General features: G+C 59.4%; 48 protein-coding genes (1 of these 48 running past the window's edge). 23 read left to right on the top strand and 25 right to left on the bottom strand.

Going from position 1 to position 57,671, the window contains the following annotated elements; genetic code table 11:
- Positions 1–502: the end of an MBL fold metallo-hydrolase gene (locus P346_RS00230; RefSeq protein WP_032662923.1), read on the top strand. 602 nt of this gene lie to the left of the window's left edge; the window shows 502 of its 1,104 coding nt (coding positions 603–1,104); the start codon falls outside the window, past its left edge; the stop codon is at positions 500–502.
- A 32-nt stretch (positions 503–534) separates the two neighbouring features.
- Complete coding sequence (locus P346_RS00235) at positions 535–876, top strand: RamA family antibiotic efflux transcriptional regulator (protein WP_029741711.1); 342 nt, start codon at positions 535–537, stop codon at positions 874–876.
- An 82-nt stretch (positions 877–958) separates the two neighbouring features.
- Here P346_RS00235 and P346_RS00240 read toward each other — a convergent pair whose 3' ends face one another.
- Positions 959–1,207, bottom strand: a complete 249-nt coding sequence (locus P346_RS00240) for a DUF1158 domain-containing protein (RefSeq protein ID WP_013097677.1) — start codon at positions 1,205–1,207, stop codon at positions 959–961.
- A gap of 478 nt (positions 1,208–1,685) precedes the next feature.
- On the opposite strand from P346_RS00240, the gene P346_RS00245 reads away from it, so the two are divergent.
- The 3 genes from P346_RS00245 to P346_RS00255 all read left to right on the top strand — a co-directional run bounded on the left by P346_RS00245 (position 1,686) and on the right by P346_RS00255 (position 8,729).
- Positions 1,686–4,394 carry a cation-transporting P-type ATPase gene (locus P346_RS00245; protein ID WP_032662921.1) on the top strand — a complete coding sequence of 903 codons (2,709 nt, stop codon included), beginning with the start codon at positions 1,686–1,688 and terminating at the stop codon, positions 4,392–4,394.
- Positions 4,395–4,499: 105 nt separating this feature from the next.
- Positions 4,500–5,564 carry an efflux RND transporter periplasmic adaptor subunit gene (locus P346_RS00250; RefSeq protein ID WP_032662919.1) on the top strand — a complete coding sequence of 355 codons (1,065 nt, stop codon included), beginning with the start codon at positions 4,500–4,502 and terminating at the stop codon, positions 5,562–5,564.
- Positions 5,565–5,573: 9 nt separating this feature from the next.
- Entirely contained in the window at positions 5,574–8,729 is a 3,156-nt protein-coding gene (locus P346_RS00255) for an efflux RND transporter permease subunit (protein ID WP_032662917.1), read from the top strand.
- Here P346_RS00255 and P346_RS00260 read toward each other — a convergent pair.
- Positions 8,659–9,780, bottom strand: coding sequence for a YbdK family carboxylate-amine ligase (locus P346_RS00260; protein WP_032662915.1), 1,122 nt, complete (start codon positions 9,778–9,780; stop codon positions 8,659–8,661). The genes P346_RS00255 and P346_RS00260 overlap by 71 nt on opposite strands.
- A gap of 105 nt (positions 9,781–9,885) precedes the next feature.
- On the opposite strand from P346_RS00260, the gene P346_RS00265 reads away from it, so the two are divergent.
- Positions 9,886–10,776: an oxidoreductase gene (locus tag P346_RS00265; RefSeq protein ID WP_032662913.1), complete on the top strand. Its 891-nt coding sequence runs from the start codon at positions 9,886–9,888 to the stop codon at positions 10,774–10,776.
- On the opposite strand, the gene P346_RS00270 is transcribed toward P346_RS00265, so the two are convergent.
- Complete coding sequence (locus tag P346_RS00270) at positions 10,773–11,567, bottom strand: AraC family transcriptional regulator (protein ID WP_032662911.1); 795 nt, start codon at positions 11,565–11,567, stop codon at positions 10,773–10,775. The two genes, P346_RS00265 and P346_RS00270, sit on opposite strands and share 4 nt — an antisense overlap.
- A gap of 76 nt (positions 11,568–11,643) precedes the next feature.
- On the opposite strand from P346_RS00270, the gene P346_RS00275 reads away from it, so the two are divergent.
- The 5 genes from P346_RS00275 to P346_RS00295 all read left to right on the top strand — a co-directional run bounded on the left by P346_RS00275 (position 11,644) and on the right by P346_RS00295 (position 17,034).
- Positions 11,644–13,626 carry an FUSC family protein gene (locus tag P346_RS00275; protein ID WP_050597654.1) on the top strand — a complete coding sequence of 661 codons (1,983 nt, stop codon included), beginning with the start codon at positions 11,644–11,646 and terminating at the stop codon, positions 13,624–13,626.
- Positions 13,619–13,834 (top strand): DUF1656 domain-containing protein, encoded by a 216-nt coding sequence (locus P346_RS00280; RefSeq protein WP_032662910.1) that lies wholly within the window; start codon positions 13,619–13,621, stop codon positions 13,832–13,834. The genes P346_RS00275 and P346_RS00280 overlap by 8 nt, the downstream gene beginning before the upstream one ends.
- The gene (locus P346_RS00285; protein WP_032662908.1) at positions 13,831–14,694 is read left to right on the top strand and encodes an efflux RND transporter periplasmic adaptor subunit; all 864 of its coding nucleotides are present in this window, start codon (positions 13,831–13,833) and stop codon (positions 14,692–14,694) included. Before P346_RS00280 ends, P346_RS00285 begins: the two co-directional genes overlap by 4 nt.
- A gap of 173 nt (positions 14,695–14,867) precedes the next feature.
- Positions 14,868–16,130: a DUF4062 domain-containing protein gene (locus P346_RS00290; protein WP_032662906.1), complete on the top strand. Its 1,263-nt coding sequence runs from the start codon at positions 14,868–14,870 to the stop codon at positions 16,128–16,130.
- A 277-nt stretch (positions 16,131–16,407) separates the two neighbouring features.
- A complete protein-coding gene (locus tag P346_RS00295) occupies positions 16,408–17,034 on the top strand; it encodes a hypothetical protein (RefSeq protein ID WP_152537884.1) in 627 nt (208 codons plus the stop codon).
- Positions 17,035–17,501: 467 nt separating this feature from the next.
- Here the strand turns inward: P346_RS00295 and P346_RS00300 are convergent, their stop codons facing one another.
- Entirely contained in the window at positions 17,502–17,957 is a 456-nt protein-coding gene (locus P346_RS00300; protein ID WP_032662902.1) for a hypothetical protein, read from the bottom strand.
- Between the two features lie 447 nt (positions 17,958–18,404).
- Positions 18,405–18,995, bottom strand: a complete 591-nt coding sequence (locus P346_RS00305; RefSeq protein ID WP_032662900.1) for a hypothetical protein — start codon at positions 18,993–18,995, stop codon at positions 18,405–18,407.
- A gap of 113 nt (positions 18,996–19,108) precedes the next feature.
- Between P346_RS00305 and P346_RS00310 the strand changes: the two genes are divergently transcribed.
- Both P346_RS00310 and P346_RS00315 read left to right on the top strand, forming a co-directional pair.
- Positions 19,109–19,927, top strand: a complete 819-nt coding sequence (locus tag P346_RS00310) for an AraC family transcriptional regulator (RefSeq protein WP_032662898.1) — start codon at positions 19,109–19,111, stop codon at positions 19,925–19,927.
- Positions 19,928–20,002: 75 nt separating this feature from the next.
- Positions 20,003–20,365 (top strand): cupin domain-containing protein, encoded by a 363-nt coding sequence (locus P346_RS00315; protein WP_032662896.1) that lies wholly within the window; start codon positions 20,003–20,005, stop codon positions 20,363–20,365.
- Positions 20,366–20,430: 65 nt separating this feature from the next.
- On the opposite strand, the gene P346_RS00320 is transcribed toward P346_RS00315, so the two are convergent.
- Complete coding sequence (locus P346_RS00320; protein ID WP_032662894.1) at positions 20,431–21,315, bottom strand: LysR family transcriptional regulator; 885 nt, start codon at positions 21,313–21,315, stop codon at positions 20,431–20,433.
- 105 nt (positions 21,316–21,420) lie between these two features.
- On the opposite strand from P346_RS00320, the gene budA reads away from it, so the two are divergent.
- From budA to P346_RS00340, 4 genes are all read left to right on the top strand, one after another.
- Positions 21,421–22,200: an acetolactate decarboxylase gene (budA, locus tag P346_RS00325; RefSeq protein WP_023310680.1), complete on the top strand. Its 780-nt coding sequence runs from the start codon at positions 21,421–21,423 to the stop codon at positions 22,198–22,200.
- A 13-nt stretch (positions 22,201–22,213) separates the two neighbouring features.
- Positions 22,214–23,893: an acetolactate synthase AlsS gene (gene alsS / locus P346_RS00330; protein ID WP_032662892.1), complete on the top strand. Its 1,680-nt coding sequence runs from the start codon at positions 22,214–22,216 to the stop codon at positions 23,891–23,893.
- A 20-nt stretch (positions 23,894–23,913) separates the two neighbouring features.
- A complete protein-coding gene (locus P346_RS00335; protein ID WP_032662890.1) occupies positions 23,914–24,684 on the top strand; it encodes a (S)-acetoin forming diacetyl reductase in 771 nt (256 codons plus the stop codon).
- Between the two features lie 131 nt (positions 24,685–24,815).
- Entirely contained in the window at positions 24,816–25,289 is a 474-nt protein-coding gene (locus P346_RS00340; RefSeq protein ID WP_023310683.1) for a cold-shock protein, read from the top strand.
- Between the two features lie 108 nt (positions 25,290–25,397).
- Here P346_RS00340 and P346_RS00345 read toward each other — a convergent pair whose 3' ends face one another.
- The 5 genes from P346_RS00345 to P346_RS00365 all read right to left on the bottom strand — a co-directional run bounded on the left by P346_RS00345 (position 25,398) and on the right by P346_RS00365 (position 30,477).
- Positions 25,398–26,102, bottom strand: coding sequence for an ABC transporter ATP-binding protein (locus P346_RS00345; RefSeq protein WP_032662887.1), 705 nt, complete (start codon positions 26,100–26,102; stop codon positions 25,398–25,400).
- Positions 26,089–26,925 (bottom strand): ABC transporter ATP-binding protein, encoded by an 837-nt coding sequence (locus P346_RS00350; protein WP_032662886.1) that lies wholly within the window; start codon positions 26,923–26,925, stop codon positions 26,089–26,091. Before P346_RS00350 ends, P346_RS00345 begins: the two co-directional genes overlap by 14 nt.
- Positions 26,918–27,751, bottom strand: a complete 834-nt coding sequence (locus tag P346_RS00355) for an ABC transporter permease (protein ID WP_032662883.1) — start codon at positions 27,749–27,751, stop codon at positions 26,918–26,920. Before P346_RS00355 ends, P346_RS00350 begins: the two co-directional genes overlap by 8 nt.
- Positions 27,751–28,764, bottom strand: coding sequence for an ABC transporter permease (locus tag P346_RS00360; RefSeq protein WP_032662881.1), 1,014 nt, complete (start codon positions 28,762–28,764; stop codon positions 27,751–27,753). The genes P346_RS00355 and P346_RS00360 overlap by 1 nt, the downstream gene beginning before the upstream one ends.
- Before the next feature lie 144 nt (positions 28,765–28,908).
- Positions 28,909–30,477 (bottom strand): ABC transporter substrate-binding protein, encoded by a 1,569-nt coding sequence (locus tag P346_RS00365; RefSeq protein WP_032662879.1) that lies wholly within the window; start codon positions 30,475–30,477, stop codon positions 28,909–28,911.
- A 201-nt stretch (positions 30,478–30,678) separates the two neighbouring features.
- On the opposite strand from P346_RS00365, the gene P346_RS00370 reads away from it, so the two are divergent.
- Positions 30,679–31,377: a GNAT family N-acetyltransferase gene (locus P346_RS00370; RefSeq protein ID WP_032662877.1), complete on the top strand. Its 699-nt coding sequence runs from the start codon at positions 30,679–30,681 to the stop codon at positions 31,375–31,377.
- Between the two features lie 33 nt (positions 31,378–31,410).
- Here the strand turns inward: P346_RS00370 and P346_RS00375 are convergent, their stop codons facing one another.
- The 8 genes from P346_RS00375 to betI all read right to left on the bottom strand — a co-directional run bounded on the left by P346_RS00375 (position 31,411) and on the right by betI (position 40,302).
- Positions 31,411–33,105, bottom strand: a complete 1,695-nt coding sequence (locus P346_RS00375; RefSeq protein WP_032662875.1) for a thiamine pyrophosphate-binding protein — start codon at positions 33,103–33,105, stop codon at positions 31,411–31,413.
- Between the two features lie 33 nt (positions 33,106–33,138).
- Positions 33,139–33,879: an SDR family oxidoreductase gene (locus tag P346_RS00380; protein ID WP_032662873.1), complete on the bottom strand. Its 741-nt coding sequence runs from the start codon at positions 33,877–33,879 to the stop codon at positions 33,139–33,141.
- A 275-nt stretch (positions 33,880–34,154) separates the two neighbouring features.
- A complete protein-coding gene (locus P346_RS00385) occupies positions 34,155–34,802 on the bottom strand; it encodes an anti-sigma factor (RefSeq protein WP_032662871.1) in 648 nt (215 codons plus the stop codon).
- Positions 34,799–35,353 carry an RNA polymerase sigma factor gene (locus P346_RS00390; protein ID WP_032662870.1) on the bottom strand — a complete coding sequence of 185 codons (555 nt, stop codon included), beginning with the start codon at positions 35,351–35,353 and terminating at the stop codon, positions 34,799–34,801. The genes P346_RS00385 and P346_RS00390 overlap by 4 nt, the downstream gene beginning before the upstream one ends.
- Before the next feature lie 43 nt (positions 35,354–35,396).
- On the bottom strand, positions 35,397–35,960 hold the full coding sequence (locus P346_RS00395) for a fasciclin domain-containing protein (RefSeq protein WP_032662868.1): 564 nt from the start codon (positions 35,958–35,960) through the stop codon (positions 35,397–35,399).
- Between the two features lie 590 nt (positions 35,961–36,550).
- Complete coding sequence (gene betA, locus P346_RS00400) at positions 36,551–38,215, bottom strand: choline dehydrogenase (RefSeq protein ID WP_032662867.1); 1,665 nt, start codon at positions 38,213–38,215, stop codon at positions 36,551–36,553.
- Between the two features lie 13 nt (positions 38,216–38,228).
- Positions 38,229–39,701, bottom strand: coding sequence for a betaine-aldehyde dehydrogenase (betB, locus tag P346_RS00405; RefSeq protein WP_032662865.1), 1,473 nt, complete (start codon positions 39,699–39,701; stop codon positions 38,229–38,231).
- Positions 39,702–39,714: 13 nt separating this feature from the next.
- Complete coding sequence (gene betI / locus P346_RS00410; protein WP_032662864.1) at positions 39,715–40,302, bottom strand: transcriptional regulator BetI; 588 nt, start codon at positions 40,300–40,302, stop codon at positions 39,715–39,717.
- A gap of 128 nt (positions 40,303–40,430) precedes the next feature.
- Between betI and betT the strand changes: the two genes are divergently transcribed.
- Positions 40,431–42,464 (top strand): choline BCCT transporter BetT, encoded by a 2,034-nt coding sequence (betT, locus tag P346_RS00415; RefSeq protein ID WP_032662862.1) that lies wholly within the window; start codon positions 40,431–40,433, stop codon positions 42,462–42,464.
- Between the two features lie 95 nt (positions 42,465–42,559).
- Here the strand turns inward: betT and entD are convergent, their stop codons facing one another.
- The 3 genes from entD to P346_RS00425 form a co-directional block, all read right to left on the bottom strand.
- On the bottom strand, positions 42,560–43,234 hold the full coding sequence (entD, locus tag P346_RS00420; RefSeq protein WP_032662861.1) for an enterobactin synthase subunit EntD: 675 nt from the start codon (positions 43,232–43,234) through the stop codon (positions 42,560–42,562).
- An 83-nt stretch (positions 43,235–43,317) separates the two neighbouring features.
- On the bottom strand, positions 43,318–45,462 hold the full coding sequence (locus P346_RS23635; RefSeq protein ID WP_193743820.1) for a YadA-like family protein: 2,145 nt from the start codon (positions 45,460–45,462) through the stop codon (positions 43,318–43,320).
- A 761-nt stretch (positions 45,463–46,223) separates the two neighbouring features.
- Positions 46,224–48,473 carry a TonB-dependent siderophore receptor gene (locus P346_RS00425; protein WP_032662859.1) on the bottom strand — a complete coding sequence of 750 codons (2,250 nt, stop codon included), beginning with the start codon at positions 48,471–48,473 and terminating at the stop codon, positions 46,224–46,226.
- Between the two features lie 146 nt (positions 48,474–48,619).
- Between P346_RS00425 and fes the strand changes: the two genes are divergently transcribed.
- From fes to entF, 3 genes are read left to right on the top strand one after another with little or no spacing between them, the layout of a single operon-like run.
- Positions 48,620–49,819, top strand: coding sequence for an enterochelin esterase (fes, locus tag P346_RS00430; RefSeq protein WP_032662858.1), 1,200 nt, complete (start codon positions 48,620–48,622; stop codon positions 49,817–49,819).
- Positions 49,820–49,829: 10 nt separating this feature from the next.
- Positions 49,830–50,042: an MbtH family protein gene (locus P346_RS00435; RefSeq protein WP_032662857.1), complete on the top strand. Its 213-nt coding sequence runs from the start codon at positions 49,830–49,832 to the stop codon at positions 50,040–50,042.
- Positions 50,039–53,896, top strand: coding sequence for an enterobactin non-ribosomal peptide synthetase EntF (gene entF / locus P346_RS00440; RefSeq protein ID WP_032662856.1), 3,858 nt, complete (start codon positions 50,039–50,041; stop codon positions 53,894–53,896). Before P346_RS00435 ends, entF begins: the two co-directional genes overlap by 4 nt.
- 108 nt (positions 53,897–54,004) lie before the next feature.
- Here entF and fepC read toward each other — a convergent pair whose 3' ends face one another.
- The 3 genes from fepC to fepD are packed head-to-tail and all read right to left on the bottom strand — an operon-like array spanning position 54,005 to position 56,795.
- On the bottom strand, positions 54,005–54,805 hold the full coding sequence (fepC, locus tag P346_RS00445; RefSeq protein ID WP_032662855.1) for an iron-enterobactin ABC transporter ATP-binding protein: 801 nt from the start codon (positions 54,803–54,805) through the stop codon (positions 54,005–54,007).
- On the bottom strand, positions 54,802–55,791 hold the full coding sequence (gene fepG, locus P346_RS00450; protein ID WP_152537885.1) for an iron-enterobactin ABC transporter permease: 990 nt from the start codon (positions 55,789–55,791) through the stop codon (positions 54,802–54,804). The genes fepC and fepG overlap by 4 nt, the downstream gene beginning before the upstream one ends.
- Positions 55,791–56,795 (bottom strand): Fe(3+)-siderophore ABC transporter permease, encoded by a 1,005-nt coding sequence (gene fepD / locus P346_RS00455; RefSeq protein WP_032662853.1) that lies wholly within the window; start codon positions 56,793–56,795, stop codon positions 55,791–55,793. Before fepD ends, fepG begins: the two co-directional genes overlap by 1 nt.
- Before the next feature lie 108 nt (positions 56,796–56,903).
- On the opposite strand from fepD, the gene entS reads away from it, so the two are divergent.
- Positions 56,904–57,671: enterobactin transporter EntS (gene entS, locus P346_RS0122065; RefSeq protein ID WP_032662852.1), on the top strand; the 768-nt coding region annotated here is incomplete at its 3' end.

The following is a 57,671-nucleotide window of genomic DNA, read 5'->3' as shown; positions in this document are numbered from 1 at the left end:
TGAGATTATTGACGAGCGCGACTGGAACCAGTCGGTACGCATCAGCGATGAACTGACGGTGCATGTTCTGCCGGCGCGCCACTTCTCCGGGCGCGGCATCAAACGCGATCGGACCCTGTGGGGCAGCTTTATGTTCGTCACGCCAGAGCAGAAGGTTTATTACAGCGGGGATTCCGGCTACGGCCCGCACTTTAAGGCCATCGGCGAGCAGTTTGATAGCGTGGATGTCGCCATCATGGAAAACGGCCAGTACGACCAGGACTGGAAGTACATCCACATGCTGCCGGAGGAAACGGCGCAGGCCTCGGTGGATCTGAACGCGAAAGCCGTGGTGCCCGGGCATAACGGACGCTTCGTGCTGGCGAAACATACGTGGAACGATCCGCTGATCCAGCTGGCTAAAGCCAGCAAGGATAAAAACTATCGGCTACTGACACCGGCGTTGGGCGAGCCCGTCCGGGTGAATGACGCCACGCAAACCTTTCGCGCGTGGTGGGAATAATGTTTAAGCGAGAAGCAGAGGGGGACAGCAGCATGACCATTTCCGCTCAAGTCATCGACACTATCGTCGAATGGATCGACGACAATCTGCACCAGCCATTACGTATAGAAGAGATTGCCCGCCACGCGGGTTACTCGAAGTGGCATCTGCAGCGGTTGTTTATGCAGTACAAAGGGGAGAGCCTGGGGCGTTATATCCGTGAGCGCAAGCTGCTACTGGCGGCGCGCGATCTGCGTGAATCCGACGCTCGGGTCTACGACATCTGCCTGCGTTACGGGTTTGACTCGCAGCAGACGTTTACCCGTATCTTCACCCGAACGTTCAACCAGCCGCCTGGTGCGTACCGCAAGGAGAACCACAGTCAGGCGCACTGAGTTCTTTTCCGCCCCGACGGGTCTGGAAAATTGCCATCACAGGCCGGGTAAGGCGAAGTCGCCACCCGACTTTTTTATTGGCTTACGAGGCCAGCGAGAACCAGCGGCGCCAGACGAAACGCAGGACGAAGAATTCGATGGCACCCAGCAGTAAAAACCACACGCAGAACAGAATGGTGTAAAGCTGGTTCAGATCGACCATGTGAAAGGTCTGAACCAGCTTCTGCGCCAGCACCAGACCCAGCGACGGCGCGGGTAACAGCAGGCAGGAGAGCAGGGCCAGCAATAAAATGCCGCCTGCCGTAAGCAGCGATTCTAACGGGTGTTTCATCGTAATGTTAATCGTCAGTTAAAAATGTCATTGTCCGGCATCCTGTAACGTAAAGCAATATCAGCGATTCAGGCGTTATTGAATAAAACGAAGATATTATTTAGCGAATAAATAACAAAATACGACCCGGCACTTATATTAATATCGCGTTATGTAAATAAACGTCTTTATCAGGAAAATAATTTTACAAATGTATAGGTGCTATAACCAATTAACGTGGCAATAACAATGGCTGCGACAATGTATAACGCCAGGCGTCGTCCGCGATAAATACCAAACATGGTTCCCCCTCGTTTAGTGTTGGTTTAGAAATATTTTGTAAAAATCAGGTCATCGAAATAGTTTTAATCAGTTTTGAATAACCGAGAAGTCATTATATTGCGTTAGATCAATTTTACCCGCAAGACTTAAAAATGAATTTATTTAAGCCAGAAAGGAATTCAGGCTTCTGTTCACCGGATATTGAAGGAAAAATACGATGACCGAAAAAAAATTGTCCCCAAACGTGCCGCCTTCCGGCGGGCTGGCATACCAGCAGACCGTAGAGCAGGTGCTTACCCACACGCTGAGCCAGGCCAGCGGTCTGGATCGTGCAGAGGCGCAGGCGCGTCTGCAAAAATCAGGTCCGAACGCGCTGCCGGAGAAAAAAGGCAAACCTGCCTGGCTGCGTTTTCTGGCCCATTTTAATGATGTGCTGATTTATGTCCTGCTGGCCGCCGCCGTATTAACGGCAATAATGGGCCACTGGGTTGATACGCTGGTTATTCTGGGCGTGGCGGTAATCAATGCCTTAATTGGCCATATTCAGGAAAGCAACGCGGAAAAATCTCTGAAGAGTATTCGCAATATGCTCTCCAGCGAGGTGCGCGTTATTCGTAACGGCACTCACGAAACGATACCCACCACTGAAATAGTCCCGGGCGATATTATTGTATTACGCGCGGGAGATCGTATTCCGGCGGATATGCGTTTAATCGAAGCGCATAATTTACGCGTGGAAGAGGCGATTCTGACCGGTGAATCCACCGTGGTGGATAAACACATTAATCCGCTGAGCGGCGAACTGCCGCTGGGCGATCGCACCAATATGGTCTTCTCCGGGACGACCGTAAGCGCGGGCGGTGGCGTCGGCGTGGTCACCGCGACCGGTAAGGATACGGAGCTTGGCCACATCAACCAGATGATGGCGGGCATCGAAAAGCACCGCACGCCGCTGCTGGTGCAGATGGACAAGCTGGGTAAAGTGATCTTCGCCATTATCCTGGCAATGATGGCCGCGCTGTTCGTCTTCAGCCTGGTGTTCCGCGAAATCCCGATGGGCGAGCTGCTGCTCTCCCTGATTAGCCTGGCGGTGGCCTCCGTGCCGGAAGGCCTGCCGGCGATTATCTCCATCATCCTCTCCCTGGGCGTGCAGGCGATGGCGCGCAAGCGGGCGATTATTCGCAAGCTGCCGACGGTGGAAACCCTGGGCGCGATGACCGTGGTCTGCTCGGATAAAACCGGCACCCTGACCATGAACGAGATGACGGTCAAAGCCATTATCACCGCTGACGCCTGCTACCGCGTGGACGGCAACAGCTACGAGCCGGTAGGCAACATCTACCTGGAAGGCAGCGATGAGCCGGTCCACATCCAGCCGGGCACCGTGCTGGAGCACTACCTGCGCACCATCGACCTGTGTAACGACAGCCAGCTGATCCAGGACGAGCGCGGCCTGTGGGGCATCACCGGTGGCCCAACCGAGGGCGCGCTGAAGGTGCTGGCGGCGAAGGCCAGCCTTGAGCCGGTCATGACCACGCTGGTTAACAAGGTCCCGTTCGACTCGCAGTACAAGTACATGAGCACCCACTACCAGATTGGCGGTGAGGAGCAGATCCTGATCACCGGCGCGCCGGACGTGATTTTCGCCCTGTGCGCCGAGCAGCAGACCCGTAACGGTGCGGAAGCCTTCAACCACGCGTACTGGGAAAGCGAGATGGAGCGCTATGCGCGTCAGGGGCTGCGCATGGTGGCCGCGGCGTTCAAGCCGGCGAACGGCGAGCAGACGCTGACGCACGATGACCTGAGCCACGGCCTGATCTTCCTCGGCATCGCCGGGATGATGGATCCGCCGCGTCCGGAAGCGATTGATGCGATTAACGCCTGCCAGCAGGCGGGGATCCGCGTGAAGATGATCACCGGGGATCACCCGCAGACGGCGATGAGCATCGGCCAGATGCTGGGGATCACCAACAGCGAGCAGGCGGTTACCGGCTACGAGCTGGAGAAGATGGACGACGCCGCGCTGGCGGAAGCCGCGGTGAAATATGACATCTTCGCCCGTACCAGCCCGGAGCATAAGCTGCGCCTGGTGAAAGCGCTGCAGGACAAAGGTGGAATCGTCGGCATGACCGGTGACGGCGTGAACGACGCCCCGGCGCTGCGTCAGGCTGACGTGGGCATCGCGATGGGCATCAAAGGCACGGAAGTGACTAAAGAGGCGGCGGACATGGTCCTGACGGACGATAACTTCGCCACTATCGCCAGCGCGGTCAAAGAGGGGCGTCGTGTTTACGACAACCTGAAGAAGACCATTCTGTTCATCATGCCGACCAACCTCGCGCAGGGGCTTCTGATTGTGATTGCGCTGCTGGCGGGCAACATCATTCCGCTAACGCCGGTGCTGATTCTGTGGATGAACATGGCCACCTCCGCCACGCTCTCCTTCGGCCTTGCCTTCGAGGCCGCCGAGCGCAACATCATGCGCCGTCCGCCGCGTCAGACCGGGCAGCACGTGATGGACGCCTACGCCGTCTGGCGCGTGGCCTTCGTCGGCACCATGATTGCCATCGCCGCCTTTGCGCTGGAGGCCTGGCTGGCCCCGCGCGGCCACAGCGCGGAGTTCATCCGCACCGTGCTGCTGCAGATGCTGGTCTGCGCCCAGTGGGTGTACATGATTAACTGCCGCAATACCGAAGGGTTCTCCCTGAACCGCGGCCTGCTGGCGAACAAAGGGATCTGGCTGGTGACGGGCGTGCTGTTCCTGCTCCAGGCGGCGATTATCTACCTGCCGTTGATGCAGATGCTGTTCGGCACCGAAGCCCTGCCGCTGCGCTACTGGTTTGTGACTCTGGCGGTGGCGGGCGTGATGTTCTTCGTCGTCGAAATCGAGAAGCGACTGACCCGCAGGTTCCGTAAGGCTGCATAACCTTTTGCCCTCACCCTAACCCTCTCCCACGGGGAGAGGGGACTCTGACCTCCCTCTCCCTGTGGGAGAGGGCCGGGGTGAGGGCAACAACCCTGAGGTACTCCCATGAAACTCCCACTCCTGTTCGCACTTCTCGCCTGCACCCTGCAACCCGTATTCGCTGCCGCCATCCCCGTTCGCGTCGCCAGCGTGGAGCAGACCGCCCACGCCGCCGAGCGCCAGATCCCGGGCCGCATCGAAGCCATCCACACCGTTGAGCTGCGTGCGCGTACCGAAGGCGCGATCGCCAAAATCCACTTCCGCGACGGGCAGTACGTGAAAAAAGGCGACCTGCTGTTTGAGCTGGACGACGCCGAGCCGCGAGCCGCCCTGCGCCTGGCGCAGGCCGAGGTGAGAAGCGCCGAAGCCACGCTGCGTCAGGCGCAGCAGCAGCTTTCCCGCTTTGAAAGCCTGGGCAGCAGCAACGCCATCAGCCGTCACGACGTGGACAACGCCCGCATGCAGCGGGACGTCGCCAGCGCCGCGCTGGAACAGGCCAAAGCCCGGCTCGAAACCCGTATTGTCACCCTGAACTACACCCGCATTACCTCGCCGATTGACGGCCGCGTAGGACACAGCCGGTTCCACGTCGGCAGCCTGGTCAACCCTGCCAGCGGCGTGCTGGTGGAAGTCGTGCAGCTCGATCCCATCCGCATCGCCTTTGCGCTGGAAGAGGGAGCCTTTGCCACCAAAGCCGGACAGCATCCTGATATTAACGCCATGAAAAAGGCCTGGCAGGCGCTTATCGACAGCAACGGCCAGCGCGTCAGCGGCGAGCTCACCTCCGTGGACAATCGCATCGACCCGCGCACCGCCAGCGTGATGCTGCGCGCCGAGTTTGCCAACCCGCGCCATCAGCTGTTGCCCGGCGGCAACGTGAACGTGACGCTGCGCCCGGCCAGCGAGCAGCCGGTTCTGACCCTGCCCGCCGCTGCCGTACAGCAGAACGGTGACGGGTTCTTTGCCTGGGTGGTTAACGCCGACGGCAAAGCCGAAATGCGTCCGCTTAAGGTCGCCGGACAGATTGGCCAGCAGTTTCAGATTTCATCCGGCGTGAAGCCCGGTGAGCGAGCAATCACTGACGGTGCGCAGCGCGTGCAGCCAGGTGCTGCCGTCCAGATACTGAATTAAGGAGCCATCATGCTGACGTTTTTCATCAAACGCCCGCGCTTCGCGATGGTGATTGCGCTGGTCATCACCCTGGTGGGGGCCATTGCGCTGAGGATTATCCCGGTGGAGCAGTACCCGCAGATCGCGCCGCCGGTGGTGAATGTGTCTGCCAGCTGGCCGGGCGCCAGCTCGGCTGACGTGGCGGAGGCTATCGCCACGCCGCTGGAGACGCAGCTGAACGGTGTGGATCACATGCTCTATATGGAGTCCACCAGCTCGGACGAAGGCTCGTACAGCCTGAACATTACCTTTGCGGCGGGCACCGATCCGGACCTCGCCGCCATCGACGTGCAAAACCGCGTCTCGCAGGCCGTGGCGCAGCTCCCGACCGAGGCGCAGCAAAACGGCGTGCAGGTGCGCAAGCGCGCCACCAACCTGATGATGGGGGTAAGTCTTTACTCACCGAACAACACCCATACGCCGCTGTTCGTCAGCAACTACGCCAGTACCCAGGTGCGCGAGGCGCTGTCCCGCCTGCCTGGCGTCGGGCAGGTGCAGATGTTTGGCGCGCGCGACTACAGCATGCGCATCTGGCTGCGTCCGGACCGCATGAACGCCCTCAACGTCACCACCGACGACGTGGCGCAGGCGCTGCGCGAGCAAAACGTGCAGGGGGCGGCAGGCCAGGTCGGCACGCCGCCGGTGTTTAACGGCCAGCAGCAGACCCTGACCATCAACGGCCTGGGGCGCTTAAACCAGGCCGAAGACTTTGCCGACATCATTATTCGCGCGGGCGAGATGGGCCAGCTGGTGCGCCTGAAGGACGTCGCCACCATCGAGCTCGGCTCGCGCAGCTACAGCTCCGGCGCGCAGCTGAACGGGCACGACTCCGCCTACCTCGGCATCTACCCGACGCCGTCCGCCAACGCCCTGCGCGTGGCCGACGCGGTGCGCGCGGAGCTGGAGCGCCTCTCTACGCGCTTCCCGGACGACCTGGTCTACGAGGTGAAATTCGACACCACCTCCTTTGTTGCCGCCACCATTAAGGAGATCGGCGTCTCGCTGGCGCTCACCATGCTGGCGGTTGTGGTGGTCGTTTCCCTGTTCCTGCAAAGCTGGCGCGCAACGCTGATTGTGGCGCTCGCTATTCCGGTATCGCTGGTGGGCACCTTCGCGGTGCTCTACACGCTCGGCTACTCCGCCAACACCCTTAGCCTGTTCGCCATTATTCTGGCGCTGACCATGGTGGTGGATGACGCCATCGTGGTGGTGGAGAGCGTCGAAACGCTGATGGCGGAAGGGCAGAGCCGCACGGCGGCGACCGCGCTGGCGCTGCGCCAGATTGCCGGGCCGGTCATCGCGACGACGCTGGTGCTGCTGGCGGTGTTTGTGCCGGTGGCGCTCCTGCCGGGGATTGTCGGCGAACTGTACCGCCAGTTCGCGGTAACGCTCTCCACCGCCGTCACGCTCTCAAGCCTGGTGGCGCTGACCCTGACGCCCGCCCTGTGCGCGATGCTGCTGCGTCCGCGCCCGGCGAAACCTGCGGCAGTCTATCGCGCCTTTAACCGCGGGCTGGACGCCACGCGCGGTTTCTACACCCGCATCGTGAACGTCTTAAACCTGCGTCCTTGGCTGGCGCTGCTGGCTACCGCAGGCGCGGCGGCCGTGGTGGCGTTCGGCTTTACGTCGATGCCAAAAGGCTTCCTGCCGCAGGAGGATCAGGGCTACTTCTTTGCCAGCGTCCAGCTGCCGGAGGCCGCATCCCTGGAGCGCACCGAAGCGGTGATGACCACGGCGCGCGAACTGATCGCCAAAAACCCGGCGGTGGAAGACGTAATTCAGGTCTCCGGATTTAACATCCTCAACGGCACCAGCGCCTCCAACGGCGGGTTTATCTCCATCATGCTCAAAGACTGGAGCGAGCGTCCGCCGCTGGACGAGGTGATGGGCACCCTGCAGCGCCAGCTGCTGGCCCTTCCGGAGGCAACCATCATGACCTTCGCGCCGCCGACGCTGCCGGGGCTGGGCAACGCCTCCGGCTTCGACCTGCGCATTCAGGCGCAGGCGGGGCAGAGCCCGGCGGAGCTGGAGCGCGTGACGCGTGAGGTGCTGGAGAAAGCCAACCAGCATCCGCAGCTGAGCCGCGTGTTCACCACCTGGAGCAGCAACGTGCCGCAGCTGACGCTGACCGTTGACCGCGAGCGCGCCGCGCGCCTCGACGTGCCGGTGTCCCGCATCTTCAGCAGCCTGCAAACCGCCTTTGGCGGCACGCGCGCCGGGGATTTCAGCGTCAACAACCGCGTCTACCACGTGGTGATGCAAAACGAGATGCAGTGGCGCGAGCGCGCCGAGCAGATAAGCGAGCTGTTCGTGCGCAGCAACAGCGGCGAGCGGGTGCGCCTGAGCAACCTCGTCACCATTACGCCGAGCGTCGGCGCGCCGTTCCTGCAGCAGTACAACCAGTTCCCGTCGGTGTCGGTGAGCGGCTCGGCGGCGGCTGGGGTGAGCAGCAGCACCGCGATGGCGGCGATGGGCGAGCTTCTGGCGCAGAACCTGCCAGCGGGGTACGACTACGCCTGGAGCGGCATGTCATATCAGGAGCAGCAGACCGGCAATCAGGCGATATGGATCGTGCTGGCGGCGGTGGTGATGGCGTGGCTGTTCCTCGTTGCCCAGTACGAGAGCTGGACGCTCCCGGCGAGCGTGATGCTCTCGGTGCTGTTCGCCATCGGCGGGGCGCTGGTCTGGCTGTGGCTGGCGGGCTATGCCAACGACGTGTACGTGCAGATAGGTCTGGTGCTATTGATAGCCCTCGCCGCCAAGAACGCAATTCTTATCGTGGAGTTCGCCCGCGCGCGGCGTATGGACGGGATGGCGATTGTCGATGCCGCGCGGGAAGGGGCATCGCGCCGCTTCCGTGCGGTGATGATGACCGCCGTGTCGTTCATTATCGGCGTTTTGCCGATGATGCTGGCGACCGGGGCGGGTGCCCAGAGCCGCCGCATTATCGGCACCACGGTGTTCAGCGGCATGCTGGTGGCGACCGTCGTTGGGATCCTGTTTATCCCGGCGCTGTTCGTACTGTTCCAGCGCTTGCGCGAGTGGGGCCACGGCCTTACGGACTCGTCGCCCACAGCTCGCAGTGCTTCTGAACCAGAGAAATCAGCGAGCCGCCATCGGCGATAAACTCCCGCATGCGCTGCGCCTCGCTCTTGCCCTGCTTTAACAGCAGGGCAATTTCATTGACTGCGCTCGTCGCGCCGAGCTTCTCGGCCGACGGCGCAACCTGCTCCAGCAGCCACGTAATGTCTTCCGCCACGGTTTTGTGCTCGCCGGTGTGCACGTCCGTCAGGATCCCCTCCAGCCCGTAGCGACAGGCCTGAAAACGGTTAAAGCGGTACAGCAGAAAATCTTTTTCCTGATGCTTATAGGGCCGCGCGGTCAGCAGCCAGTGGGACGTCGCCTGAATAAGCCCGGCGATGTTAATGGCGTGGCCGAGCGTCAGCGGCGTATCCATCACCCGCACCTCGACGGTGCCGAAGTGCGGGCTGGGGCGGATGTCCCAGTGCAGATCCTTAATGCTGTCGATCATGCTGGTGGAACTCAGGCGGCGGAACAGCCCCTCGAATTCCTGCCAGCTGTTGACCCACGGCATCTGGCCGTTATCCGGAAATCCCGAGAAGATGTTGAGCCGCGACGAGGAGAACTTCGTGTCCGTGCCCTGCATATACGGCGAGGCGGCCGCCAGGGCGATAAAGTGCGGCACGAAGCGCGACAGGCCGTGCAGCAGGTAAATCGCGTCGTCCCCGGTCCGGCAGCCGACGTGCACGTGCTGGCCGAATACCGTCGCCTGCAAAATCAGATAGCCAAAGCGCTCCAGCGTGACGTTATAGCGCTCGTCGTCGCACACTTCCTGCCGCTGCCACTTCTGGAACGGGTGCGTCCCGCCGCCGCAGATCTGGATATGCTGCTCTGCCGCCGCGCGCAGGATGCTCTGCTGCATCACCGAGAACTGCGCCGCCGCCTGGTCGATGTTCTGGCACACGCCGGTGGCGATTTCGAGCATGCTTTCGGTGATGTCGTGTTTGACCTCGCCGCCTTTGATGTCGTCTTTGACGGCGGCGATGAGCGCGGAGGAGTCCTGGCTCAGATCGTAGCCCGGCGGGTTAACCACCTGCAGTTCGAGTTCGATGCCGAGGGTGAAAGGTTCAGAGGACTTAAAATCGGGTAAAGGCATGGCGCACTCCGTTGTCTGTTGTGTGTTGAGTATAGACAACGACGTGGCGCTCACTTTTCAGGGTGGTATAACTGTTAGCAGGCTTAGCGAAAAGGGGAGTTAACCATGTCTGACAATCCAGTGATTGCGCTGATTGGACCGGGTGCAATTGGGACCACCATTGCCGCGGTGCTGCATGACGTTGGCCGCACGCCGCTGCTGTGCGGGCGCACCGCGCATCCGGAATTACGCCTGCGCCACGACGAGGGTGAAACCGTTGTGCCCGGTCCGGTATTGACCGATCCGGCCGTCATCACGCGCCCCGTCGATCTCGTTTTTGTGGCGGTAAAAACGACGCAAAATGCCGACAGCGCCGGATGGCTGCGGGCCCTGTGCGATGAAAATACCGTGGTCTGCGTGCTGCAAAACGGCGTGGAGCAAAAAGCCCAGCTTGAGCCGTGGGTTAACGGCGCGACGGTGCTGCCGTCGGTGGTGTGGTTCCCCGCGCAGCGCGAGCCGGATGCTTCCGTCTGGCTGCGGGCGAAGCCGCGCCTGACGCTGCCGGACGTGCCGCAGGCGCAGCGGGTAATGGAGGCGCTTCGCGGAACGCGCTGTGCGGTTGAGCTATCGGCAGATTTCGCCACCGTCGCCTGGCGCAAGCTGCTGCAAAACGCGGCCGCCGGGCTGATGGTGCTTTCTAACCGCCGCGCCGGGATGTTCAGGCGCGAGGATATCAGCGAGCTTTCGCTGGCCTACCTGCGCGAGGGGCTTGTCGTCGCCCGCGCTGAAGGAGCGAAGCTGGACGATGCGGTGGCGCAGGAGATCCTGGCGAACTTCCAGCGTGCGCCTGAGGACCTGGGCACCTCGATCCTTGCTGACCGTCAGGCCGATCGTCCGATGGAGTGGGATATCCGCAACGGCGTGATCCAGCGCTACGGCCGCAAACACGGTATTGCGGTGCCCATCAGCGACGTGGTGGTGCCGCTGCTGGCGGCGGGGAGCGAGGGGCCGGGCTAACGGCCGCTGTTTTTCCGTTCGGCAAAGTAGTGGGCGGGCGTGCTGCCCATAGCTTTGCGGAACATGGTGATAAACGCATTCACCGATTCATACCCGAGCGTTGCCGCCACGTTCTGGACGGGTACGCCGCTTGCCAGCTCCCGCAGGGCAATAATCAAATGCAGCTGCTGGCGCCATCGCCCGAAGCTCAGCCCGGTTTCGCGCTGCATCAGGCGGGCAAACGAACGCTCGCTGAGGGCGAGCCGTTTCGCCCAGTCCTTCAGGGTGCTTCTGTCCTCAGGGCGGCTAACCAGCGCGTCTGCCATGGCGCGAATTTTCGGATCGGTCGAGACCGGCAGGCTCAGCTTCTGCTGCGGCATGCTGGCTAGCTCGTCCAGCGTGACACGGGTCAGCCTCGCGACGTGGCCGTCGGGAGGATAATCCACGCCTTCGCGCGTCAGACGATCGACCAGCTCCTTAATCAGCGGTGAGATCGCCAGCGTGCAACACTTCTCCGGCAGCATCGCCGCGCCGGGCTCAATAAACAGATAGTTGAGATGCGCGTTCCAGGTCGCTTTGGCGCTGTGCGGGATCCCGCCTGGGATCCAGACGGCGCAGTCCGGCGGCACGATCCAGATATCATTCTCCGCGTAACAGCTGACCGCGCCGTATCGGGCAATAATCAGCTGCCCCTTGCGGTGGGTATGCACCGGCACTTCCGCGGCGTAGTCCACGAAGTCCAGATGACGAGCGACCGCCGGGCTGGCGGTAGAGTCGGGGTCATACAGCGTAGTAGCAGGTTGAGGCTTCACGATTCTGGCAACATTTAGGTATTTTTTGACAGAATAGAGTATTTTAGCGGGTCTGCAAGCCGGTAATAATCCCGGCATGAAAAACATCCTATTTCATCCCGTTCGTCTCCCCGCCGCGCTGCGAAACGATGCGGACGCGCTGATCTACTCTGCGAAGAGTTTTGCCGCGGCGATGCTGGCTTATTACCTCGCGCTGTCGATCGGCCTCGAACGCCCCTCGTGGGCCATTATTACGGTTTACATCGTGTCGCAGACGTCGGTCGGAGCATCGCTGAGCAGAAGCCTCTACCGGCTGGCCGGTACCGTGGCGGGTGCCAGCGCGACCGTTTTGATTGTGCCTGCCTTCGCGAATACGCCAGTCCTGTGCAGCGCGGTGCTGACGGGCTGGATCGTATTCTGCCTGTGGCTCTCCCTGCTGGAACGCACGCCCCGGGCTTACGCGTTTGTGCTGGCAGGCTACACCGCGAGCCTGATTGGTTTTCCTGCGGTATCCGATCCCGGCGGCATCTTTAACGTCGCCATCGTTCGCGTGCAGGAGATCGCGATTGGGATTTTCTGCGCGGCGCTGATTCACCGCTACGTGCTGCCTGCGCGCGTATCGGGCCAGTTCAACGCTAAGCTATTCCAGACGCTACAGGCCGCGCGCGGGCGGGTGGCGGATACCTTAGCCGGTAAACCCGACGCGGCTTCCAGCCCCCTGCATCTGGCCCTGGCGCTGCAGTTCCTGCAGGGCATCAGCCACCATATTCCGTATGATTTTGCCCTTTCAGCCCCGGTGCGGCAGGCCAGAAAAGCGATCCACGACCGGTTGGCGCGGCTGGTTATCGTCAACTGTGAACTGCACGATCGCCTGTCAGCGAGCGGAACCCTGCCCGCCGACGTGCAGGCATTGCTGGAGGACGTTCAGGACTGGCTTGCCGCTGAAGGCGCGGGTGCCAGCAGCACGGCAGAGTCGCTGCGGCTCCGCTGTGCGCTTCTCATCGATCGGTATGCCGCGCAGGCGCAGACGTTTGACGACGCGCTGCAGGTCAGTTTTATTCGCTATCTCTCGGAGGCTATCGCGCTTCTGCAGCAGTGCGAACGTCTTTCCGGGGCTATCCACCACGCCAAACCCGTGTTTGGGAAGGTGCAAATCCGCGCGGCGAAAGGCTACGTTTTCCACCGCGATCCTCTTACCGCAGCCCGCACGGCGCTGGGGGCTTTCGCCATCATCCTGAGCGGCTGTCTGGTCTGGATCTTCTCGGCGTGGCCGGACGGTGGTACGGCGGTGTCTATCCTGGGGGTCTGCTGCACGCTGTTTGGCAGCTTCGACACCCCGGCGCCGCACATCGTGAAATACATCATTGGCTCATTCTGGGGCGTGGTCATTAGCCTGTTCTACAGCTTTGCGCTGCTGCCGCTGGTGAGCGATTTCCCGGTGCTGGTGGCGGTGCTTGCCCCGGCGTATCTGCTGGCCGGGTCGCTTCAGGCGCGTCCGCCCACCACGTTTATGGCGATGGGTATCACCCTGACGCTGCCCATTCTGTGCGAGCTGGGGGCGCACTACAGCGGAGACTTCGCCGTTGCGGCCAACACCGCCATCGCGCTATTTGCCGCGACCGGCTTTGCCGTCATCAGCATGAGCCTGCTGCAAACCGTGCAGGCGGATGGCGCCATCGCGCGTCTGCTGAACCTTTGCCAGCGCGACATTCGCCGCAGCGTGAAGGGTACGCTGCGGGTTGATGAAACGCACTGGATCAACCTGATGATGGACCGAACCGCGCTGTTGCTGCCGCGCCTGCAGCGGAGCGAGCGCGCGCCGGAGCAGGCGCTCGATCGGCTGTTACACGCGCTGCGCCTGGGGCTTTCGATCATGCATTTACGCCGCAGTGACGCACCGCCCGGCAGTGAGGTTGACGCGCTTTTTCATCGGATAAACGCCGCGGACCGCCACTCCTTGCGCGAACGCATCGTTACCCTTATCGAACGCCATCTGCCTGCGGCAGACGAACATACGCGCCAGTTGGTCTTCAGGCTGGCGGATCTGCACTGCGCATTACGGGAGCCAGACTATGGTTAACGATCTCAATATCGGGGGGGTTTTTATTCCGGGGCTGCTGACGGTCGCCCTCGCGGCTCTGGTCTGCACGCTAAGTCTCGTCGCGCTTTTCTCTCTCAGCAGGCTCTACCGGCGCTTGCCGTTTCGCCCGCTGATGGATGTTTCAACCTGGATTGTCACCTTTTTCCTGCTGATGCAGGGTCTGACCGCGTTGGGGTTATTGTCATGAAATCACTGCTCTCTTTACTGGCTCGCTATGCGCTGACCTTAAGCGCCGTCGCGGCGGCCACGCTTCTGGCGTTTATGATGTGGAAACACTACGCACAAACGCCGTGGACCCGCGACGGCCGCGTGCGGGCGGACGTGGTGCAGATTGCGCCGGACGTCTCCGGGCCGGTCATCAGCGTGGCCGTGCGGGACAATCAGTGGGTGAACCGGGGCGATGTGCTCTACACCATCGATCCGCGCTGGCTTAAGCTGGCGGTGGTCAGCGCGCAGGCGGACGTCGAGTCGAAACGCCATGAGATGCTGATGCGCCAGGACGCGGCCCATCGCCGCACGCTGATAAAAAACGCCATCTCGAGCGAGGATTTACAACAAACCGGCAGCGCGGCGAACGTCGCGGCGGCCAATTATCACGGCGCGCTGGCCGCGCTGGATCTGGCAGAGCTGAATCTGGCGCACGCCACCGTCCGTGCGCCGGTCTCGGGGTACGTCACACACCTGCGGCTTCGCCCCGGAGACTACGCGACGGCGGGGGAGACGAAGGTCGCCATCGTTGATGCGCACAGCTTCTGGGTGGTGGGGTACTTTGAGGAGACCAAGCTGCGCCATATTCGCGTCGGGGATGCCGCGCAGGTTGTGCTGATGGGTTACGAGCCGGTCATCGCGGGTCACGTGGAGAGCATCGGGCATGGGATTGGGGACAGCAACGACGAGACGGGCGGGCTGGGTCTGCCCGACGTCGAGCCAACCTTTAGCTGGGTGCGACTGGCACAGCGCGTGCCGGTGCGCATTCATATCGACAGGTTGCCGGAGGGGGTTGAGCTGGTGGCTGGGCTGTCGGCGAGCGTGGCGGTGGGGCGATAGGGAGGGAAGGTGATAGATGTGAGTATGAATGTCTGTGTTGTGCCAGAAGCGGACATTGCATTCCCCAGAATATTAGTACTTATTATGTAGTGTTTTGTACGTTAAACTTACAAAAGCAGAAAAGTCTGTGTTTTAATACAGATCTTTCTTTGGCATGAGCATTGGGCATAAATATGAGTCGCCCTACTTTTTTCATATCGTCGACTATTTACGATTTCAGAGATCTAAGGTCGGCCTTAAAGTATTGTCTAGAGGAGCAAGGGGCAATTGTCCTTGCATCTGAGTTCAATGACTTTCAGAAGCCATTGGATCAGCATAGCTACGATGCATGTTTGACAGCCATGGAAAAAGCCGACTATTTTGTCCTTCTGATCGGTAGTCGCGTCGGTGGTTGGTATGACGAAGTCAACAAAATTAGTATTACCCAACAGGAATATCGGCAAGCGTACGAGCTTCACAAGCAAGGGAAAATGAAAATTCTTAGCTTTGTTAGGAGTGAGGTATGGCAATACCGTGAGCAGCGCAATGAATTGAAGAGGCTTTTGAAGGAGGAAGCTGTTGACCCCGCACTTAGCCAACGTTTGTTCAATGCACCTAGCAAATTTGCCTCTGATGCAGAAGCTCTCGCGAGTTTCCTCACTGAAGTTGGCCGTAACGCAGAAACGAAAAAAGCGCTTGAGAATGGATCCCCGCTTCCTACGGGTAATTGGATACACACGTTTTCCAACTTTCGGGATATCTGGGACGTTGTCCAGTCTCAAGTTCTAACGGGGCTGCCTGTAGATAACCTTGCATTCAGGAAGCTCTTAGCACGGGAACTGATAGAGATCCTTAAGTCGGGGCTAGTGAAATTCAAGGAGGATGTCGTTCACTCCCCGATAGAGACTGTTAGGAGCTTTCACAGGGAGCATAGACTTACATTTGAAGGCTGTAATAACGAACGGTCGGTGATTATCAGTAAGTACTGGAAAAGAATTTCGATGTTTGGTTTTCACCTGTTGTCTGCTCAGTTTCAGACCCAAATAGTCGATCGAGCACTTGAGACAAGTTATTTTCTATATTTCGATCACCATGTTAATGCTTTCGTCGAAACACCTGTATATGAAGCATTATTTAAGCTTCAGATTGAAATGCGGTCCCTCAATCGAGCGAATACGGCAGATGTACTATCTGTAATTTTTGATAATTCACCTGTCCGAAGGGGAGACACGGGTGATACTATCGATATAGAAACAATCAAGCTCGTCCCATTCCTCCATTTAATGGATCGATGGACAAACATTGTTCTGCTGAGCCAAGCGATTTTTAAACATTTAGACGGAGAAGAGTTCGTAATGCCATCTCTTCGGCCTCGTTCACCAATAGCAGATATGAATGAAATGATTGCAGCAGAGTCTCCGTCTGATGAAGACGTCTTCGAGTTCTTAGAGTTATAGTGTGTGGCACTCAACTAATCGTTGCGTTGGACATTTTAGTAAAAAACCAACTAAGTCAATTGCAGTAGTGGCAGGTGGTAATAATAGACTGAATGGCACTAGCACTAGCACTAGCACTAGCACTAGCATTCGCGTCAACTGTCAAGATTGCAACAAGCTTTATTGACTAGGGCGTTGCAAGAGACTTAGCAATGGCTGGATATAAAACCATTGGTAATTCATAAAATAAAAAGTGTTTAAGATCCTTTGTTAAAATATAAATCCCTGTGAGGTTAAAATGAGTGATATGACAGATATGGTAATAGAGATGAAAAAAGCCATAGAATTTGGTAGAAGTTGTTTGTTTCCTGCCTATCAAGAGATTCAATATATCACAATTCATACTGGAGTTTTGTTTGAAGATATAGATGAAAATTTACGAATACTTAAGAAGGTGATGAAGAAAAGTGAAAAGAAACGATCCATTGTTAGTCGAAATGCTATTCGCAGCTCATGTGCTTGTATTGATGGTTTTTCATATGTACTTAAAAGTGCACTTAAGATTACACTCGATAAACCTCGCCAAAAACCATTTAGCAATAAACAGTTGAGTTATATTAATGGCTCATTTACAAATGGGTCTGGGGCGGAAAATTTCAAAGAGTCATTGAAGTGTTTTGCTAGAAAATATGGCATCGATGTCTCTTATGTCTTCGGGACTGGGGAGTTCGATAAACTAAAAAAACTTTTCGAAATTCGTAATCGTTTAATGCACCCAAAGAATAAAAATGATTTCTCTATATCTAAAGAAGAAACAATGCTATTGCTTGATGCGATAATTTGGTTTGTGAGTTCTCATGATAGAGTCTTTGAAGAAATATTGAAAAAGATAACTACACAAGCAGATGAGGTGTTTCTTAAGTGAGTTTAAAATCATTAGATGTCATGTTGTTTGTACTGAGTATTAATTTCATTAATCAATAAATATTAACAGGTTTCGAGAAATTTTATTAAAAATGATCGCTTGAGTGTTATCAATAATTATATGCAGCAGGCTGCAGATGTACAAAAACAAGTTGTTCCCCTCGAAAGTCTTCGCTTTGACGCCTGAAGCGATCGTTTGTTGCTGCCAATATTATTGCTTAGATAGTCCGCTCTGTTGACAAGCTTCAAGATGTTGTTGTCGTTCACCGTGAGAATACTGCTTTGCCATACTTTTCCTCTGGTTCGTTGTAGTGAATGAGGCCAGCATGTGATTGACCTGCCCCCAGGTGATTCACACAGAATGGTGCTAGCAATGTCCGCTTCACGCTCTTAGCAGACATTCAACGTTAGCGTAAGGCCGCGGAACCATGCTTCTACCCAGCAGGATTCCCGCTCCCATCACCCGCCTCAGTGCGCTGTGATATACGGCTCCTTCACAAACTCCGCCAGCAGCCAGACCATATCATGCAGTAGCCCGGTGAGTTCTTTCTCTACGCTGACAGGCAACGTCCCGCCCATCACCGCCAGCGTTAACGCAACGGCATAGTCCACCTGCAGCGTCGTCTCCTGCCAGCAGTCCGGCACGCAGGAGGCAATCTTTTCCCCCGCAATCAGTTGTTCAACCAGATACGAAGGCAGTTCGGCATCGCAGCACTCCCGCAGTCGCTTAAGCGCAGCCAGCAATCGCTTACAGAGCGTGGTAAACGTCACTGCGTCGTCAGTTTCCACCAGCACGCTGACATACGCGGTGCAGGCGTCGGCCAGTTCGAAAAGATCCGCGGAATCGGAAATTGAAGTGTTGATGAGGTGATGAACTGCGCTTTCCTCAGAAAGCGCGTAAGAAAATCCAGGGGTAGTCGCCATTTAGCATCCTCTTTGTCTAAAAAAACGTCATGTTATGCTAACGGGTTCCTACGCCCGGTTACGGATGTGCCGCAACGCAGGCACTTTACGGCGGCGAAAAAGGGAAGGAAAGGGATGACCCTGAATTACATAAGGTTGCTTGAAAGTTTGCGAGGCGGCTTCCAGAAGGGCATTGCCAGGTGGCGGCTACGCCTTACCCGGCCTACAAAACCCCCGCGATACAAACCGTAGGCCCGCGCAAGCGCAGCGCCGCCGGGCACAGCTTGCACCGCGATCACTCCTTATGCAGACCTTTTCATTTTGAGCAACCTTTCTACTCACGTCTGCGTCGCCCGGGAAGATGTCCCCCCCGCCGAACCGATGTCTGGCACCTGAGTTTTATATGGCAGCCTGCCCATATTCCCTTCAAATGTGAGCGTTCAAAACAGGGCATTTCACAGGAATCCCTCACTTCTGATTTTCAACATGCGACCTGACAGCCTCCAGCGTCCTTTTACGGATCCAGCCGCTCCCTGCCCGTATTGCCAGCCAGTAGGCCGCCATTTTGAGTTGAGTACGTTTGTCCGGACAATAGACGAAGGTCTCAGTACAGAGTTCATGTTGACCTGGCGCCAGTTCCGCTATCTGGTAGCGCAGCAACAGTTTTGCGCTGCCCAGCGCGGCGGGTGCCTGAAAAGCAATCGCATCGGGCGCTTTTTCCAGACCGAAATCTATCCGCCAGAATTGCCCTCTTAAGCCATAGCAGAGCTCGGATGCTGAGCTGTTCAACAGCGTAAAACTGTGCAGCCCAAAGTTGCCCGTCGAGTTAGCCTGCTGATTGTGCAGAAATTTCTGCGGTAATTGCCGCAAAGACATCAGCCGCCGAATGACGGGGTCTTGCTGGACGTCAAAGCTTGCAATCAACGGCAGAATATTTTCAGGGGTGGAAGTGTGAATGACCGCTCGATGTTTCTCATGGAACTGAAACTGGGGTAAAAAAGCAGGAACATCCCGCCAGAGAGCAAGCGCTTTGCGGGTAACGAATCCGGGGTTAAGCATTTCACTTCCTTGTCATCCTTTGTACTCTGTCAGAGTAACAGATGGCATGCGGCAAACAATTACCAGGAAAACGTAGTACCGGAGCGTACTTCACAGGGCATCAGGTGTTATATATGTCGAAGGCAAAAGCCAACAAAGACTGGGTCAGACTGGCGCAACAACCCGGTAAAATAGAACGCATAGAGGCGTATTTCAGCGGGCATGGCTATGAGCCGCATCGTCACGACACTTACGCCATAGGCCGGACCTTATCCGGGGTGCAGAGTTTTCACTATCGGGGAAGTAAACAACATAGCCTGCCGGGCGGGACAATGGTCCTGCACCCTGACGAAATACATGACGGAGAGGCGGGAACGAACGACGGATTCCAGTATCGGATGCTGTATATCGATCCGGCGTTAATTCAAAAAATCCTGGGCGGAAAGCCTTTGCCGTTTATTCCCGGCGGAAATTCATCCGATCCCCGGCTTTTTGCCGCGACCGAACCGCTGTTAAAAGCGCCAGAAGTCTCTTTCGATACGCTGGAAGAAGGCGATGCGCTCTACGATCTCGCCCACACGCTGGCCGTCGTGGGCGGGCAACGTTTTCGCCGGAATCGGATGGATTATCAATCCGCAGAACGCGCGCGCGAATATATACACACTGAATTCATTCAGAACATTACGCTGGATACCTTATCCGCCGTAAGTGGCAGAGATCGCTGGAGCCTGAGCCGGGATTTCCGTGCGCTTTATGGCACGAGTCCTTATCGCTATGTGACCATGCGTCGTCTTGAATACTGTCGACGCCTGATTCAGGCGGGTCTGTCGCTTGCTGAGGCTGCCGCTGCAGCGGGGTTTTCAGATCAAAGTCACATGACTCGTCAGTTCATCAAAACGTTGGGGATGTCACCGGGGCGCTGGCAAAAATTCATCAAAGGTCATCCTGCCTGATTTGCACGATCGTTCAAGACCGGCACCCCGACCTTATTCTATCCTGGACGCTTCTCAACCATAGGAAGTGTCGCAATGTATAGTCCTGTTAATTTAGACAATAAATTCTCTCTCTTCGACGCGCACTGGCAGCCGAAAGTCATCGCTCAGATGAATGACTATCAGTTTAAAATCGTCAAAATATCGGGTGATTTTATATGGCACGCGCACCCTGAAACCGATGAGGCATTCATCGTGGTCGAGGGCGTGTTACGTATTGATTTTCGTGACGGACATGTGCTCGTCAATTCAGGGGAAATGTACGTTGTACCGAAAGGCGTTGAACATAAAACGTCTGCTGAATCGACGGTAAAAATGATGATGATAGAACCTTGTGGGGTCCTGAATACTGGACACGAAGGCGGGGAGCGTACCGCAGAGAACGACGTCTGGATTTGACGACGGAGGCTATGTTGCCGGGTTGCGGCTGCAGCTTACCCGGCCTACAAAACTCCTATAGGCCGCTATGACCCCTCGCTCATCATCATCAAAAAACGCTTCACCGTCCGCGAGCGTTCAAAACGCCGCCAGCACAGCGCGATATCGGTATAGAGCTCCGGTGAGCTCAGCGCGTGATAGGTGACATTCGGCGGTGAAATTGCCGCCATGGATTTCGGTACCAGCGCGAACCCGCCGCCCGCGGAGACCATGCTCAGGGAGGAGGAAAGCTGCGACGACTGCAGCGCGTGCTGTACGTCAATCCCGGCCCGCTCGCAGCAGCCGTGAACCCGTTCGTACAGCCCCGGCGCGACCTCCTGCGGAAACAACACCACCGGCGTATCCCGAAGCTGCTCTAACGCCAGCGAATCGCACGCCGCCAGCGGATGGTCGCGATGCAGCGCCACCACCATCGGCTCCCGGTCGAGGATTTTTAACTCGAACGCCTTGCTGCTCTCGCACGGCAGGCGCACGAAGGCGATATCCAGTTCACCCTCCGCCAGCATCGTCGTCAGCGACGACATATTGGCTTCCACCTGGTGAACCTGCACCGCCATGTTCTGGACCTGAAACTGGCGAATCAGCGCGAAAATTTTGGGATGAAAAGCGTCGGAGCTGGTGATGCCAATCGACAGATTGCCGTTCAGCCCGCGCGCGATGCCGCGGGCCTTCTCCAGCGCGGCGTCGCTCAGCGCCAGGATCTTGCAGGCGTCCTCGTAGAAGGCTTCTCCCGCTTCGGTCAGCTCCACGCCCCGCGTCAGGCGTCTGAACAGCGGCGTGCCCACTTCCTCTTCGAGCCGTTTGATCTGCTGACTCAGAGGAGGCTGTGAAATACCCAGCGCTTCGGCCGCCCTGGTGAAGTGTCGCTCGCGTGCAACCGCGACAAAATACCGCAGATAACGAAGTTCCATATCTAAAACGTCTCAAACCAGCATGGTTTCTATATTGGAACTCTCTGCTGAATCGGGTCAACATTTATTTAACCTTTCTAAATAAAGTTGAAGAGGACGAGCACGATGATGCATTCATCTGCCTGCGACTGTGAGGCCAGCCTGTGCGAGACCCTGCGGGGGTTCTCCGCCCAGCATCCTGACAGCGTGATCTATCAGACATCGCTAATGAGCGCCCTGCTAAGCGGTGTGTACGAAGGAGAGACCACCATCGCCGATCTGCTGGCACACGGCGATTTTGGTCTGGGTACCTTCAACGAGCTGGACGGTGAAATGATTGCTTTCAGCAGCCAGGTGTACCAGCTGCGCGCCGACGGCAGCGCCCGGGCCGCGAAGCCGGAGCAGAAAACGCCGTTCGCGGTGATGACCTGGTTCCAGCCGCAGTACCGCAAAACCTTCGATGCCCCGGTCAGCCGTCAGCAGATCCACGACGTCATCGACCAGCAGATCCCCTCCGACAACCTGTTCTGCGCGCTGCGCATTGACGGCAACTTCCGCCACGCCCACACCCGCACCGTACCGCGCCAGAAGCCGCCGTACCGCGCGATGACCGACGTGCTGGACGACCAGCCGGTGTTCCGCTTTAACCAGCGCGAAGGGGTGCTGGTCGGGTTCCGCACGCCGCAGCACATGCAGGGCATCAACGTGGCCGGCTATCACGAGCATTTCATCACCGACGACCGTCAGGGCGGGGGCCATCTGCTCGACTACCAGCTGGAGAGCGGCGTGCTCACCTTCGGTGAAATTCACAAGCTGATGATTGACCTGCCCGCCGACAGCGCGTTCTTACAGGCCAACCTTCACCCCAGCAATCTTGATGCAGCGATCCGTTCCGTCGAAAACTAACAGGAGAACTACCGTGAACAGTGAGAAACAGTCACGTCAGTGGGCGCACGGCGCCGATATGGTTGTCGGCCAGCTGGAAGCGCAGGGCGTGAAGCAGGTGTTCGGGATCCCGGGTGCGAAAATCGACAAGGTCTTTGACTCCCTGCTGGACTCCTCCATCGAGATCATTCCGGTACGCCACGAGGCCAACGCGGCGTTTATGGCGGCGGCGGTCGGGCGGCTAACCGGCAAGGCCGGGGTGGCGCTGGTCACCTCCGGGCCGGGCTGTTCCAACCTGATCACCGGCATTGCCACCGCCAACAGCGAAGGCGACCCGGTTGTGGCGCTGGGCGGGGCGGTGAAGCGGGCGGATAAAGCCAAGCTGGTGCACCAGAGCATGGACACCGTCGCCATGTTCAGCCCTGTCACTAAATACGCCGTGGAGGTCAGCTCACCGGACGCGATTGCCGAGGTGGTTTCCAATGCGTTTCGCGCCGCCGAGCACGGCAGGCCGGGGGGCGCGTTCGTCAGCCTGCCGCAGGATATTGTCGACCAGCCCGCGACGGGGGCGGTTTTACCCGCCAGCGGCCCGGCGCTGATGGGCCCGGCTCCGGAGTCGGCGATTAACGACGTGGCGAAGCTTATCGAAAACGCCAAAAACCCGGTCATCTTACTCGGCCTGATGGCCAGCCAGCCCGCGAACAGCGCCGCGCTGCGCAAGCTGCTGGAGAAAAGCCGCATTCCGGTGACCAGCACCTATCAGGCCGCCGGGGCGGTAAATCAGGAGCACTTCACCCGCTTCGCCGGACGCGTCGGTCTGTTCAATAACCAGGCGGGCGACCGGCTGCTGCATCTGGCGGATCTGATCATCTGCATCGGCTACAGCCCGGTGGAGTACGAGCCGTCCATGTGGAACAGCGGCGACGCGACGCTGGTGCACATTGACGTGCTGCCAGCCTATGAGGAGCGTAACTACGTGCCGGATCTGGAGCTGGTGGGGGACATCGCCGAAACGCTGAACCTGCTCGCTAACCGCATCGACCGTAAGCTCGAGCTAAGCCAGCGGGCCTCCGAAATTCTGGTCGATCGCCAGCATCAGCGCGATCTGCTCGACCGCCGCGGCGCCTCGCTCAACCAGTTTGCCCTGCACCCGCTGCGCATCGTGCGCGCCATGCAGGACATTGTGAATAACGACGTGACGCTCACCGTCGACATGGGCAGCTTCCACATCTGGATCGCCCGCTACCTCTACAGCTTCCGGGCGCGTCAGGTGATGATCTCCAACGGTCAGCAGACCATGGGCGTTGCCCTGCCGTGGGCGATTGGCGCGTGGCTGGTCAACCCGGGCCGCAAGGTGGTGTCGGTCTCCGGTGACGGCGGCTTCCTGCAGTCCAGCATGGAGCTGGAAACCGCGGTGCGCCTCAACGCCAACGTGCTGCACATCATCTGGGTGGATAACGCCTACAACATGGTGGCGATTCAGGAAGAGAAAAAATACCAGCGGCTTTCCGGCGTCGAGTTCGGCCCGGTCGATTTCAAAGCGTATGCCGACGCCTTCGGCGCGAAGGGCTTTGCCGTGGAGAGCGCCGAGGCGCTGGAACCCACGCTGCGTGCGGCGATGGATGTGGATGGCCCTGCTGTGGTGGCCATTCCCGTCGACTACAGCGATAACCCGCTGCTGATGGGCCAGCTCCATCTCAGCCAGATTTTGTGACTCACGATAAGGACAGAGAAATGCAAAAAGTTGCTCTCGTAACAGGCTCAGGCCAGGGGATTGGTAAAGCGATCGCGCTTCGCCTGGTGAAAGACGGCTTTGCCGTCGCCATCGCCGACTATAACGTTGAGACGGCAAGAGCCGTCGCCGATGAAATCATCCGTAACGGTGGCAGCGCCGTCGCCGTGAAGGTCGATGTCTCTGACCGCGAACAGGTATTTGCGGCGGTAGAGAAAGCGCGCACCGCGCTGGGCGGCTTTAACGTTATCGTGAATAACGCCGGGATTGCGCCGTCTACCCCCATTGAATCCATCACGCCGGACATTGTCGACAAGGTCTACAACATCAACGTGAAAGGGGTGATCTGGGGGATCCAGGCCGCGATTGACGCCTTCCGCAAAGAGGGGCACGGCGGCAAGATCATCAACGCCTGCTCCCAGGCGGGCCATACCGGCAACCCGGAGCTGGCGGTCTACAGTTCCAGCAAGTTCGCGGTGCGCGGCTTAACCCAGACCGCGGCACGGGATCTCGCGCCGCTGGGGATCACCGTTAACGCCTACTGCCCGGGCATCGTCAAAACGCCGATGTGGGCGGAAATCGACCGTCAGGTCTCCGAGGCGGCGGGTAAACCGCTCGGCTACGGGACGGAAACCTTTGCCAAACGCATTACGCTTGGCCGTTTGTCCGAGCCGGAAGATGTCGCCGCCTGCGTCTCATACCTGGCAGGCCCGGATTCCGACTACATGACCGGCCAGTCGCTCTTAATTGATGGTGGAATGGTGTTTAATTAAATTCTAATAAGCTCTGACATGAGTTTTCCCCTGCACCCGTGCAGGGGCTTTTTTTTGTCTCCTCCGTCATTGTGCATTACACTGCGCGCTGCAAAACTTTAGTCATTACGATCTGACAGGCGGTAACAGCGATGAACGGTACAATCACAACGTGGTTTAAAGATAAAGGCTTTGGATTTATCAAAGATGAAAACGGCGACAACCGCTATTTTCATGTGATTAAGGTCGCGAACCCCGATCTGATTAAGAAAGATGCCGCGGTGACCTTTGAGCCAACCACCAACAACAAAGGCCTTTCCGCCTATGCGGTGAAGGTGATCCCCGAAAGCAAACATCTCTTTATTGCCGGCGAGCGCGTGAAGCTCTCCTCCATCAAATCCTTCGTGGTGTTTAACGAAGAAGAGCCGGCTGATACCAAAATCGACAAAGAGAACGCGGTGCTGTCGGTGGGGCTGCTGATGAACAGCATCAAGCCGAAATCCGAGAAAAAGCCGGGCGAAATGCGCACGGTGAAGAAGCTAGCGATCACCACCTTCCAGAACACGACGCTGATCTTCACCGAAGATGAGATCGACATTGATGCCACGGTGAAGCTGCTTAAGTAACGTTTTGCCGGGTGGCGGCTGCGCCTTACCCGGCCTACAAAAAAACCTCAACGCGGCACGAAACGTAGGCCCGGTAAGCGCAGCGCCACCGAGCACCGCCGCGCGCACTTACCCCATCCTGTGCTCGCCCCGCAACATCGCCTCGCGGTCAAACACCCTCTGGATCTCCCCGTGCGCCATAAACGCCGCCCGGTCGGACATATGCGCAATCACGTCCGCATCGTGGCTCACCAGCAGGTAGGTCATGCCGTGCTCGGCCTTCAGGCGGTTCAAAAGATTGAGAATTTCCGCCTGCACGGACATATCCAGCGCCGAGGTCGGCTCGTCCAGCAGCAGAAGCTGCGGGCGCAGCAGCAGCGCGCGGGCAATGGCCACGCGCTGGCGCTGGCCGCCGGAAAGCTGGTGCGGATAACGTTTACCCGCGTCGGCGGAAAGCCCCACCTGCTGCAGCGCATCTGCGACTTTCTCTGCGACCTGCGCCTCGCCGCGAATATTCAACGGCTCCGACAGCGTGCGAGAAATCGTGTGGTTCGGGTGCAAAGAGGCCCACGGATCCTGAAACACCATCTGCACGTTGCGGCGAAGCTCGCCTTCAAAACGCCGCCCAGGCCGTAGCGCGTCTCCCAGGATCGAAATGCGGCCGTTCCACTCGCGCTGCAATCCCGCCAGCACGCGCAGAATAGTTGATTTCCCGCAGCCGGATTCACCGATCAGGCTGAAGGTTTCGCCTTTCTCGATGGCAAAGCTGGCGGCGGACACCGCCGTTTTCTCCCCGAAGCTCACCTGGAGATCGTTAACCTCAACGAGCGTCATTATTGGTCTCCTTCCACGGCTGCGAACGGTCCAGCGTCGGCAGCATCTGGCCGAAGGTGTTGGCGTTTGGACGGCAGGTCCACAGGGTGCGCGTATACGGGTGCGTCGCCTGCGGCAGCCGGCTTGCCGCCATCTCATCGACCTTTTCGCCCTGATACATCACCAGCACGCGGTCGCAGTGTTCCGCCACCAGAGGCAGATCGTGGCTGATGAGCAGCATCGCCATCTGGCGTTCTTCGCTCTGCTGCACCAGCAGTTCGAGGATCTGGTTGCGCAGGCGGGCATCCAGCGCGGAGGTGGGTTCGTCGGCAATCAGCACCTGCGGGTTGTTGATCAGCGCAATCGCAATCATCACCCGCTGGCCCATGCCCCCGGAGAGCTCGCCGGGATAGCGCTGGAGGACGTGTTCGTTGAGCCCGACGGCGCGGATGATGTCGTGAATGCGCGCCAGGCGCTCGGCGCGGGGCAGGCGCTGATGCAGGGTGAGCGCTTCATCGAGCTGAGCGGCGACGTTTTTCGCCGGATTCAGCGCGTAGCGCGGGTCCTGCAGGACCATCGCAATCCCGTTACCGCGCAGCGCCTGCCAGCGGCGGGAGCTCAGGGTCAGCAGGTCGTTGCCGAGCACGTTAAGCCGGTTCGCGCTCACGATGCCGGGCTTGCGCACCAGCCCCATCAGGGCGCGGGCGGACATCGATTTGCCCGAGCCGGATTCCCCTACCAGCGCCAGCCGCTCGTTGCCCAGCGTGAAGCTCAGGCTGTTGACCACGCGCGCGGCGGGGTAGTCGATATTCAGCGCATCGACGATGACGCGTTGTTCAGTCATGCTGTGGCTCCAGTACGTCGCGCAGGCCATCGCCCAGCAGGTTAAAGGCCAGGCTGGCAAACAGAATCGCGCCGCCCGGAATGGCGGCAATCCACCACTGGTCGAAAATGACCTGCATGCCGTCGGCGATCATCGCGCCCCATTCGGCCATCGGCGGACGCGCGCCAAGGCCGAGGAAGCCCAGCCCGGCGGCCGCCAGAATAATCCCCGCCAGATCCAGCGCCAGCCGCACAATCGCGGACGGCAGGCACAGGGGCAGAATATGGCCGACCAGCAGGCGAAGCCCGCGAATGCCCATCATTTCGGCGGCGGCGAGATAGTCGCTGTGGCGCAGACGCTGAATTTCACTCCGCGCCTGACGCGCGTAGGCGGGCCAGGTGGTTAAGGCCAGCGCCAGCGCGCCGTTGACCAGCCCGGGGCCGAGCATCGCCACAAACGCGAAGGCGAGGATCAGGCGCGGCATCGACATCACCACGTCGGTAAAGCGCATCAGGATGCGCTCCAGCCAGCCGCCGTAGTAGCCGGACAAAATCCCCACCAGCAGCCCGGCGGGCAGGGTGATGACGGTGACTAACGCCACCAGCCCGAGCGCCGGACGGGTGCCGTAAATCAGGCGTGAAAGTAGGTCCCGCCCGTAGCTGTCGGTGCCCAGCCAGTGCTGGATATTGGGTGCCTGCAGGCGCGCGGCGGCGTCCTGCCAGTTCGGGTCAAGCGGCGCGAGCCACGGCGCGAACAGGGCGATAGCCACCAGCAGCGCGATGGCAGCCAGCCCGCAAAACGCGGCGGGGGAGCGGCGCAGGCGGCGTAAGAAAAGATAAAACGGCATCAGCGCACCCTGGGATCGGTCGCCCGCACGAGCAGGTCGGTAAGGTTATTAATGAGCACAAAGCAGACGCCAATCAGCAGCGTGCCGCCCATGACGGCGGTGGTGTCTCCGGCGAACAGGGCGGTGGTGAGGTAGCGCCCGATCCCCGGCCAGGAGAAGACGGTTTCGGTCAGCACCGCGCCTTCCAGCATGCTGGTGTAGGCGAGGGCGATTACCGTCAGCAGGGTACCGCGAATGTTCGGCAGCACGTGGCGCAGCAGAATGGTCATCTCCCCTGCGCCCTTGGCGCGGGCAAGCAGGATGTACTCTTTGTTCATTTCGCTCAGGCAGGCGGAGCGCGTCAGGCGCGTGATGCTCGCCAGCGAGTAATAGGCCAGCAGCAGCACCGGCAGCACCAGGTGGCTGAGGGCGTTGCGGAACGCCTCGCGGTCGCCGGAAAGCCAGGTATCTATGAGCGCAAAGCCGGTGCGCGGCTCGACGGTGAACTGCCAGATATCGTCCAGCCTGCCGGGACCCGCGCTCCACTGCAGCTTCGCGTAGAACAGGGCCAGCATCAGCAGGCCGAGCCAGAAAATCGGCACCGAGTTGCCGAGCAGAGTGAGCGTTCTGATGGCGAGATCGAGCGGCGAACCGGCGTAGCGGGCGCACAGCACCCCGGCAATCACGCCGAGCACGGCGCCGATGATTAACGCCAGCGTGGCCAGCTCCAGCGTGGCGGGGAACGCGTGCAGCAGGTCCTGCAGCACCGGCTGACCGGTGGCGGTGGCCGTGCCTAAATCACCGTGGGCAAGGTTTTGCAGGTAGTGCCAGAACTGCACGGGCAGGGGCCGATCCAGCCCAAGCTGGTGGCGAACCTGATCGTACGTGGACTGGCTGGCGTGATCGCCGACGATCTGCAGCACGCGATCGACCGGTGAAAACGCCGAGAGCGCAAACGTGACGAGCAGCAGCCCGAGAAGCGTGAGCAGCAGGGTCAGCAGGCCCTGGAACACGCGGGTGGAAAGATGTGGCATGGGAAAATCGTTATCCTGAAAATGTGCACGGACGACCCCCTCTCCCTGTGGGAGAGGGCGGGGGTGAGGGGAAACAGGCGGCTCTGTTGCGCGATGTTGCCCTCACCCCAACCCTCTCCCACGGGAGAGGGAGAAGGAGAAGGGCTACTTCGTGACGCGATCGTACCAGACCATATCCGCGTTCAGCCCCTGCTGATACCCCTTCACGCTATCGCGCACCACGATCTGGGTTTTACCCTGATCGACAAATACGTACGGCGAATTCTGCTGCAGCTGTTCCTGCATCTTCTTGTAGAGATCCAGACGCTTCGCCGGATCGGGCTCGGCCACCGCCGCCAGCGTGGCTTTGTTCAGCTCCGGGATTTTCCAGCCGTTCAGCCCGGCCACGGTGCTGGATTTACCGTCATTCCACGCAAAGGCGCTGGCATTGGAGTGCGCGTCGAAGTAGTCCGGGATCCACAGACGAATCGCCGCCTGATGCTGCTTTGCGCGCACGCGGGCATAGACCTGGCTCCCGGCGGCAGGCAGCAGATCGACCTTCACGCCGCCCTGAGCAAAGCTCGCCTGCATCGACTGGGCGATGGTGATAAACGGCGGCTTGTTCTCCACGTCCAGCGTGAAGTGTGCGTCTTTAATGCCCGCTTTGGCGAGAATGGCTTTCGCTTTTGCCGGGTCAAACTTAAACGGGTTGTCTTCCAGCGCGCCCGGCAGCCCGACCGGCAGGAAGCTCTGGTGAACAAAGTACTGGCCTTTCAGCAGATTTTTGGTGATGCCTTCATAATCGACCAGCCAGCGCGAGGCTTCCCAGAACGCCGGGTTGTTCAGCAGCGGGTTGGCGCTGTTGCCGGTGTTAAACACCAGGTAATTTTGCTCGGCGGACGGAATGCTCAGCACCTTCACGCCCGGCTTGCCGTCCAGGGCGCTTATCTGATCTGCGCCCAGATCGCGCGCCACGTCGGCATCACCCTGCTGGATCAGCAGGCGGCGTGAAGCCGGATCGGGGACGTTTTTAATGATGATGCTTTTGAGCTTCGGCGCGCCGCCGGGCGAGGACTCGTTGGCTTCCAGCACGATGGCCTGATGCGGCTGATAGACGCGCATTTTGAACGCGCCGCTGCCCGCCGAGTGCATTTTCAGCCACGCGTTGCCGAAGTCGTTATCCTTCACGTTTGCCGCGACCTGCTTTTCATCGACGATGGAGGCAATCGGCGTTGAGAGAATATTCAGCGCCACCGACGGGCTCACGTCCGCGGTCCAGTGAAGCGTGATGGTATGGTCGTCCACTTTCTTCAGCTGGCTGGCGATGTTGCTCGCGTCCCAGCCCAGCACGTTCAGAATAAAGGCCGGGGATTTGTTCAGCGTCACGGCGCGGGTGTACGAGAAAATCACGTCTTCCGGGCGCAGCGGATTGCCGGAGGCGAATTTGGCATCGGGCTTAAGTTTGATCGTCAGCGTTTTTGCTGCCGCGTCCGCTTCCCAGCTTTCTGCCAGAATCGGGGTGATTTTTTCCGGGTTATCGCGGTCCGGCTGTACCAGACGCTGATACAGGCTCGGCACGGTCTGGATGCTGGAGAGCTCGTTGGCTTCGGCCGGGTCGAGGCTCACGATGTCATCCAGCCCCTGGGCAACAACCAGCGTGTTGGGCGGAGTAGCGGCGTGGACGGCGCCTGAGAGCGCAGCCAGCACCAGTAACGGCAACAGTTTTTTCGTCATAGCGATCCCTGAGAAGAATATATTGTGATTGTTTTATGCTCCGCTACGTTAGGTCGACTCTGACATTCCGCAAAGTCGAAATTCAGCTTTGCTTATATCTTGCGGGAATATCGCATGCGCTCGGGCTATTAAAATACGCTGCTTTTCGCCCGCTTTTTAACCTGCTATAACAAACTCCTTACCTTTCAGGGAGTCACCACCGTGCCCGAAATCAATCAACATGGTCAAACCGTTAACGATATCGTTCCCGACTGGAGAGGCGCTCGCGTATTAACCCGCACGCCGCTGTTCGGCCAGTATTGCCGCCTGGAGCCGCTGGATGCCGATCGCCACGCGGCCGATCTCTATGAGGCCTACGCGCTGGGCGACGACAGCGACTGGACGTGGCTTGCCAGCACGCAGCCAGCGAGCGTGGAAGCCACCGCGCACTGGATCGTGGCTAAGGTGATGGACGACGAGCTGGTGCCGTTTGCCGTCATTGATTTACGCACCGAACGCGCGGTGGGGCTGGTGAGCTATATGGCTAACGAGCGGCTGCTGGGGTCGGTGGAAATTGGTCACGTGACCTGGTCGCGCAGGATGAAAGGAACCCGGATGGGCACCGAAACGGTGTGGCTGCTGCTGAAAAATGCGTTTGAGCACGGCTACCGGCGCGTCGAGTGGAAGTGCGATTCCATGAACATTGCGTCACGCAATGCGGCGGAGCGGCTGGGGTTTGTCTGGGAAGGACGCCTGCGCCAGAAGCTGGTGCGCAAAGGGCGCAACCGCGACAGCGATATGCTTTCTATTATTGACGGCGAATGGCCGCAAAGAGACGCCGAGCTGCGCGCCTGGCTGGTGGCGGGCAATTTTGACGGGGAAGGGCGGCAGATTAAGCGGCTTGAGGCGTTTCGGTTATAAGTGTTTTATGTAGGGTACATCTGAAACGGTCGATCAATCTGCGGAAATGGCAATTTCAATCAAATTGGTTTTTCCGGACTGTAGCCCCTGCGTCACCGCCGTGGCGATATCCGCGGCCTGGGTCACCCGACAGCAGCGGATACCCATCGCGGCGCCCAGCGACTGGAAATCAATTCGCGGGTTAATCAGATCCATCCCGATAAAACGACCCAGCTGTGTCGAACTGTAGCCCGGCTGTCCTTTCATGAAGTTTTTCAGGATGTTGTATTCCAGGTTATTCATCACGATAAAGGTGACGGGCAGATTTTCATGCGCCGCCGTCCAGAGTGCCTGCGGCGAGTACAGGGAGGCGCCGTCGCCAACCAGACACACAACCGGCTCGCGCCCCAGCCCCAGCGAGTGACCGACTGCTGCAGGCATTCCCCAGCCCAGACCGCCGCCGCGCATAAAGTAATAGCGCGGGTGCTGCTGGTCGGAGATAAACCGGCGAACGTGTCTGGCCGTTGCTATCGCCTCGTCGACAATCGTTATGCCAGGTGGAACAGACTTTATCACCTCGTAGGCCGCGACCATCGGCGAAATCGCCGGGCGCAGCCGCTCGGCTGCCAGGCGTTCTTCCTGCAGTTGCCACTCTTTTTCACGTTCAGCGCGTGCCGCTTTGAGCAGCCGCTGATGCGTCAATTTGCTTGCCACCCGGCGCTGCTCAAGCTTCGGCAACAGTTCCTTCAGGGAGAGTTTTATATCCCCCATCACCGAGAGGCGGGTGGCGTAGGTGCGGCCAAGTTCGTTCATATCCGCCGAGAGCTGATACACCGCGCAGGTTTCCGGAATGGCCTCGCCCTCGCTATACAAAATGGTAATCAGGCTTCTGCCGCCGATGATAAACACCGCGTCGTAGGCATTAACGACGCTGGCGATTTCATTTGCGGTGGTGGGCATATTGCCTCGCCAGAGCGCGTGCTGCGTGGGGAAGGGCAAATTCAAAGGCCAGGAGGAGCCGTAGACGTGGGCGCCGAGCGCTTCAGCAAGCTGTACAATCTCCTGCGTCGAGCCGCTGGAGTGAACTTCATCTCCCGCCACAATCATGATCCTGCCGGGCGTAACCTGGCTCAGCTCTTCGGCCAGTTCGTCCAGCGAGCCCGCCACGGTGTGATAGTTCACCTTTGAGGCCGTTTGTATCCCGGCGTCGCTGAGCTCTTCCATCACGTTCATTGGCAGGGATAGCAGCACCGGACCCGCCGGAGGGTAGCTGGCGGCGTGAAAGGCGCGGCGCACAAGAACCGGGAGCTGATCGGCGCTGGTGACCTCCTGCGCCCATTTCACCACCGGCGATCCAATGGAGACAATGTCATCGTACAGGAGCGGGTCACGCACGTAGTGCCGGGTATCCTGTTGCCCGACGGTGACAACCAGCGGCGTTTTCATGATCCGCGAGTTGATTAAGTTTCCCATCCCGTGCCCGAGGCCGCTGGCCGTGTGCAAATTGATAAAACCGGTCTTGCCGGAGGCTTTCGCGTAGCCGTCTGCAATGGCGACCACGCTGCTCTCCTGGAGCGCCAGAATATAGTGAATATTTTCATGGCGAAGAAGGGCATCAATGAGCGGGAGTTCGGTGGTGCCGGGGTTGCCAAAAATATATTCCACACCTTCACTCTCCAGCACTTCAAGGAGAATATCGGCACCCGATCGCATATTTAAATCTGATATGGACGTTAATGATTTAATCATAATGACACCTCATTCAGTATTATTTAAGGCATGCTAAAATTCTTCCTGCGTGGGGCGAACAACAATTTCATTAATATCAACGTCGCCTGGCTGCTCGATGGCAAATAAAACGGAACGGGCAATCGACTCTGCCGGAATAGCCTGCTTGTAAAATTCATGCAGGAACTGTTTGCTCGGGACATCAGAGCTACCAAACTGCAGCTCGCTTTCAACGGCTCCGGGGGAAATAAGGGTAGTCCGAATGGTTTTCCCCGCCTCCTGACGTAACCCTTCACTCAGGGCGCGGACGGCGAATTTCGTGGCGCTGTACACTACGCCTCCGGGGGCAAGGACCTTGATGCCCGCCACGGAGGCCACGTTAATAAAGTGCCCGCTCCCCTGGCGCTGGAACATCGGGAATGCCGCCGCGATACCGTACAGCACGCCTTTGATATTGGTATCAATCATCCGGTCCCACTCGTCGGTTTTCAGCTCGCTGAGGGGGGCGATAGCCATATAGCCCGCGTTGTTGATCAGCACGTCGACGCGCTGGTATGCGGCGACGGCGGCGTCAATCGCGCGCTGGACCTCCACCTGTCGGGTTACGTCCGCCTTTACGGCAATCGCCTGGCCGCCCTGCTGAATAATATGATCCACCAGAGCGTTTATTCTCTCCAGACGACGGGCAACTAGCACCAGAGAAAAAGGTTTATTTGCCAGATGAAGGGCAATGGCCTCACCAATGCCGCTGCTGGCACCGGTGATAACAACAACTTTGTTTGCACTATTATTCATGATCTTATCTCACTGTTGTGTGATTCAAAAAAATAAAAAAGAAAGGAAGGGTTTAAGAATAATAATGAATTCTTAAATGCGAGTTTTTGATATATTCTGTATCTGGAATGGAATAATGCTTGTTTAAAACTTAATGGAGTACGGAAGAGAATGTCAATAACGTTTTTTAATAATTAAATTAATTGCAAGGCTAATATTTAATTCTTATATGTAACAATCATATCAACAGAATGAAATTTGCCGATCCCCGCGGCCCTGCGAACAAGGCCGGAGGATTAAATCTTGCCGCTGTACAGCACGGGGCCGGTGGGTTGACCGGTGGGTGATCCCCCCTCAGGTTCAAGGCTTATGGCTATCATCGCGTCAGGGGTAAGGGTGTTGTTCATGAGGGCAACATGAGTCGGTATATCACTTTGCAGTAGCCCAAGGGATATCGGGGCCTTCCCGGCAGGAATAAGCCAAAGCTGCAGGCTGTTTTGCGCCGCGACAGCGTTCGGTCTGAGAGGGGTTATGCTCAGATACTGACGGCGGCTGTCCGCACTGACGATCCATTGCCCGTGCTGTTGGGCATCGTTGAGCACCATCAGCGGTGCGAGTTCCGGCGTGCGGGTGGTATACCAGGCTACCGCGCTAACGGCGGCGATGCCGGCCGCGACCATCCAGCCGAGATAAGGCCGGCTTTGGCGCAAAGGCTTTTTCGGCGGCAGATCGAGGGCGATCTTCTTCCACACCGTCTCGGGCGGGGTAACGGGCGCGAGATGACTGTCGAGCGTGCTGAACGTTTCCTGCCAGTACGCCACGCGGGCGGCCAGACCGGGTTCAGCGGCGAGCCTTTTCTGGAACTGAAGCCGCGCCCCTCCGCGCAGGGTGCCGAGGGCATATTCCGCAGCCAGCATGTCATCGCGTTTTTCGCTGTCATTCATAGGCCCACGCACTCCCGAAGATGATCCATCGCGCGGCGGATCCAGCTTTTTACCGAGCCCACGGGCTGCTGGAGCCAGTCGGCAATGTCGCTGTGGGACATGCCCTGATAGTAGGCGAGCGTAATACTCTGGCGCTGTTCGTGACTCAAATGTTCCAGACAATGCCTGAGCCGCGCTGCCTGCGCGTCGTCGTGCCAGTTATTCGGTTCATCGCCCTCGCCCAGCAGAATATCTTCCGAATACGACTCCTCATGGGCGGCAGCGCGGGTTTGCCCGCTGCGCAGCCAGTCAATACAGCGGTTGCGAACAATATGCGTAAGCCAGGTCATCGGGGAGCTCAGGGTAGCGTTATAGGTTTCGGCTTTACTCCAGACGGTGACAAAACAGTCGTGAAGGATCTCTTCTGCCCAGGCGCGATGGCGCAGCATGCGCAGCGCGACGGCAAACAGGTGAGGCGATGTGAGTCGGTAAAGTTGTTCAAATGCGCGGCGATCGCCATTAGCGATCGCCTGCATTAATTTCAACTGCTGTTCAGCCAGCGCGTTATCCATGTTTTTCCCGGAAGGCAACGTCACACTTCCGAAGTATAGACAACTACTTAGGCATCAGGACGGTATCAATCACATCGATCACGCCATTTTTCTGACGGACGTCATAGGTGCTGATGTTCGCCACGTTGCCTTTACCATCCTTGAGCTGAATATTGTGCGGGCCGTTACTCATGATCCACAGCGGTTGCCCGTTAACGGTTTTCAGCTCCGCGTGGCCACCGCCCTGTTTAATTTTCTGCTCTAGCGCTTTCATATCGTAATTACCCGCAACCACGTGATAGGTCAGAATGCTGGTGAGCAGCGCTTTATTTTCCGGCTTCACCAGATTGTCGACCGTACCCGCAGGCAATTTTGCAAACGCCGCATCGGTTGGCGCAAAAACGGTGAAGGGCCCTTTGCTCTGCAGCGTCTCCACCAGCCCGGCCGCTTTTACCGCCGCCACCAGCGTGGTGTGATCTTTTGAGTTCACGGCGTTTTCAACAATGTTTTTACTCGGGAACATTTCCGCTCCGCCCACCATTACGGAGCCAGAGTTCATGGCCGCTGATGCGCCTGCACAGAAGAGCAAGGCGCTGGATACGAATGCAACACTGAGTAGCTTTTTCATCATTTATCCTCGGATTAAGGAGCAAAGGCGTTGCTCACATACTCACATACGAGGGCAGGGGGGAAACTGGATGCAGTGAAATGAAAATAAATTTTTGGAGGAAAGATAAACTCCCTCTCCCGTATGGAGTGAGAGATCCCCAGTCATTTTTTAACCTGAAGCGATGAACGTTGCCTCAGAAAAATGAATGCCTTACAGCGATGTCCTGGTCCGGCTGTAAATCGCCGAAGCGTTTCCGTAAGGCCGGGGCGAGGCGCAGGGATGCGCCGAGAGGGCGTGGCCTGCAGGGATGCAGGCTCATGCCCGACCCGATAGCCTGAAGGAATAAGCTGAGGGCACCGCGAAGCGGCGATTTACCGCCGGGAGCCCGGGTTGCCAGGGCGGTGGCGATTGAGCCGCCCTGGCACGTTCACAAGTTACGTCGTTACAGAGTGGCAAGGAACGTCAGGTGAACGGAATGACCACCACAGCCGTATGTTCCCCCTCACCCCAGCCCTCTCCCTCAAGGGAGAGGGGGCCGTCGGTGCAGGCATTATTTTGTGAGGATCCCTCCCCCGTATGGAAGAGGGGTAAGGGGAGGGGAAATACCCTCAGCGTCGAACCGGCGCCCCGTTCGCCACATAATACGCCGCCGTGCTCTTCGCCAGCGGCTCGCGCCCGCGGATCGCGTCGGCAATTTTTTCGCCAATCATTATGGTGGTGGCGTTCAGGTTGCCGGTGATGATCTGCGGCATGATCGACGCATCCACCACGCGCAGGCCTTCCAGCCCGTGAACGCGGCCTTCGCCGTCGACCACCGCCATCTCGTCATAGCCCATCTTGCAGGTGCCGCACGGGTGGAAGGCTGTTTCGGCGTGGTTACGCACGAACTCGTCCAGCTGCTCGTCGGTCTGGCACTCGACGCCCGGGCTGATTTCGCGTCCGCGGTACTTGTCCAGCGCGGGCTGGTGCATGATCTCGCGGGTGATGCGGATCGCGTCGCGGAACTCCTGCCAGTCCTGCTCGTGGGACATATAGTTGAACAGGATCGCCGGATGTTGGTGCGGATCGCGCGACTTAATGCGCACGTGGCCGCGGCTCGGCGAGCGCATGGAGCCGACGTGGCACTGGAAGCCGTGCTCTTTTACCGCGTTCGAGCCGTTGTAGTTAATCGCCACCGGCAGGAAGTGGTACTGAATGTTCGGCCATTCAAACTCTTCGCGGCTGCGGATAAACCCGCCCGCTTCGAAGTGGTTGCTCGCGCCCACGCCGGTGCCGCCAAACAGCCACTCGGCGCCAATCTTCGGCTGGTTCCACCACTGCAGGGCAGGGTAGAGGGAGACCGGCTCTTTGCACTCGTACTGGAGGTACATCTCCAGGTGATCCTGCAGGTTTTCGCCCACGCCGGGCAGGTCGTGCACCAGCGGAATATCAAACTGCTTCAGCAGGTCTGCGCTGCCCACGCCGGAGCGCTGGAGGATCTGCGGGGAGGCAATCGCGCCTGCGCACAGCAGCACCTCTTTGTTCGCCGTCGCTTTGGATGGGATAGTGCTTTCGCCCTCCAGCCACTCGACGGCCACCGCGCGCTTGCCGTCAAAGATAATGCGATCGGTCGTGGCGTGGGTGCGGATGGTCAGGTTCGGGCGCTTTTTGGCCTGGTCCAGATAGCCGCGCGCGGTGCTGGCGCGTCGGCCCTGCGGCGTGACCGTGCGGTCCATCGGGCCGAAGCCTTCCTGCTGGTAGCCGTTGAGATCCTCGGTGCGCGGGTAGCCCGCCTGCACGCCGGCTTCCACCATTGCTTCAAACAGCGGGTTCACGCCCGGCTTCGAGGTGGTGACGCTCACCGGACCGTCGCCGCCGTGGTAGTCGTTCGGCCCCACGTCGCGCGTCTCTGCCTTGCGGTAGTAGGGCAGGCAGTTGAGGTAGCTCCAGTGCTCAAGGCCCGTTTCTTTCGCCCAGTTGTCGAGGTCCATCGCGTTACCGCGGATGTAGCACATACCGTTGATCAGCGATGAGCCGCCCAGCCCTTTGCCGCGTCCGCACTCCATGCGGCGGTTGTTCATGTAAGGCTCTGGCTCGGTTTCATACGCCCAGTTGTAGCGCTTGCCCTGCAGCGGGAACGCCAGCGCGGCGGGCATCTGGGTGCGGAAGTCAAAGCGGTAGTCCGGCCCGCCCGCCTCAAGCAGCAGGACGGTGGTATTCGGATCTTCAGTCAGTCGCGTTGCCAGCACGTTGCCGGCAGAGCCGGCCCCGATAATGATGTAGTCAAATTGCAAATAAACCTCCCGGTTAAAATATGGACTGGAATTTACCCATCTCAACCTGGATGGACTTCACCTGGGTGTAGCTCTGCAGCGTCATCACGCCGTTCTCGCGGCCAATGCCGGAGTGTTTGTAGCCGCCGACCGGCATCTCTGCGGCGGATTCACCCCAGGTGTTGATCCAGCAGATGCCCGCTTCGAGCTGATGAATGGCGCCGTGCGCGCGGTTCAGGTCGGCAGTGACGATGCCCGCCGCCAGACCGTAGTCGGTGTCGTTGGCGCGGCGGATCGCTTCTTCTTCGCTTTCATAGGTGAGGATGGACATCACCGGGCCGAAGATCTCTTCGCGCACGATGGTCATCTCGTCGGTGCAGTCGGTGAACACGGTCGGGGCGACCCACGCGCCGTTGTCAAAGCCTTCGCCCTTCAGCGCGTCGCCGCCGCACAGTACGCGCGCGCCTTCCTCTTTGCCTTTGGCGATGTAGCGCAGCACGCTGTCGCGGTGCGGGAAGCTGACCATCGGGCCAAAGTTGGTGCGTTCATCGAACAGATCGCCCGCGCGGATGCGGCCCACGCGCTCGACGATTTTCTGCTCAAATGCGGCCTTAGATTTCGCGGGCACGAACACGCGGGTGCCGTTGGTGCATACCTGGCCGGAGCTGAAGAAGTTCGCCATCATCGCGATGTCCGCCGCGAGATCCAGATCCGCGTCGTCGAAAATAATCAGCGGGGATTTGCCGCCCAGCTCCATCGTCACCTCTTTCAGGGACGAGGCCGCCGAGTTGGCCATCACCTTTTTGCCGCTGGCGACGCCGCCGGTGAAGGAGACTTTCGCGATGCCCGGATGCTCGGTCAGGTACTGCCCGGTCTCCGCGCCCACGCCCGGCAGGACGTTAAACACGCCGTCCGGCACGCCCGCTTCGGTGTAGATCTCGGCAAGCTTCAGGGCGGTGAGCGGGGTGACCTCGCTCGGCTTGAAGATCATCGCGTTGCCCGCCGCCAGCGCCGGGGCCGATTTCCACAGGGCGATCTGGATCGGGTAGTTCCACGCCCCGATGCCCGCCACCACGCCCAGCGGCTCGCGGCGGGTGTAGACGAACGAGGTCTCACGCAGCGGGATCTGGCTGCCTTCCAGCGCCGGGATCAGCCCGGCGTAGTACTCCAGCACGTCCGCGCCGGTGACGATGTCGACGGTGGAGGTTTCGGAATACGCTTTACCGGTGTCGAGGGTCTCCAGCTTTGCGAGCTCGTCGTTGCGCTCGCGCAGGATATCAACGGCGCGACGCAGAACGCGCGAGCGCTCCATGGCGGTCATCGCCGCCCAGATTTTTTGCCCGCGTGTTGCGCTTTCGACGGCGCGGTCCACGTCTTCGCGCCCGGCGGCCTGTACGCTCGCCAGGACTTCACCGTTGGCCGGGTTGATGGTCTCGAAGGTGCGACCGCTGGTGGCGGAGGTATAACCACCATTGATATAAAGCTGCTGTTCTGCCATTCGGGACATAAATTCTCCTCGGTTATTCGGTCGGTAAATGCTGGCTGATGAAGTGGCTGGTGAGCGACTGCGCCAGGGTCTTATCCAGCGGCTTGCCGCTCAGCGCGGCGCGCAGCCACAGCCCGTCGATCAGGGCCGCCAGCCCGTAGCCCGCCTCTTCGGCCTGTTCGCGCGGCAGTTCGCGGCGGAACTCGTACACCAGGTTTGACAATAAACGACGGCTGCTCACCTGCTGCAGGCGGTAGAGCATCGGCTGGTGCATGCTGCTCGCCCAGAAGGCCAGCCAGGCCTTCATCGCCGCTCCGCTGGTCTGGGTTTCATCAAAATTGCCGCCGACAATCGCCTGCAGGCGCTGCTCCGCGCTGCCGTCCGGCAGGGCGCGTAAGCGGCTCAAAACCGCGTCGCGCAGCTGGCCGGTGATGTCGCGCATGGTCGCTTCCAGCAGACCGTTTTTGTCTTTGAAGTAGTGACTGATGATCCCCGTGGAAACGCCCGCCCGACGGGCGATCTGCGCGATCGTCGCGTCGTGCATTCCCACTTCATTTATTGCTTCCAGCGTGGCGTCGATAAGCTGCCTGCGCCGGATCGGCTGCATCCCCACTTTGGGCATTTTTGCCACTCCATTCATCAGTGTTGGTTATACATTAAAGCGGTTTTTGATTGGACGTTCAATATAAAATGTGTCTTAATTGTTGCGGATTTGGATTTTAATAGTTACAAAAACAGTGGGGATACTGGATGACAGACCTTTCACAAGACAGAGAAAAAGACAAAATCAACCCGGTCGTTTTTTATACTTCCGCCGGGCTGATTTTGTTGTTTTCCCTGACGACGATCTTCTTTCGTGATTTTTCTGCCGAGTGGATTGGGCGCACCCTCAACTGGGTGTCGAAGACCTTCGGCTGGTACTATCTGCTGGCCGCGACGCTCTATATCGTCTTCGTGGTCTGCATCGCCTGCTCGCGCTTCGGGTCGGTGAAGCTCGGGCCAGAGCAGTCCAAGCCCGAGTTCAGCCTGCTGAGCTGGGCCGCGATGCTGTTTGCCGCGGGCATCGGCATCGACCTGATGTTCTTCTCCGTGGCGGAACCGGTCACGCAGTATATGCAGCCGCCGGAAGGGGCTGGGCAGACGATGGAGGCCGCGCGCCAGGCGATGGTCTGGACGCTGTTCCACTACGGCCTGACGGGCTGGTCGATGTACGCCCTGATGGGCATGGCGCTCGGATACTTTAGCTATCGTTATAATTTACCCCTCACCATCCGCTCCGCGCTGTATCCGATTTTCGGTAAAAAAATTAACGGCCCGATTGGCCACAGCGTCGATATCGCGGCGGTGATCGGCACCATCTTCGGTATTGCGACGACGCTCGGGATTGGCGTGGTGCAGCTCAACTACGGGCTGAGCGTGCTGTTTGATATCCCGGATTCGATGGCGGCCAAAGCGGCGCTGATTGCGCTCTCCGTCATTATCGCCACCATCTCGGTGACGTCGGGCGTGGATAAGGGCATCCGCGTGCTCTCCGAGCTGAACGTGGCGCTGGCGCTGGGCCTGATCCTGTTCGTGCTGTTTATGGGCGATACCTCGTTCCTGCTCAATGCGTTAGTGCTCAACGTAGGCGACTACGTAAACCGCTTTATGGGCATGACGCTGAACAGTTTTGCCTTCGACCGCCCTGTAGAGTGGATGAACAACTGGACGCTGTTCTTCTGGGCGTGGTGGGTGGCGTGGTCGCCGTTTGTCGGCCTGTTCCTGGCGCGTATTTCACGTGGCCGCACCATCCGCCAGTTTGTGATGGGCACGCTGATTATCCCGTTCACCTTTACCCTGCTGTGGCTGTCGGTGTTCGGCAACAGCGCGCTGCACGAGATCATCCACGGCAATGCAACCTTCGCGCAGGAAGCGATGGCGCACCCGGAGCGCGGCTTCTACAGCCTGCTGGCGCAGTACCCGGCGTTCACCTTTAGCGCCTCCGTGGCGACCATCACCGGCCTGCTGTTTTACGTCACCTCGGCGGATTCCGGCGCGCTGGTGCTGGGCAACTTCACCTCGAAGCTCAAAGAAATCAACAGCGACGCGCCGAACTGGCTGCGCATCTTCTGGTCCGTTGCCATCGGCCTGCTGACGCTCGGCATGCTGATGACCAACGGCATCTCGGCGCTGCAGAACACCACGGTGATCATGGGACTGCCGTTCAGCTTCGTTATCTTCTTTGTGATGGCCGGGCTGTATAAATCGCTCAAGGTGGAAGACTACCGCCGCGTCAGCGCCAGCCGCGACACCGCGCCGCGGCCGATGGGCGCGCAGGACAGGCTGAGCTGGAAGAAACGCCTCTCGCGCCTGATGAACTACCCGGGCACGCGCTACACCAAACAGATGATGGAGACGGTCTGCTTCCCGGCGATGGAAGAGGTCGCCCAGGAGCTTAAGCTGCGCGGCGCGTACGTGGAGCTGAAAAACCTGCCGCCGGAGGAGGGCGAGACCCTGGGGCATCTGGATCTTCTGGTGCACATGGGCGACGAGCAGAACTTTGTTTATCAGATCTGGCCGCAGCAGTATTCAGTACCCGGGTTTACCTACCGGGCGCGCAGCGGGAAGTCGACCTACTACCGGCTTGAGACCTTCCTGCTGGAAGGGAGCCAGGGGAATGATTTAATGGACTACAGCAAGGAGCAGGTGATTACGGACATTCTGGACCAGTATGAACGGCACCTGAACTTTATCCATCTGCACAGGGAGGCGCCGGGGAATAGCGTGATGTTCCCGGATGTTTGATAGTTGAGCTGAATAACCTATAAAGGCATCGCCGTCGCCCTCAAGCCGGGTGGCGGCGCTGCTGTTCACGATGGTGTTTATCGTGACGTTCGTAGTCACCAGCGCCAGGGCCCGTCGGCAGGAGAGCGTGACAGCAGGGTGATCGCCTGTTCACCCTGTAGTTGCCAGTGAAGGGTAAAGGCGGCGCCTTCGTTAAAGCCTGCCAGTTTACGAGTCAACGCCAGCGTAAGCGTCTTATCGTCAAGCTTGGTCACCCGGGCGCTGTCAAACCCCATATAAGCCTGCACCCGTGGAAAGAGGGCTTTGAACAGGCTCTCTTTGGCGCTAAACACCAGCGTCAGTGCAAGGGGGAACGGGTATCCCGAGCGGGAAAGCACAGGCTCTTCCTGCGCATCAATGATGCCATCCTTTATCTCTCTGGCTTCGTTTTCGGGAAGTATCGCTTCGCAATCGATGCCGATAAGCGCCTGTCGCTCGCGGATCACAACCGCCATGGCCTGCGTGCCGCTGTGGGTGATGCTGCCGGACATACCGTCCGGCCAGAGCGGTTCGCCGCTGGGGCCGATGCCGGGAATAGTGCGTTCGTTTAATGCATACGCGGCAGCGATGCGTCCGGCAAGATGGTCGGCTTTGCGTTTGCGTCCGGCGTGTGAAAGCTCAGCGTGATGGGGGAGCCAGAGGAGATCGGCGTCGGTGAAGGTGGCGGGGTCGAAGGAGACGTGATGAACGGTCAGGCCAGCCAGAAGAAATGTGGAGTGGTTCACCTGCATGAGCGTTCTCGCCAGTTTCAGAAAACGCTAACTTTAACGCAGATTAAGGTGCCGGGTAAGCAAATGCTACCCGGCGAGTTACGTTACCAGCCGTAGGCGATGCCGCCGCCGACAACAAAGTTGTGCTGCGTATCGTTAGATACGGAGGCTTTCACCACCACATTTTTCGTTGCGCGTGCTGAGAAGCCCACCGCCAGTGCATTTTCACCATCGGTGTTGCCCACGCCAGCGCCTACGGAGAAGTTTTGCGTGTTAGTGACCTGCGGGATGTTGGCCATCGCGGCTACGCCTGCAATACCCGCAGAGGCACGCTTGCGGTTATCTTCCACTTCACTTTTCAGCTTGCCAAAATTGCTGCTATTGCTTTGCTCAAGCGTCTCAATACGCTGCTCATGATCGGCAAGCGCGGCGCTGTTCGCGGCAATCTTCTTGTTGGAGGCGACCAGTGCCGCACGGTTTTTCTCGGCGTTATCCAGAGCCATCTGAGCGCGAGACTGCGCGTATTCACCCGTGGTTTGGGCAACCTTCGTATCCTGAGCCAGGGTGACGATTTGTTGCTCTTCATGAATGCTCAGGCGGGCAGTCGCCGCAGCCAGTTTAAAGGTCGTGCCGTTTTGTCCTGAAAGGCGATCGATTGAGGTTTTGTTGGTGGCGATATCTGCCGCGTTACTCAGCACTCCCGTTGCCGTCGTTACGATATCTCCTTTATTTGCTAAAAGGCCCGTGCGATTTTCACCAACCTGTTTTTCTGTCGAGCGGATCAGCTGGACGTTGTCGTTGATTTGTTGAGTATTGTCGCCGATAGCGTTCTTGTTCTGCGCAATAGCGTCGGCGTTAGTTTCGATACCAGCTTTGTTGACGGCGACGCCGTCGCGGTTATCACCGACCTGTTTTGCGGTGGCGCGGATAAGCTGGGCGTTGGTGTCGATCTCGTGCGTGTTGTCGTCGATAGCCGTTTTGTTCTGGGCAATAGCGTCGGCGTTAGTTTCGATACCAGCTTTGTTGACGGCGACGCCGTCGCGGTTATCACCGACCTGTTTTGCGGTGGCGCGGATCAGCTGGGCGTTGGTGTCGATCTCGTGCGTGTTGTCGTCGATAGCCGTTTTGTTCTGGGCAATAGCGTCGGCGTTAGTTTCGATACCAGCTTTGTTGACGGCGATGCCGTCGCGGTTATCACCGACCTGTTTTGCGGTAGCGCGGATAAGCTGGGCGTTGGTGTCGATCTCGTGCGTGTTGTCGTCGATAGCCGTTTTGTTCTGGGCAATAGCGTCGGCGTTAGTTTCGATACTGGCTTTGTTGACGGAGATGCCGTCGCGGTTATCACCGACCTGTTTTGCGGTAGCGCGGATCAGCTGGGCGTTGGTGTCGATCTCGTGCGTGTTGTCGTCGATAGCCGTTTTGTTCTGGGCAATAGCGTCGGCGTTGGTTTTGATACCGGCTTTGTTGACGGCGACGCCGTCGCGGTTATCACCGACCTGTTTTGCGGTAGCGCGGATCAGCTGGGCGTTGGTGTCGATCTCGTGCGTGTTGTCGTCGATAGCCGTTTTGTTCTGGGCAATAGCGTCGGCGTTAGTCTTGATACCGGCTTTGTTGAGAGCGATGTTATCCCCGTTAGTTTTACCCGTCTGGCTATTCCCCTGAATCAACACATCCTGGTGGGTGTTTTCCGCAGCGTTATTTTTTATGGCCTGATCATTTTGGGCGAGTTCTGCACGATCCTGAATATTTTTGATATTCAGGTCATGCGCCAGGTCATCAACGGACTGCAGATGGCCGTCAAGGTTGTGGATAGCAAGGGCGTGGTCGTCGAGAGTGGTTTTATTCTGTGCGATAGCGTCGGCGTTAATCTTGATACCGGCTTTGTTGACGGCGACGCCGTCGCGGTTATCACCGACCTGTTTTGCGGTGGCGCGGATCAGCTGGGCGTTGGTGTCGATCTCGTGCGTGTTGTCGTTGATAGCCGTTTTATTCTGGGCGATAGCGTCGGCGTTAGTTTCGATACCGGCTTTGTTGGCGGCGACGCCGTCGCGGTTATCACCGACCTGTTTTGCGGTAGCGCGGATCAGCTGGGCGTTGGTGTCGATCTCGTGCGTGTTGTCGTCGATAGCCGTTTTGTTCTGGGCGATATTCTTTGCGTTAGTATCCGTCGTAATTCTGTTTACCGTTATTTGGCTTTGATGGTCTTGAATGAGGTTCAGGTTACTCTGAATCTGATCAAGGTTAGCCACCATATTTTCTGTACCGAACAAGGTAATCTTTCCAGCGGTTGGCTTGACGTCAAATATTCCCTGAGCAGGATTTTGCACGCCCTGGGCGACATCACCGTTATGGTCCAAAGTCAGTGAAAATGAATCAGCAAAAGCAGCAGGAGTAATAACAGCAGATAACAAAACAGCAATAATAGATTTCTTCATTGTAAACTCGCATTAAATTAAATATAGAGCGGACCAGGGATTCACAATGGAAATCCTTAGGTTATTCTTTTTGGTTTATGTTCTGCCCAGGGTTTTAATTACTGACCAGCGTTACCGCTCTGTTGCTTGTAATTAAAAACTATTCTCATAAACGTGCGAATGCTTTTACAGCGCGCGTACGTACGCCTCGGCTTTTTACGCCGTGGTCCTTTCCTGATTGCAGTATTTATAGGTGCTTACCGCCACGACTGGCGGGCGCGGCAGAGATTACAGTCGTTTCTTATGGCGAGACAACAGTTTTTTTATTGTATTAATTTATGTTTATCTGTTTTAAATAATTAAATTGAATATCAGGAGAAATAAATTGGGTGTTTGTTAAAGGCTTGTGTGGAATAACGCTTTGCGGCAATGTAAACACAACGAATTATATCAGATTTATAAATGTAGACTTTTATTTGAAGGGGCGAATGTAAACTTTCAGATGAAGGGGAGGGAATATGCGGTCTGATGCCCTCTCCACGGGGAGAGGGAGCAAACACTAAAAACGGCAACTCAGTTGCCGTTTTGTTTTTACCTTAGAATCGCGTATTTACGCTCATGTACCAGGTACGGCCAGGCTCGTTATACGTATACGCACCCGCTCCGTACATATACGCACCGGTGGTAGTATTTCCGGTCGTCTGGGCATTACCCGCGCGCCACTGGCGTTTGTCGAAGACGTTGTCCACGCCGCCGGTCAGGCTGACGTTTTTGGTCATGTCCCAGGTCGCGCTCAGGCCAACAATGCTGTACGGGCTGACTTCGTCTTTCTCAGACCCGGTCACCGGCTGACCTTTGTAGTTGTACTTCTTCGGCTGCTGCTTGCCGTACCAGGTAAAGGTCGACTGGAGCGACACGTCCTGATGTACCTGCCAGCTCAGGGTCGAGTTCAGCGTGTACTCCGGAATGATCGACAGACGGTCGCCGGTCTCCTTGTTCTTGCTCTGCAGCATGTAGGTGATGTTGTTGGTCCAGTTAATCGTGTCGCTGACCGGCACGTTCAGGGAGCCTTCCAGCCCTTCGACCACCGCTTTCGGCACGTTTTCCCACTGGTAGATATCCGTCTGCACTTTACCGGAAGAGGTGTGACCAATCGGCGCGTAGCCCGCTTCGATCTTGTCGCGGTAGTCGTTGCGGAACCAGGTCACGCCCGCCAGCCAGCCGTCGCGTTTCCACTCCAGACCAATCTCTTTGTTGATGCTGGTTTCGGCTTTCAGGTCGTCGTTGCCCATCATATAGCAGCCCACGCCGTCGGAGCTTGCGTAGCAGCCCTGGCCTTTGCTGTAGAGCAGGTAGTTCGGGTTGGTCTGGTACAGGCTCGGCGCTTTGTAGGCGCGCGCGATCCCCATCTTCAGCGTGAAGTCATCCCCCAGACCCTGCGACAGGTTCAGGGACGGGCTCCAGTTGTTGCCGACGATGGTGTGGTGGTCGAAGCGCAGCGCCGGGGTCAGCATGGTGCTGTCGGTCAGCTCCATGTTGTTTTCCGCGAACAGGGAGAAGATCTCCGCTGAGGTGTACGGGCTGCGGTCGTTGCTCATGCCCGGAATGGTGCCGCCCTGCTGGGTTTGCGTAAAGGAGGTCGAGTCCTTCATGCGCTGCTGGTTCCACTCGGTTCCCAGGGTCAGGTTCTGGTTGACGAGGAAATCAATCGGCAGGTTGATTTCGCTGTGCAGCATCACGTCGGCCAGGTCGGTGTCGGTGAATTTATTGCTGTTGAACAGGCCTTCCAGCCCGCCCGCCAGCCCTTCGCCCAGTCGGGAGTTGCGGGTGTGTTCGTACTGCGCCCAGCTGCTGGTGGTGATGCCGTTATCCCAGCCGCCGTTCCAGGTGACCGCAAAGTTCTGACGATAAATACGGTTAGTTTCTTTGCCGTAGTTTTTCTTCACCAGCCCGCTGGAGCTGTTGTCGTTGTTGGTGTTCTGGGTATCGCCCGCGTAGAGGTTGTTCTGGCGGCTGTAGCCCGCCTCAAACTCCAGGGACTGCATTGGCGCAAAGTCCCAGCGCACCACGCCGTTGATGTCTTTATTCTCCACACCCTCACGGCCCGCCGGCAGCGTGTCGGCGTAGGCACCGGTACGGTCAGACTGATGGCCCTGGTTAATGTCCCACGCGTCGGCCTGGGTTTTGTCCAGGTTGCCGAACATGCGGAAGCTGAAGTCGCCGCCCAGCGGGCCGCTCAGGCTAAAGTTGGTGCGTTTGGTGGAGCCTTCGTCCTTGTGTTCCGGTGCGTTCAGGTAGGTGTTCCAGGAGCCGTGCCACTGGTCGTCGAATTTTTTGGTAATGATGTTCACCACGCCGCCTGCCGCACCGTTGCCGTAGCGCGCGGCGGCCGGGCCGCGGATCACTTCAATGCGCTCGATCATCTCCGGCGGCACCCAGCCGGTATCGCCGCGGGTGTCGCGCTCGCCGCGCCAGCCCAGGCGGATGGAGTTGCGGCTGGTCACCGGCTTGCCGTCGATCAGGATCAGCGTGTTTTCCGGCCCCATGCCGCGGATATCAATCTGACGGTTATTCCCGCGCTGGCCGCTGGTGGAGTTTCCGGTCAGGTTAACGCCCGGCATGGTGCGGATAATTTCAGCCACGTCCCGCGCGGGCGGGTTTTTACGGATCTCATCGGCGGTGATGGTTGACACGCCCGGCGCCTGTAAATTCTGTTCGGCTGCGGTGATCACCATCGTATCTTCGTGCTGCGCAGAGGCGGTCTTGTCGTCTGCCACGGCGGGCAGCGCGACACCATAAATCCCTAAATTGACCAGCAAGGCCAGAGAGTGAATCTTCTTATTCATTGTACGTCCCGCTTTTATGGTTATTTAATGAGCGCGCTTCCCACAGCGCGGGCATTACGCTATTGCAAATGCAAATAGTTATCAATAATATTATCAATAAAATTTGCTCTGAAACAAAAAAGTCTGTTAAACATGGGGTTATAAGGGTGACGACGTTAACAACCGGAAGTGAAGCGTGGTGGCAGTCGAAAAACGGACCTGAATGGGAACGTCTGAAGGAGAACTGTCGCGTCACCTTCTGGTGGCGTGACCCGGCAGGAACGCAGAAAACGTCAGCAGTTAAACGCGTCTGGCTCTACGTTACCGGCGTGACCGATCACCATCAAAATGCCCGCCCGCAGTCCCTCGAACGCATTCCGGATACCGACATCTGGCAGTGGCAGGGCGAGTTCAGCCCCGAGTGGCGCGGGAGCTACTGTTTTATCCCTTCTGTATACGAAAACGATTTTGCCGATACCGTGTTTGAAGGCGAGCTGCCGGACCGCATGGCGCTGCGCGAAGGCTGGCGCAAGCTGTTGCCGCACGCGGTGTCCGACCCGCTGAATCCGCAGAGCTGGCGCGGCGGGCGCGGTCATGCCGTCTCGGCACTGGAGATGCCGGACGCGCCCGTTCAGCCCGGCTGGGATCGTCCCGATACGCCGTATCATCCGCCAGTCTGTATTGAGTGGAACAGCGAGCGTCTCAACAACCGTCGCCGCGTGTGGATTTTTACCACCGGGGATGACGGTCCAGAGCGCCCGCTGGCGGTGCTGCTCGACGGGCAGTTCTGGGCCGAGAGTATGCCCGTCTGGCCTGCGCTGGCGTCGCTCACCTCCGGGCGCGAACTACCCTCTGCGGTCTATGTATTGATCGATGCGATCGACATGGAACATCGCAGCCGCGAATTGCCCTGTAACGCGGATTTCTGGCTGGCGGTGCAGGAAGAACTTCTCCCTCTTGTAAAACATCTCGCGCCATTTAGCGACCGCGCCGACCGTACCGTGGTGGCGGGCCAGAGCTTTGGCGGACTCTCTTCACTTTATGCTGGCCTCAACTGGCCGCAGCGTTTTGGCTGCGTGCTGAGCCAGTCCGGCTCGTACTGGTGGCCACACCGCGGCGGACAGCAGGACGGGCGCCTCATCGAACAGCTCAGAGCCGGTGAGCTAGCCGCGAGCGGGCTGCGTATTGTCCTCGAGGCCGGGCGCAACGAGCCGCTGATTTTCAATGCCAATCAGGCGATTTACGCCGAACTACGCGCGCAGCAGCAGGTTTCCTGGCGTCAGGTTGACGGCGGACACGATGCGCTTTGCTGGCGCGGTGGGCTGACGCAGGGGCTGATGACCCTCTGGCAGCCGCTCATTCAATAACGGAGTCTGTATGGAATTCAGCAATCCTTTCGATAATCCGCAGGGACAGTTCGCCATTTTGCAAAATGACCAGGGGCAGTACAGCCTGTGGCCGCAGCAGTGCGAACTGCCTGCGGGGTGGCGCGTGGTGTGCGAAGCGCAGTCTCAGGAGGCGTGCCAGCAGTGGCTGGCCGGGCACTGGCGCACGCTTGAACCGTCCCATTTTGCGGAGGGGAGCGCATGAACCGTCTTCCTCTCGTCGCCGCCCAGCCGGGTATCTGGATGGCGGAACAGCTGTCCTCCCTGCCAAACGCCTGGAGCGTGGCGCACTACACCGAACTGAAAGGCGATATCGACGCGCCATTGCTGGCAAAAGCCATTGCGGAAGGCATGATGCAGGCCGATACCCTGCGGATGCGTTTTGCCGAGGATAACGGCGAGGTGTGGCAGTGGGTGGATGACACTCTCATTCTGCCGGAGCCGTCCATCGTTCGCGTTGACGACCACGCCGCCGCCGTGGCGCTGATGGAGGCCGATCTCAATCAAAACCTGCGCGTCGACAGCGGTCAGCCGCTGGCGTTTCACCAGCTGATTCAGGTGGGAGAAAACCACTGGTACTGGTATCAGCGCTATCATCATCTGGTGGTGGATGGCTTCAGCTTCCCGGCCATTACCCGCCAGATCGCCGCCATTTACGCCGCGTGGAAGAAGGATGAACCGACTCCTGACTCCCCGTTTACGCCATTTGCCGAAGTGGTGGAGGAGTATCAGCACTATCGCGACAGCGAGGCATACGCGCGCGACGGTGCCTTCTGGGCGGAGCAGCGCAGGCAGCTTCCTTCTCCAGTCTCGCTCTCTTCCTCGCCGCTGCCGGGACGCGCCGCCACTACCGATATCGTGCGCCTCAAAATCGCCGCCGACGGCCGCGCCTTTAGCCAGCTTGCGCAGGCGGCTGGGCAGGCGCAGCGTACCGAGCTGGCCCTTGCGCTGGTGGCGCTGTGGCTGGGCCGCCTCACCGGACGGCTGGACTACGCCGCCGGGTTTATCTTTATGCGCCGCATGGGCTCCGCCGCCCTGACCGCGACCGGGCCGGTGCTCAACGTCCTGCCGCTGGCGGTGAATATCAACCCGCAGGAGAGCCTGCCGGAGCTGGCGCTGCGCCTGGCCAATCAGCTGAAAAAAATGCGCCGTCACCAGCGCTACGACGCCGAGCAGATCGTGCGCGACAGCGGGCGTGCCGCAGGCGACGAAGCCCTGTTTGGTCCGGTGCTGAACGTCAAGGTGTTCGATTATCAGCTGGATATCGACGGCGTGGAGGCCATCACCCACACGCTGGCAACCGGCCCGGTGAATGACCTTGAGCTGGCGCTGTTCCCGGACGAACAGGGTGGCTTGAGCATTGAGATCCTCGCCAGTAAACAGCGTTACGATGAAGCGACGCTTTCCCGTCACGTCGCGCGTCTGAACGCGATGCTGCTGCAGTTTGCGGCCAACCCTGACCTGCGCTGTGGCGACGTGGAAACCGTTTCAGAGCAGGAATATCAGCAGCTGGCGCGCATCAACGATACCGGGCTGGCGCTGCCGTCCACCACGCTGGCGGATCTGGTGGCGGAGCAGGCGAGCAAAACGCCGGACGCCCCCGCGCTGGCGGACGCGCATATTGAACTCAGCTATCGTCAGATGCGCGAGCAGGTGGTCGCGCTGGCAAACCTGCTGCGCGCGCGCGGCGTTAAGCCCGGCGACAGCGTGGCGGTGGCACTCCCGCGCTCGGTGTTCCTGACGCTGGCGCTGCACGGCATCGTCGAGGCCGGTGCCGCCTGGCTGCCGCTCGACACCGGCTACCCGGACGACCGCCTGCGGATGATGCTGGAGGACGCAAGGCCGTCCCTGCTCATTACCACCGACGAGCAGCTCCCGCGCTTTAGCGATCTGCCGATTACGGCGTTTAGTTACAACACACTGTTACCGGCTGCGGGTGCTGAACCGCTGCGGCTGGCGACGCCAGAGCAGACGGCGTACATCATCTTTACCTCCGGTTCGACGGGCCGCCCGAAAGGGGTCATGGTCGGCCATACCGCCATCGTTAACCGCCTGAAGTGGATGCAGGACCATTACCCGCTGGACGCGACGGACGTGGTGGCGCAGAAAACGCCGTGCAGCTTTGACGTGTCGGTGTGGGAGTTCTGGTGGCCGTTTATCGCCGGGGCGAAGCTGGTGATGGCAGAGCCGGACGCGCACCGCGACCCGCAGGCGATGCAGAGTTTCTTCGCCCAGTACGGCGTGACCACTACCCACTTCGTGCCGTCGATGCTGGCGGCGTTTGTCGCGTCGCTGACGCCGGAAAACGCGGCGTGCTGCAAAACCCTAAAGCAGGTGTTCTGCAGCGGCGAAGCGCTGCCGACCGAGCTGTGCCGCGAGTGGGAACAGCTGACTCATGCGCCGCTGCACAACCTTTATGGCCCAACGGAAGCGGCGGTGGACGTGAGCTGGTATCCGGCGTTTGGCCCCGAGCTGGCGGCGGTGGAGGGCAACAGCGTGCCGATCGGCTTCCCGGTGTGGAACACGGGGCTGCGCATTCTGGACGCGATGATGCACCCGGTGCCGTTCGGCGTGGCGGGCGATCTGTATCTCACCGGCATTCAGCTGGCGCAGGGGTATCTTGGACGTCCGGATCTCACCGCCAGCCGCTTTATTGCCGACCCGTTTGCCCCCGGCGAGCGGATGTATCGCACCGGTGACGTTGCCCGCTGGCTGGACAACGGCGCGGTGGAATATCTCGGTCGCAGCGACGATCAGCTAAAAATCCGCGGCCAGCGCATCGAGCTGGGCGAAATCGACCGGGCGATGCTGTCGCTGCCGGACGTGGCCCAGGCCGTGGCGCACGCCTGCGTGTTCAACCAGGCGGCGGCAACCGGCGGCGATGCCCGACAGCTGGTGGGCTACGTGGTCTCAGAATCCGGTTTACCGCTGGATCGCGACGCGCTGCTGGAATCGCTCAAAGCCCAGCTGCCGCCGCACATGGTGCCGGTGGTGCTGCTGCAAATCAGCGCGCTGCCGCTCAGCGCCAACGGCAAGCTGGACCGCAAGGCGCTGCCGCTGCCGGAGCTGAGGAGTAAAACCTCCGGACGCGTGCCGGAAAGCGAATCCGAAATCGCCGTCGCGCAGGCGTTTTCTGCCCTGCTGGGCTGCGAGGTCAACGAAATCGAGGCCGACTTCTTTGCCCTCGGCGGACACTCGCTGCTGGCGATGCGCCTGGCGGCACAGCTTAGCCGCGCGTTTGGCCGCAAGGTCACGCCGGGGCAGATAATGGTCGCCTCCACGGTGAGCAAGCTCAGCGCGCTGCTGGATTCGCAGATGAGCGACGAGCAGGCGCAGCGTCTGGGGTATGAAACACTTCTTCCGCTGAGGGAAAGCGACGGCCCGACGCTGTTCTGCTTCCATCCGGCGTCCGGCTTTGCCTGGCAGTTTAGCGTGCTGGCGCGCTATCTCGGCCCGCGCTGGTCGATTACCGGCATTCAGTCGCCGCGCCCGGACGGGCCGATGCAGCAGCGTGCGGATCTGGATGGGGTGATTGAGCATCATCTGGCTACGCTGCGTCAGCAGCAGCCGCAGGGGCCGTATTATCTGTTCGGCTATTCCCTCGGCGGTACGCTGGCGCAGGGTATTGCCGCCCGTCTTCGCGGGCTGGGTGAAGAGGTGGCCTTCCTCGGCCTGCTGGACACCTGGCCGCCGGAAACCCAGAACTGGGCGGAGAAAGAGGCCAACGGCCTCGACCCGGAAGTGCTGGCGGAAATCGAGCGCGAGCGTCAGGCCTTTATCGCCGCGCAGCAGGGGCAGGGCTCCAGCGAGCTGTTTAACGCTATCGAAGGCAACTACGCCGACGCGGTACGGCTGCTCACCACAGCGCACAGCGCGCGGTTTGACGGCAAAGCGACGCTGTTTGTCGCCGAGCGCACCCGAACGATGGATCCGCAGGTTGCGTGGGCGCCGTGGGTGAGCGAACTGGAGGTGTACAGCCAGGACTGCGCCCACGTGGATATTATTTCACCGCAGGCGTTTAAGAAGATCGGGCCGGTGTTGAGGGAGATATTGGGATAACGTCAAAAGCGCCGGGTGGCGGCTGCGCCTTACCCGGCCTACGGATCCGTGGTTGATGTTTGTTGGGTTTGCTCCCTCTCCCTGTGGGAGAGGGCCGGGGTGAGGGCATCAGACCGCACGCTTGCCCAACGGCACCACCAGCGGCGTACCCGCCACCGGATCGTCAATAATCATGCAGCGCATGCCGTAGATCCGCTCGATCAGCTCGGGCGTCACAATCTCTTTCGGCGCGCCCTGCGCCACAATCTCACCGTCTCGCAGGGCAATCAGATGCGTGGCATAGCGGCACGCCTGGTTTAAATCGTGCAGCACCGCCGCCAGGGTATACCCCTGCGTGCGGTTGAGCTCGCTCAGCAGCTCCAGCAGGTCAATCTGATGGCTGATGTCGAGCCAGGTCGTTGGCTCGTCCAGCAGCATGATGGAGGTCTCCTGCGCCAGCACCATCGCGATCCACGCCCGCTGACGCTGCCCGCCGGAAAGGGTGTCCACGCTCTGCTGTGCCAGATCGGTAATCCCCGTTGCTGCCATCGCGCGGCTGACCGCCTCGTCGTCCTCTTTGCGCCAGCGGGTAAACAGCGGCTGGTGCGGATAGCGCCCGCGCGAGACCAGCTCCTGCACCGTGATGTCCCCCGGCGTGGTGGCGTTTTGCGCCAGCAGACCGATGCGCCTGGCCACCTCTTTGCTGGCGAAGCGCTGGATCTGCTCCCCGTCGAGGAACACGCTGCCCTCAGTCGGCGCCATCAGGCGGCTGAGGGTGCGCAGCAGGGTCGATTTGCCGCAGCCGTTTGGCCCAATAATTGCGGTGAAGTGGCCGTCCGGAATGGCAACGCTCAGGTCACGGGCAATGATTTTTTTGCCGTAGCCGAGGGTAAGGTTTTCGCCGCGCAAGCGGGTGGTTGAATCAGTCATTTCCTGCGTGACTCCTGAACGAGCAATACGATGAGGTAAATCCCGCCGAGGCTGACGGTCACCACGCCCACCGGCAGTTGATAAGGCATAAACAGCCGCTGGGCGCAGAGATCGGCGGCCAGCAGCAGCAGCGCGCCGCACAGCGCCGCCTGGGTTAAGCCCCAGCGCGCCGTCCCGCTAAGGCGGCGGGCGATATGCGGTGCCACGAGGGCGATAAACGAGATCGGCCCGGCGATAGCGGTAGAGGCGGCGGTCAGCAGTACGGCGACCAGCATCAGCATCAGGCGCGAGCGCTCGACGCCCACGCCCAGCGCGCAGGCGCTGTCGTCGCCCATCTCCAGCAGGCGCATGCGCCGCACCAGCAGCAGCGCGCCGATAAACATCAGCAAAATCAGCGGCGCGGCGGGCCAGGTTTTGCCCCACGTCAGGCCGTTGAGCGACCCGGCGTACCACAGCCCGGCGGAGAGCGCGGTTTCCAGCGAGGCCTGCAGTAAAAGCCAGGTGTTAAAGGCCATCAGCATGGCGCGGATGCCGATCCCGATGATGATCAGGCGGAAGGTGTCGATACCGTTGCGCCAGGCCAGCGCCCAGATCAGTAAGGACGTCAGAATGCCGCCCGCCATCGCCGTAAAGGTAATCGCCGTCAGGTGCTGACCAAACAGCACCATCGCCACCAGCACGCCGCTCCAGGCCCCGGTGTTGAGGCCCATTACGTCCGGGCTGCCGAGCGGGTTGCGCATCAGCGACTGGAATATCGCACCGCTCACGCCGAGCGCCGCGCCGACCAGAATCGCCATCGCCACGCGCGGCAGTCGCCACTCCGTCACCACCATGGTGATGTTGCGCGGCGCGCTGCCGAGCAGGGCGTTTAACACCTGCGCAAAGTCGAGCGTCACCGCGCCGCTGCGCAGGCTCCAGACCGCCAGCAGCAGAATGGCGATAAGCAGCAGCGAGACGCTGGTGACTAAACGACGGGACGGGGCCATCATGCGCCACCTCCGCGTTTACGACGAACCAGGAAAATCAGCACCGGCGCGCCGATAAAGGCGCTGACCACCGAGACGCGCAGCTCGCCGGGAACCAGCAGGCGGCCCAGCACGTCCGCAAACAGCAGCAGGGCAGGGGTGGCCAGCAGCGTCACCGGCAGCGACCAGCGGTGATCCGCCCCCACCAGCCAGCGCGCCATGTGCGGCATCATCAGGCCAATAAAGGCGATCGGGCCGACTACCGCGGTCGCGCTGCCGCACAGCACGGTGATCGCCAGAAGACCAATCAGCTGCGTGCGCGCAACCCGGTTGCCGAGGGCGGTCGCGGTGTCGCTGCCGAGGCTCAGGCTGTTGAGCGACCGGCTTAAAAACAGCGCCACGGCGGCAGCGATAATGACCGGGATCGCCACCACTTTTAAGGTCTCAAGGGTGCGGATATCCAGCGAACCGGCCTGCCAGAAGCGCAGCTGGTCGTAAACGTCCGGGTTGAGCAGGGCGATGCCGTTGGACAAGCCCTCCAGCACCGCCGCGAGCGCCACGCCCGCAAGCGTCAGGCGTACCGGACTCAGCTGGCCGCCGCCCTGGCTGCCGGTAAACGCGACCACCAGCGAGGCGGCCAGCGCGCCGCAAAAGGCCATCACCAGCTGCTCGGACGGAGAGGTCAACCCGAACAGCGCCGCGCCGAGCACGATGGCAAAGCTGGCGCCGGAGTTAACGCCGAGAATGCCGGGGTCCGCCAGCGGGTTACGGGTAAGGGTTTGCATCAGGGCACCGGCAAGGCCGAGCGCGCCACCCGCCAGCAGTCCGGCAAGCGTGCGGGGCAGTCGGGCGTCGAGCACGATAATACAGTCGGCGCTCTGGCAGGTGCCGGAGAGCGCATCAACGATAACGGACGCGGGCAGCGGCTTCGCGCCGACCAGCAGGCTGAGTGCAACCGCAAGGCTCAGGAGCAGCAGTAAAACGGGCACGACAACGGTGCGCACCGCAGAAGAGGAAAACGACATAGCAACATCCATGATTTGATAATGATAGTGATTATCGTTATCTATCTTATTTGGCTATGTTAGCATGTGCGCCCATGGAAAGGGTAGAAATAGACTCAAGGCTTTGTCATGAATCAAAAATCCTGGCTGCTCAACCTCAGCCTGCTGAAAACGCACCCGGCGTATCGCGCCGTTTTTATCGCTCGCTTTATCTCCATTTTGTCTCTCGGCCTGCTCGGCGTGGCCGTGCCGGTACAGATCCAGACCATGACGCACTCCAGCTGGCTGGTGGGGTTATCCGTCACCTTAACCGGCGGGGCGATGTTCATCGGCCTGATGGTCGGCGGCGTGCTGGCGGACCGCTACGAGCGTAAAAAGCTGATCCTGCTGGCGCGCGGCACCTGCGGCGTGGGCTTTATCGGGCTGTGTCTGAACGCGATGCTGCCGGAGCCGTCGCTGATCGCGATTTATGCCCTGGGGCTGTGGGACGGCTTTTTTGCATCGCTGGGCGTGACGGCGCTGCTGGCGGCAACGCCCGCGCTGGTCGGGCGCGAGAACCTGATGCAGGCGGGAGCGATCACCATGCTCACCGTGCGCCTCGGCTCGGTGATTTCGCCGATGGTGGGCGGCCTGCTGCTGGCGACCGGCAACGTGGCGTGGAACTACGGGCTGGCGGCGGCGGGGACCTTTATCACCACGCTGACGCTGCTGCGCCTGCCGCTGCTGCCACCTCCGCCGCAGCCGCGCGAGCATCCGCTAAAATCGCTGATGGCCGCGATTCGTTTCCTGTTCAGCAACCCGCTGATTGGCGGGATTGCGCTGCTCGGCGGCCTGCTGACGATGGCGAGCGCCGTGCGCGTGCTCTACCCGGCATTAGCGGGAGAGTGGCAGGGTAGG

Source organism: Enterobacter sp. DC1 (assembly GCF_000568075.1).
Taxonomy (GTDB): Bacteria; Pseudomonadota; Gammaproteobacteria; order Enterobacterales; family Enterobacteriaceae; genus Enterobacter; species Enterobacter asburiae.
Note: the sequence above shows the minus strand (reverse complement) of the source record. Positions and strands in the feature narration are given on the sequence as shown.

What these genes read in the sequence shown, in the direction of transcription:
- P346_RS00235 (WP_029741711.1), top strand. Translation starts at nt 535, where the DNA reads ATGACCATTTCCGCTCAAGTCATCGACACTATCGTCGAATGGATCGAC.
- P346_RS00240 (WP_013097677.1), bottom strand. Translation starts at nt 1,207, where the DNA reads ATGAAACACCCGTTAGAATCGCTGCTTACGGCAGGCGGCATTTTATTG.
- P346_RS00245 (WP_032662921.1), top strand. Translation starts at nt 1,686, where the DNA reads ATGACCGAAAAAAAATTGTCCCCAAACGTGCCGCCTTCCGGCGGGCTG.
- P346_RS00250 (WP_032662919.1), top strand. Translation starts at nt 4,500, where the DNA reads ATGAAACTCCCACTCCTGTTCGCACTTCTCGCCTGCACCCTGCAACCC.
- P346_RS00255 (WP_032662917.1), top strand. Translation starts at nt 5,574, where the DNA reads ATGCTGACGTTTTTCATCAAACGCCCGCGCTTCGCGATGGTGATTGCG.
- P346_RS00260 (WP_032662915.1), bottom strand. Translation starts at nt 9,780, where the DNA reads ATGCCTTTACCCGATTTTAAGTCCTCTGAACCTTTCACCCTCGGCATC.
- P346_RS00265 (WP_032662913.1), top strand. Translation starts at nt 9,886, where the DNA reads ATGTCTGACAATCCAGTGATTGCGCTGATTGGACCGGGTGCAATTGGG.
- P346_RS00275 (WP_050597654.1), top strand. Translation starts at nt 11,644, where the DNA reads ATGAAAAACATCCTATTTCATCCCGTTCGTCTCCCCGCCGCGCTGCGA.
- P346_RS00280 (WP_032662910.1), top strand. Translation starts at nt 13,619, where the DNA reads ATGGTTAACGATCTCAATATCGGGGGGGTTTTTATTCCGGGGCTGCTG.
- P346_RS00285 (WP_032662908.1), top strand. Translation starts at nt 13,831, where the DNA reads ATGAAATCACTGCTCTCTTTACTGGCTCGCTATGCGCTGACCTTAAGC.
- P346_RS00290 (WP_032662906.1), top strand. Translation starts at nt 14,868, where the DNA reads ATGAGTCGCCCTACTTTTTTCATATCGTCGACTATTTACGATTTCAGA.
- P346_RS00295 (WP_152537884.1), top strand. Translation starts at nt 16,408, where the DNA reads ATGAGTGATATGACAGATATGGTAATAGAGATGAAAAAAGCCATAGAA.
- P346_RS00300 (WP_032662902.1), bottom strand. Translation starts at nt 17,957, where the DNA reads ATGGCGACTACCCCTGGATTTTCTTACGCGCTTTCTGAGGAAAGCGCA.
- P346_RS00305 (WP_032662900.1), bottom strand. Translation starts at nt 18,995, where the DNA reads ATGCTTAACCCCGGATTCGTTACCCGCAAAGCGCTTGCTCTCTGGCGG.
- P346_RS00310 (WP_032662898.1), top strand. Translation starts at nt 19,109, where the DNA reads ATGTCGAAGGCAAAAGCCAACAAAGACTGGGTCAGACTGGCGCAACAA.
- P346_RS00315 (WP_032662896.1), top strand. Translation starts at nt 20,003, where the DNA reads ATGTATAGTCCTGTTAATTTAGACAATAAATTCTCTCTCTTCGACGCG.
- P346_RS00320 (WP_032662894.1), bottom strand. Translation starts at nt 21,315, where the DNA reads ATGGAACTTCGTTATCTGCGGTATTTTGTCGCGGTTGCACGCGAGCGA.
- budA (WP_023310680.1), top strand. Translation starts at nt 21,421, where the DNA reads ATGATGCATTCATCTGCCTGCGACTGTGAGGCCAGCCTGTGCGAGACC.
- P346_RS00335 (WP_032662890.1), top strand. Translation starts at nt 23,914, where the DNA reads ATGCAAAAAGTTGCTCTCGTAACAGGCTCAGGCCAGGGGATTGGTAAA.
- P346_RS00340 (WP_023310683.1), top strand. Translation starts at nt 24,816, where the DNA reads ATGAACGGTACAATCACAACGTGGTTTAAAGATAAAGGCTTTGGATTT.
- P346_RS00345 (WP_032662887.1), bottom strand. Translation starts at nt 26,102, where the DNA reads ATGACGCTCGTTGAGGTTAACGATCTCCAGGTGAGCTTCGGGGAGAAA.
- P346_RS00350 (WP_032662886.1), bottom strand. Translation starts at nt 26,925, where the DNA reads ATGACTGAACAACGCGTCATCGTCGATGCGCTGAATATCGACTACCCC.
- P346_RS00355 (WP_032662883.1), bottom strand. Translation starts at nt 27,751, where the DNA reads ATGCCGTTTTATCTTTTCTTACGCCGCCTGCGCCGCTCCCCCGCCGCG.
- P346_RS00360 (WP_032662881.1), bottom strand. Translation starts at nt 28,764, where the DNA reads ATGCCACATCTTTCCACCCGCGTGTTCCAGGGCCTGCTGACCCTGCTG.
- P346_RS00365 (WP_032662879.1), bottom strand. Translation starts at nt 30,477, where the DNA reads ATGACGAAAAAACTGTTGCCGTTACTGGTGCTGGCTGCGCTCTCAGGC.
- P346_RS00375 (WP_032662875.1), bottom strand. Translation starts at nt 33,105, where the DNA reads ATGATTAAATCATTAACGTCCATATCAGATTTAAATATGCGATCGGGT.
- P346_RS00380 (WP_032662873.1), bottom strand. Translation starts at nt 33,879, where the DNA reads ATGAATAATAGTGCAAACAAAGTTGTTGTTATCACCGGTGCCAGCAGC.
- P346_RS00385 (WP_032662871.1), bottom strand. Translation starts at nt 34,802, where the DNA reads ATGAATGACAGCGAAAAACGCGATGACATGCTGGCTGCGGAATATGCC.
- P346_RS00390 (WP_032662870.1), bottom strand. Translation starts at nt 35,353, where the DNA reads ATGGATAACGCGCTGGCTGAACAGCAGTTGAAATTAATGCAGGCGATC.
- P346_RS00395 (WP_032662868.1), bottom strand. Translation starts at nt 35,960, where the DNA reads ATGAAAAAGCTACTCAGTGTTGCATTCGTATCCAGCGCCTTGCTCTTC.
- betB (WP_032662865.1), bottom strand. Translation starts at nt 39,701, where the DNA reads ATGTCCCGAATGGCAGAACAGCAGCTTTATATCAATGGTGGTTATACC.
- betI (WP_032662864.1), bottom strand. Translation starts at nt 40,302, where the DNA reads ATGCCCAAAGTGGGGATGCAGCCGATCCGGCGCAGGCAGCTTATCGAC.
- betT (WP_032662862.1), top strand. Translation starts at nt 40,431, where the DNA reads ATGACAGACCTTTCACAAGACAGAGAAAAAGACAAAATCAACCCGGTC.
- entD (WP_032662861.1), bottom strand. Translation starts at nt 43,234, where the DNA reads ATGCAGGTGAACCACTCCACATTTCTTCTGGCTGGCCTGACCGTTCAT.
- P346_RS00425 (WP_032662859.1), bottom strand. Translation starts at nt 48,473, where the DNA reads ATGAATAAGAAGATTCACTCTCTGGCCTTGCTGGTCAATTTAGGGATT.
- P346_RS00435 (WP_032662857.1), top strand. Translation starts at nt 49,830, where the DNA reads ATGGAATTCAGCAATCCTTTCGATAATCCGCAGGGACAGTTCGCCATT.
- entF (WP_032662856.1), top strand. Translation starts at nt 50,039, where the DNA reads ATGAACCGTCTTCCTCTCGTCGCCGCCCAGCCGGGTATCTGGATGGCG.
- fepC (WP_032662855.1), bottom strand. Translation starts at nt 54,805, where the DNA reads ATGACTGATTCAACCACCCGCTTGCGCGGCGAAAACCTTACCCTCGGC.
- fepG (WP_152537885.1), bottom strand. Translation starts at nt 55,791, where the DNA reads ATGGCCCCGTCCCGTCGTTTAGTCACCAGCGTCTCGCTGCTGCTTATC.
- fepD (WP_032662853.1), bottom strand. Translation starts at nt 56,795, where the DNA reads ATGTCGTTTTCCTCTTCTGCGGTGCGCACCGTTGTCGTGCCCGTTTTA.